48 protein-coding genes, 1 tRNA gene and 1 pseudogene are annotated in these 57,671 nt (G+C 69.4%); 26 read left to right on the top strand and 24 right to left on the bottom strand.

From position 1 onward, the window contains the following. The first annotated feature begins 203 nt into the window (after window positions 1-203). Window positions 204-410: a hypothetical protein gene (locus tag ACFV0O_RS04360; RefSeq protein WP_380336179.1), complete on the top strand. Its 207-nt coding sequence runs from the start codon at window positions 204-206 to the stop codon at window positions 408-410. Between the two features lie 296 nt (window positions 411-706). Here the strand turns inward: ACFV0O_RS04360 and ACFV0O_RS04355 are convergent, their stop codons facing one another. The 4 genes from ACFV0O_RS04355 to ACFV0O_RS04340 form a co-directional block, all read right to left on the bottom strand. Further along, entirely contained in the window at window positions 707-1,366 is a 660-nt protein-coding gene (locus tag ACFV0O_RS04355) for a hypothetical protein (RefSeq protein WP_380336176.1), read from the bottom strand. A gap of 133 nt (window positions 1,367-1,499) precedes the next feature. Then, complete coding sequence (locus ACFV0O_RS04350) at window positions 1,500-2,078, bottom strand: DUF4240 domain-containing protein (RefSeq protein ID WP_380336173.1); 579 nt, start codon at window positions 2,076-2,078, stop codon at window positions 1,500-1,502. A 504-nt stretch (window positions 2,079-2,582) separates the two neighbouring features. Next, a complete protein-coding gene (locus ACFV0O_RS04345) occupies window positions 2,583-2,708 on the bottom strand; it encodes a hypothetical protein (protein WP_380336170.1) in 126 nt (41 codons plus the stop codon). A 144-nt stretch (window positions 2,709-2,852) separates the two neighbouring features. Beyond that, window positions 2,853-3,515: a hypothetical protein gene (locus ACFV0O_RS04340; protein ID WP_380336167.1), complete on the bottom strand. Its 663-nt coding sequence runs from the start codon at window positions 3,513-3,515 to the stop codon at window positions 2,853-2,855. Window positions 3,516-3,963: 448 nt separating this feature from the next. Between ACFV0O_RS04340 and ACFV0O_RS04335 the strand changes: the two genes are divergently transcribed. Then, on the top strand, window positions 3,964-5,865 hold the full coding sequence (locus ACFV0O_RS04335) for a DNA/RNA helicase domain-containing protein (RefSeq protein WP_380336164.1): 1,902 nt from the start codon (window positions 3,964-3,966) through the stop codon (window positions 5,863-5,865). A 7-nt stretch (window positions 5,866-5,872) separates the two neighbouring features. Here the strand turns inward: ACFV0O_RS04335 and ACFV0O_RS04330 are convergent. Next, a pseudogene (locus tag ACFV0O_RS04330) lies at window positions 5,873-6,547 on the bottom strand (phosphorothioated DNA-binding restriction endonuclease); the annotation flags it as partial. An 850-nt stretch (window positions 6,548-7,397) separates the two neighbouring features. Between ACFV0O_RS04330 and xerC (ACFV0O_RS04325) the strand changes: the two are divergent. From xerC (ACFV0O_RS04325) to xerC (ACFV0O_RS04235), 19 genes are all read left to right on the top strand, one after another. Next, complete coding sequence (gene xerC, locus ACFV0O_RS04325; RefSeq protein ID WP_380336162.1) at window positions 7,398-8,435, top strand: tyrosine recombinase XerC; 1,038 nt, start codon at window positions 7,398-7,400, stop codon at window positions 8,433-8,435. 608 nt (window positions 8,436-9,043) lie between these two features. Further along, window positions 9,044-10,405 carry a restriction endonuclease gene (locus ACFV0O_RS04320; protein ID WP_380336159.1) on the top strand — a complete coding sequence of 454 codons (1,362 nt, stop codon included), beginning with the start codon at window positions 9,044-9,046 and terminating at the stop codon, window positions 10,403-10,405. A gap of 626 nt (window positions 10,406-11,031) precedes the next feature. Continuing rightward, window positions 11,032-11,589: a potassium channel family protein gene (locus ACFV0O_RS04315; RefSeq protein WP_380336156.1), complete on the top strand. Its 558-nt coding sequence runs from the start codon at window positions 11,032-11,034 to the stop codon at window positions 11,587-11,589. Window positions 11,590-11,716: 127 nt separating this feature from the next. Further along, window positions 11,717-12,661, top strand: a complete 945-nt coding sequence (locus ACFV0O_RS04310) for a single-stranded DNA-binding protein (protein WP_380336153.1) — start codon at window positions 11,717-11,719, stop codon at window positions 12,659-12,661. A gap of 262 nt (window positions 12,662-12,923) precedes the next feature. Then, window positions 12,924-13,784 carry a hypothetical protein gene (locus ACFV0O_RS04305; protein WP_380336150.1) on the top strand — a complete coding sequence of 287 codons (861 nt, stop codon included), beginning with the start codon at window positions 12,924-12,926 and terminating at the stop codon, window positions 13,782-13,784. A gap of 117 nt (window positions 13,785-13,901) precedes the next feature. Further along, on the top strand, window positions 13,902-16,208 hold the full coding sequence (locus tag ACFV0O_RS04300; RefSeq protein WP_380336147.1) for a type IV secretory system conjugative DNA transfer family protein: 2,307 nt from the start codon (window positions 13,902-13,904) through the stop codon (window positions 16,206-16,208). Window positions 16,209-16,343: 135 nt separating this feature from the next. Further along, window positions 16,344-17,246: a replication-relaxation family protein gene (locus tag ACFV0O_RS04295; RefSeq protein ID WP_380336144.1), complete on the top strand. Its 903-nt coding sequence runs from the start codon at window positions 16,344-16,346 to the stop codon at window positions 17,244-17,246. A 104-nt stretch (window positions 17,247-17,350) separates the two neighbouring features. Continuing rightward, the gene (locus ACFV0O_RS04290) at window positions 17,351-18,739 is read left to right on the top strand and encodes a type IV secretory system conjugative DNA transfer family protein (RefSeq protein ID WP_380336141.1); all 1,389 of its coding nucleotides are present in this window, start codon (window positions 17,351-17,353) and stop codon (window positions 18,737-18,739) included. 32 nt (window positions 18,740-18,771) lie between these two features. Next, window positions 18,772-19,089 carry a hypothetical protein gene (locus tag ACFV0O_RS04285; protein ID WP_380336138.1) on the top strand — a complete coding sequence of 106 codons (318 nt, stop codon included), beginning with the start codon at window positions 18,772-18,774 and terminating at the stop codon, window positions 19,087-19,089. A 606-nt stretch (window positions 19,090-19,695) separates the two neighbouring features. Next, complete coding sequence (locus ACFV0O_RS04280) at window positions 19,696-19,923, top strand: hypothetical protein (protein WP_380336136.1); 228 nt, start codon at window positions 19,696-19,698, stop codon at window positions 19,921-19,923. Beyond that, window positions 19,898-20,419 (top strand): DUF6879 family protein, encoded by a 522-nt coding sequence (locus tag ACFV0O_RS04275; RefSeq protein WP_380336133.1) that lies wholly within the window; start codon window positions 19,898-19,900, stop codon window positions 20,417-20,419. Before ACFV0O_RS04280 ends, ACFV0O_RS04275 begins: the two co-directional genes overlap by 26 nt. 6 nt (window positions 20,420-20,425) lie before the next feature. Beyond that, complete coding sequence (locus tag ACFV0O_RS04270) at window positions 20,426-21,280, top strand: helix-turn-helix domain-containing protein (RefSeq protein WP_380336130.1); 855 nt, start codon at window positions 20,426-20,428, stop codon at window positions 21,278-21,280. Between the two features lie 96 nt (window positions 21,281-21,376). Next, window positions 21,377-21,922 carry an ATP-binding protein gene (locus ACFV0O_RS04265; RefSeq protein WP_380336128.1) on the top strand — a complete coding sequence of 182 codons (546 nt, stop codon included), beginning with the start codon at window positions 21,377-21,379 and terminating at the stop codon, window positions 21,920-21,922. Beyond that, the gene (locus ACFV0O_RS04260; protein WP_380336125.1) at window positions 21,919-23,367 is read left to right on the top strand and encodes an ASCH domain-containing protein; all 1,449 of its coding nucleotides are present in this window, start codon (window positions 21,919-21,921) and stop codon (window positions 23,365-23,367) included. The genes ACFV0O_RS04265 and ACFV0O_RS04260 overlap by 4 nt, the downstream gene beginning before the upstream one ends. Further along, entirely contained in the window at window positions 23,360-23,779 is a 420-nt protein-coding gene (locus ACFV0O_RS04255; protein ID WP_380336122.1) for a low molecular weight phosphotyrosine protein phosphatase, read from the top strand. Before ACFV0O_RS04260 ends, ACFV0O_RS04255 begins: the two co-directional genes overlap by 8 nt. Window positions 23,780-23,967: 188 nt before the next feature. Then, complete coding sequence (locus ACFV0O_RS04250) at window positions 23,968-24,720, top strand: ParA family protein (RefSeq protein ID WP_380336119.1); 753 nt, start codon at window positions 23,968-23,970, stop codon at window positions 24,718-24,720. Between the two features lie 182 nt (window positions 24,721-24,902). Then, a complete protein-coding gene (locus ACFV0O_RS04245) occupies window positions 24,903-25,064 on the top strand; it encodes a hypothetical protein (protein ID WP_380336116.1) in 162 nt (53 codons plus the stop codon). A gap of 976 nt (window positions 25,065-26,040) precedes the next feature. Beyond that, window positions 26,041-26,448 carry a helix-turn-helix domain-containing protein gene (locus ACFV0O_RS04240; protein WP_380336668.1) on the top strand — a complete coding sequence of 136 codons (408 nt, stop codon included), beginning with the start codon at window positions 26,041-26,043 and terminating at the stop codon, window positions 26,446-26,448. Between the two features lie 43 nt (window positions 26,449-26,491). Next, on the top strand, window positions 26,492-27,691 hold the full coding sequence (xerC, locus tag ACFV0O_RS04235; protein WP_380336113.1) for a tyrosine recombinase XerC: 1,200 nt from the start codon (window positions 26,492-26,494) through the stop codon (window positions 27,689-27,691). A 117-nt stretch (window positions 27,692-27,808) separates the two neighbouring features. Here xerC (ACFV0O_RS04235) and ACFV0O_RS04230 read toward each other — a convergent pair. From ACFV0O_RS04230 to ACFV0O_RS04200, 7 genes are all read right to left on the bottom strand, one after another. Further along, window positions 27,809-27,882, bottom strand: a tRNA-Pro gene (locus ACFV0O_RS04230). A 145-nt stretch (window positions 27,883-28,027) separates the two neighbouring features. After that, on the bottom strand, window positions 28,028-29,482 hold the full coding sequence (locus ACFV0O_RS04225) for an MFS transporter (RefSeq protein WP_380336110.1): 1,455 nt from the start codon (window positions 29,480-29,482) through the stop codon (window positions 28,028-28,030). Between the two features lie 133 nt (window positions 29,483-29,615). Then, window positions 29,616-30,404, bottom strand: a complete 789-nt coding sequence (locus ACFV0O_RS04220; protein ID WP_380336107.1) for a DUF1684 domain-containing protein — start codon at window positions 30,402-30,404, stop codon at window positions 29,616-29,618. Between the two features lie 269 nt (window positions 30,405-30,673). Then, entirely contained in the window at window positions 30,674-31,543 is an 870-nt protein-coding gene (locus tag ACFV0O_RS04215) for an acyl-CoA thioesterase (protein ID WP_380336104.1), read from the bottom strand. A gap of 223 nt (window positions 31,544-31,766) precedes the next feature. After that, entirely contained in the window at window positions 31,767-32,378 is a 612-nt protein-coding gene (locus tag ACFV0O_RS04210; protein ID WP_380336665.1) for an alpha-ketoglutarate-dependent dioxygenase AlkB, read from the bottom strand. 164 nt (window positions 32,379-32,542) lie between these two features. After that, window positions 32,543-33,007, bottom strand: coding sequence for a transglycosylase family protein (locus ACFV0O_RS04205; protein ID WP_380336101.1), 465 nt, complete (start codon window positions 33,005-33,007; stop codon window positions 32,543-32,545). A gap of 229 nt (window positions 33,008-33,236) precedes the next feature. Further along, complete coding sequence (locus ACFV0O_RS04200) at window positions 33,237-34,010, bottom strand: transglycosylase family protein (protein WP_380336098.1); 774 nt, start codon at window positions 34,008-34,010, stop codon at window positions 33,237-33,239. Between the two features lie 591 nt (window positions 34,011-34,601). On the opposite strand from ACFV0O_RS04200, the gene ACFV0O_RS04195 reads away from it, so the two are divergent. Together ACFV0O_RS04195 and ACFV0O_RS04190 are read left to right on the top strand one after the other, a co-directional pair. After that, window positions 34,602-35,465 (top strand): hypothetical protein, encoded by an 864-nt coding sequence (locus ACFV0O_RS04195; RefSeq protein ID WP_380336095.1) that lies wholly within the window; start codon window positions 34,602-34,604, stop codon window positions 35,463-35,465. A gap of 377 nt (window positions 35,466-35,842) precedes the next feature. After that, window positions 35,843-36,646 carry a hypothetical protein gene (locus ACFV0O_RS04190; RefSeq protein ID WP_380336092.1) on the top strand — a complete coding sequence of 268 codons (804 nt, stop codon included), beginning with the start codon at window positions 35,843-35,845 and terminating at the stop codon, window positions 36,644-36,646. Between the two features lie 239 nt (window positions 36,647-36,885). On the opposite strand, the gene der is transcribed toward ACFV0O_RS04190, so the two are convergent. From der to ACFV0O_RS04175, 3 genes are all read right to left on the bottom strand, one after another. Beyond that, window positions 36,886-38,340 (bottom strand): ribosome biogenesis GTPase Der, encoded by a 1,455-nt coding sequence (der, locus tag ACFV0O_RS04185; RefSeq protein WP_360261409.1) that lies wholly within the window; start codon window positions 38,338-38,340, stop codon window positions 36,886-36,888. Between the two features lie 288 nt (window positions 38,341-38,628). Continuing rightward, window positions 38,629-39,357, bottom strand: coding sequence for a (d)CMP kinase (gene cmk / locus ACFV0O_RS04180; protein ID WP_380336090.1), 729 nt, complete (start codon window positions 39,355-39,357; stop codon window positions 38,629-38,631). Window positions 39,358-39,666: 309 nt separating this feature from the next. Continuing rightward, a complete protein-coding gene (locus ACFV0O_RS04175; protein ID WP_360261414.1) occupies window positions 39,667-40,752 on the bottom strand; it encodes a prephenate dehydrogenase in 1,086 nt (361 codons plus the stop codon). Between the two features lie 415 nt (window positions 40,753-41,167). Here ACFV0O_RS04175 and ACFV0O_RS04170 point away from each other — a divergent pair, with 415 nt between their 5' ends. The 3 genes from ACFV0O_RS04170 (at window position 41,168) to ACFV0O_RS04160 (ending at window position 45,590) form a co-directional block, all read left to right on the top strand. After that, on the top strand, window positions 41,168-43,468 hold the full coding sequence (locus ACFV0O_RS04170) for a DUF4139 domain-containing protein (protein ID WP_380336087.1): 2,301 nt from the start codon (window positions 41,168-41,170) through the stop codon (window positions 43,466-43,468). A gap of 2 nt (window positions 43,469-43,470) precedes the next feature. Then, on the top strand, window positions 43,471-45,033 hold the full coding sequence (locus ACFV0O_RS04165; protein WP_380336085.1) for a DUF4139 domain-containing protein: 1,563 nt from the start codon (window positions 43,471-43,473) through the stop codon (window positions 45,031-45,033). Window positions 45,034-45,227: 194 nt separating this feature from the next. Further along, window positions 45,228-45,590 carry a DUF952 domain-containing protein gene (locus ACFV0O_RS04160; protein ID WP_360261423.1) on the top strand — a complete coding sequence of 121 codons (363 nt, stop codon included), beginning with the start codon at window positions 45,228-45,230 and terminating at the stop codon, window positions 45,588-45,590. A 15-nt stretch (window positions 45,591-45,605) separates the two neighbouring features. On the opposite strand, the gene ACFV0O_RS04155 is transcribed toward ACFV0O_RS04160, so the two are convergent. From ACFV0O_RS04155 to ACFV0O_RS04115, 9 genes are all read right to left on the bottom strand, one after another. Further along, window positions 45,606-46,613, bottom strand: coding sequence for a helix-turn-helix domain-containing protein (locus tag ACFV0O_RS04155; protein WP_380336081.1), 1,008 nt, complete (start codon window positions 46,611-46,613; stop codon window positions 45,606-45,608). 390 nt (window positions 46,614-47,003) lie between these two features. Beyond that, window positions 47,004-48,311 carry a pseudouridine synthase gene (locus ACFV0O_RS04150; RefSeq protein WP_380336078.1) on the bottom strand — a complete coding sequence of 436 codons (1,308 nt, stop codon included), beginning with the start codon at window positions 48,309-48,311 and terminating at the stop codon, window positions 47,004-47,006. A gap of 62 nt (window positions 48,312-48,373) precedes the next feature. Further along, the gene (locus ACFV0O_RS04145; protein ID WP_380336662.1) at window positions 48,374-48,967 is read right to left on the bottom strand and encodes an SMC-Scp complex subunit ScpB; all 594 of its coding nucleotides are present in this window, start codon (window positions 48,965-48,967) and stop codon (window positions 48,374-48,376) included. 383 nt (window positions 48,968-49,350) lie between these two features. Beyond that, the gene (locus ACFV0O_RS04140) at window positions 49,351-50,334 is read right to left on the bottom strand and encodes a segregation and condensation protein A (protein WP_380336076.1); all 984 of its coding nucleotides are present in this window, start codon (window positions 50,332-50,334) and stop codon (window positions 49,351-49,353) included. Between the two features lie 645 nt (window positions 50,335-50,979). Next, window positions 50,980-51,588, bottom strand: coding sequence for a hypothetical protein (locus ACFV0O_RS04135; protein ID WP_380336073.1), 609 nt, complete (start codon window positions 51,586-51,588; stop codon window positions 50,980-50,982). Continuing rightward, window positions 51,585-52,652 carry a ParA family protein gene (locus ACFV0O_RS04130; RefSeq protein WP_030245868.1) on the bottom strand — a complete coding sequence of 356 codons (1,068 nt, stop codon included), beginning with the start codon at window positions 52,650-52,652 and terminating at the stop codon, window positions 51,585-51,587. Before ACFV0O_RS04130 ends, ACFV0O_RS04135 begins: the two co-directional genes overlap by 4 nt. Before the next feature lie 425 nt (window positions 52,653-53,077). Further along, window positions 53,078-54,193 (bottom strand): alanine dehydrogenase, encoded by a 1,116-nt coding sequence (gene ald, locus ACFV0O_RS04125; RefSeq protein ID WP_380336069.1) that lies wholly within the window; start codon window positions 54,191-54,193, stop codon window positions 53,078-53,080. A 260-nt stretch (window positions 54,194-54,453) separates the two neighbouring features. Continuing rightward, window positions 54,454-56,652, bottom strand: a complete 2,199-nt coding sequence (locus ACFV0O_RS04120; RefSeq protein ID WP_380336066.1) for a tetratricopeptide repeat protein — start codon at window positions 56,650-56,652, stop codon at window positions 54,454-54,456. Window positions 56,653-56,882: 230 nt separating this feature from the next. Continuing rightward, window positions 56,883-57,530 carry an NUDIX hydrolase gene (locus ACFV0O_RS04115; RefSeq protein ID WP_360261444.1) on the bottom strand — a complete coding sequence of 216 codons (648 nt, stop codon included), beginning with the start codon at window positions 57,528-57,530 and terminating at the stop codon, window positions 56,883-56,885. Window positions 57,531-57,671 lie beyond the last annotated feature (141 nt).

Raw genomic sequence — 57,671 nt, 5'->3', positions numbered from 1 at the left:
ACCGCGCGCAGCGGCCCGTCCGTTTCGTCGGGCCACCGGGACGGTTCCTCGTCCGCCCTGGAAAAGCCGACCCGCGGCAAGGGCGGGCGCAACGGATGGTTGACCCCGAGCCGACCAGGGCGCGGAGGTGGACATCAGGGCCCTTGGGCGGGCATGACAGGGCTCCGATGGTGGACCCGGTTGCAAAGCCGGACAATCAGGTCATGGCAGGCCTTGAGGCGAACCCCGGAACAGTGCACCTGGCCCGTGGGGCGGGATACGTCAGCCCCGGCGTTGCGCTCGGCGAGTCGGTCGGGGGCATCATTCGCATCGACGAGCACGGATGGGTGCACGTTACTCAGAAGGACGGATCTCGGGTGTCGTTCCCGCCGCATGCCGTGGAACGCATCAACTGGGACGAGCACGCTTAGAACGAGGCTCCGAGCCTCGCCGTGGGCAGAGCACGGCCGCCCCGCCGCCCGCGGAGGCACCCGTGCCGTGCCAGTGAGCACGCCGCGGGACGCATCGTTCGGCCACGGCCGGCGGCCCGCCCCCGCGAGCCGGCAGTGCGCCCCGGTGGTCGGGCCTGCCGGAGCGGGGCCGGGTCGTCGTGAGGCGAAGTCGCCTGCCACGACGCGCACCCCACAACGATGCTCCCGGTCGCGCGGGACGGCAGAGATCCAGGCGCGCGCCACTGCGCGGCGGAATATTCCTCCTGCCGATTTCCCTACGTTGCGGGGTAGCCGATCTCGGCGATGTCCTCGGCAAGGTCCGCTGGGGTCAGCTCGGCGTTGAGGGCACGGACCACGTCATCGGTGAGTGGCCGCAGAGCACAGATGTGCCGGACGGTATCCAGGTCGACTGGTATCTCGTAGTAGTCGATGGCAAAGCTCGCGTACGCCTCCGGAGATCGGTCGGCGAGGAGCCGGAACAACCAGTCGGCCCCGTCGGGATCGACATGGCCCTCCGGGAAGTCGATCTCTCCCGTCTGCCAACTCTCGTCAGTCGTCCTACGCCACAGGCAGGCCGTCACCGTCGGAACGCCGTCGTCGCTGAACGCGGCTTCCTCGACGCACGACCGGAACTCTTCGGGAACAGAGTCCACCACGCCCTGCCACACTCCCTCCCCGGCATAGGGGCTCATCGGCGACTCGTGGTCAAAGCCCCGGATGTACACACCGGCCGGTGCGAAGACGATCGAGTACTCATCACCCGAACCGTTGCGCATCGAGGCCATCTCCTCCGTCGGCGACCACCGCGCGTCGAAGGAGTAGTAACGCGAGGACCAATCGGGGCTGAGGATCGCATCCAGCATCGCCAAAGCCCGGCAGTGGTCCCGCAGGACGTCGGGATCGGGCAGGGAACGGGCGACATCGTTGACGGTCATGCCGACCATCCAAGCGGACCCCGGTGACAACCCGCACGGTCGCCGCCAAGCCGCCGCACAAGGGACGTCGGCAGAACCACCAAGACAGCAGCCCTATCCCGGGTAGCGGCGCTCTTCGAGGCGTTGACTCGTCTCAGGCGGCGGCTGCGCCCAGGCAGAGGGCAGCAAGACGGGGAAGGCGACGGTGCATCTCGTCAGCGTCGTCGAAGTCGAAGTCCTCACCCATGTCGAACTCCAGCGCCATGCCCAGGTCATGCCCCGCCCGGTGGCGCTTCCACGCCTCGTGAAAGGCATCAGCGTCACCCGTCAGGCGCTCGAACGCCTGGCCGGCCGCGTAGTTCACGTCCTCGTCAAAGATCACGTAGTCGAAGCCCCGGGCCGCGGCCTCGATCACTGCGGGGTGGTCCGCCAGATCATCCGGGCGAGCGGCTACCAGCTCGTACCAGTCCCGCCCGAGGGCGATCAGGCCGGCTCGGAAGTCCATGAAACTGTCGTCCGAGCAACCTCCCCCGATGAGATAGGCAGCGGCCCACACGTCCCAGCGGTACACGGCCCCGTGCACCTCGTCGAATCGCTCCTGATAGCCGAGGATCTCCTCCTGCGAGAGCCCCGCCAGCCGGTCCACCAATGCCTCGGCGAACGCTTTACCATGCGAGCCGCAGCTTTCGGCCCGCGCTACCCCGACCACATTCCAGAACCCGTCGATGTCCATGACCATCCACCCTTGCAGCAGGCTCCGACAATTGAGACCTGCCGTGTCCCGAATGACCCCCAACGCACTGCAGCGAGCCCTCGCCCTGCCCGGCGACCCCGTACTGCGACCCCTCCCGCGCCAGGTCACCGTCCTCCTCGGAGAGTTGCACGCCCCACCCAGGCTCGCGGCCCGTCTCCGGCCGTCCACGACTCGCCCACCGACTGGCTGACTGGGCCGAACAGCACCACCCTCAGCTGGACTTCAACCGGCACGTTCGCCCTCTTCGGCGCCGCCACCCACGACATCGGGAAGGTCCTGCACCCCGCGGAGCTTTCCTGGCCCGGCTCCGCACACGAGGGGGCCGGCCACGACCTGCTGATCGCCCGGGGAGTCACCGAGGAGCTCGCCCGTTTCGCCCGCAGCCACGCATCGTGGAACGCCCCCGGCGTCAGCACCGACGACCTGCTGGTGAGCCTGGCCGACAAGGTCTGGAAGGGCAAGCACGTCACTGATCTCGAACAACTACTGATCGAGCGCCTCTCCGAAGCCGGCCACCAGCGACCGTGGGAGGCGTTCGGGGCACTCGACGATGTTCCCGACCACATCGCGCAGGATGCCGAACGCAGGCTGGCGTTCCCAGCTGAGCACCCAGTCGCTCCGGGCATCGGACGAGCGCCCGAGGCACTGCCGCATGCCGCACACCTGCCACCCCTCAGCCGGCCTGGTCGGGGAACTCGGCCCCCGCCTCCGGCGACCGGCAGGGCCCCTACGGTCCGGGCTCTTCACGCTTCGTCAGACGCCCGCGGCCCGGCCGGGGTTTGCCAGAAGAACACGGAAAGAGGCTCGGTCCGTCGGCAGTCCGGCTGTGCGCAACCATGTGATCTTGTTGCCGATGCTGCCCCAACAGTTGTCCTTGGCCGCGATGGCGCTGACGAATCGGCGCTGAGCGTCGGTGAGGGCCGCCTCGCCGGCGTTGCCGTCGGGGAAGGCACGCAGCAGGAGCGGCCCACAGTCGCGTTCGACGGTGAAGTCGTTGGCCATTGGCATCAAGGCCAGTGCGGCGTCGAGGACTTCTTCCAGCGTGGTGGTGCGGGCGAGCAACGCCCGGAGGAGGGCGAAGCGGAACCAGCCGTCGAATTGGGGCAGGGGTTCAGCGTCGCACCAGTGGTCGGCGGTGTGCGGGTCCGACAGTGCCTCCAGAAGGACGGCGGTGGGGCGCGGGTCCTCAGCGGGGAGCGGGACGAGGGCGGCACAGGCACGGATCGCCGAGTCCGGGTCGGTGAGCAGATCGCCGGTGTCCTGCGCCCAGGCGACGAGGATCAGAACAGCCGCAGCACGCTCCCACCGGTCCCCGCTTGTGGTGAGAACGCGTGAAACGAATGTGAGAGGCGGTTCCCGGCGTACGGCGAAGGCCGCTTCCTCGCGAACGAGAAAACGGCCTCTGACCTGCGACAATGGGATGAACCCTTGTCGGGACGACAGGATTTGAACCTGCGACCCCTTGACCCCCAGTCGCCCGGCCATAGGCATCGCTGCACGTCAGACGGTAGACAGCCCGCGCTGTTCGTTCACCGAAAGACACCTCAGAGACGGTGGTGAACGACGCGTGGCCCCCGGTTCTCCCCGCCTCCAGACCCTCCCCGGCTCCGTCGCGACTCTCGTGGCCCAAGCCGTCGGAGTAGCCCGGTCCAGACGGGGCCGCTCCGGGGCTCCGTCGGCCACGCAAGCCGCCCCCGTCGCCCATTCCCGGTCCTCCCTACGCTGGTGGAGGCTGAGGTGTTCGGGCACGAGCTCAGACTCTCCGTTGTAGGTTTGGCCCTGTCATCAGCGCGGCCCGCCGGGCTTCCCTCCAGGGACATGCCCCCACCCGCACGAGTCACTTCGTGCTGCCTGGGAGCATGTCTTGCTGTTCCGCGACTCCGCGTCCGCGGTCGCTGCCGAGAGCCTGGCCGGATCACTGTTCGTCCGCCTCATCGACCAGTTCGTCCACAAGCACGGCCACAAGCCCAGCCCGTCCGAGGTGCGCTCCTGGGAGCTGAGCATCCCGGCTCTGACCAATGCTCTCCTGGACGCTGGGCTGGGCATGGTGGAGGTGCTCCTTGAGTACTCGCTTCCGCTGAACAGCAAGCGGGCTGACGTCATACTCGCCGGCGTCCACCCGAGCACGGGCGAACCGTCGTACGTGGTGGTCGAGCTCAAGCAGTGGAGCAGCGCGCTGCCGGAGGATGGCGAGCCGCTGCTCTGCCGGGTCGACGCCTACACCCGGCCGGTGCTGAACCCGATCGAGCAGGTCCGCGGCTACTGTGACTACCTGATCTCCTTCAACGGCGCGCTCGCCGCTCATCCCGAGCGGCTGTCCGGTGTGGCTTTCCTCCACAACGCGACGGAGTTCGGTGTCCAGGGCCTGTACGAGGTGCCGCAGGACGAGCGCGGCCGGCTCTTCACCGCGGAGCGCCGCGGGGAGTTCATCCAGTACCTCCGATCGAAGCTGAAGCCGGTCTCCGGCGCGGAGGCGGCGGACCAGTTGCTCGCGGGCAAGGTGGCCCCGTCCAAGCAGTTGATGGCGGTGGCCGCCGAGGAGGTCCGCGAGCGCGAGCAGTTCGTCCTGCTGGACGAGCAGCGGGTCGCCTACGAGCTGGTGCTGCGCGCGGTCCGCCAGGCTCAGCAGTCCGACCACAAGGAGGTCGTCGTCATCACGGGCGGCCCGGGTACCGGGAAGAGCGTCATCGCGCTGTCCCTCCTGGGTGATCTGTACCGGCGTGGCGTCACGGCCCTGCACGCGACCGGCTCCAGCTCGTTCACCACCACCATGCGCCGGATGGCCGGGGCACGGAAGCGCCAGGTGCAGGAGCTGTTCAAGTACTTCAACAGCTTCATGACCGCCGAGCGCAACGGGTTGGACGTGCTGATCTGCGACGAGGCCCACCGGATCCGGGAGACGTCGGCGAACCGCTACACCCGGGCCGCCCAGCGCACGGGGAAACCTCAGATCGAGGAGTTGATCGACGCCGCCCGGGTGCCCGTGTTCCTGCTGGACGAGCACCAGGTCGTCCGGCCTGGCGAGATGGGCACGGTGGCCCAGATCCGGGCCGCCGCCGCAGTGAAGGGTCTGGACTGCCGGGTGGTCGAGCTGGACAGCCAGTTCCGCTGCGGCGGCAGCGACGCCTACCTGCACTGGGTGGTGCGCCTGCTGGGCCTGGAGTCCGGCGGCCCCGTCGGGTGGGAGCCCGATGGCAAGGTCGCCTTGGAGGTGGTCGACAGCCCCCGGGAGTTGGAGACGTTCCTCGACGCCCGCCGCGCGGAGGGGTACGGTGCCCGCATGTCGGCCGGGTACTGCTGGAAGTGGACCACCAAGGTCGCCCCAGGAGACCCGCTCCCCCTCGACGTGCACATCGGCGACTGGGCCCGCCCGTGGAACGTGTACGGCGACCGCTCGATCGCCGGCGCCCCGCCGGCCGCGCTGTGGGCCACCGACCCGGCCGGCTTCGGCCAGGTCGGCTGCGTGTACACGGCCCAGGGCTTCGAGTATGACTGGAGCGGCGTCATCCTCGGACCGGACCTCGTCTGGCGCACCGACCGGTGGATCACCGACCGGACCGCGTCCAAGGACCCCGTCTTCCGCAAGTCCACCACCGACGCCGACATCGACCGCCTGATCCGCAACACCTACAAGGTGCTGCTGACACGCGGAATGATCGGCACCGTCGTGTACTCGACGGACCCGGAGACACGCGCCAAACTGAGGAACCTGGTGGCCGGCCAACAGGTGGATCAGATCGAGGTGGCGCACGGCCGCAGCGGCTGATCGGCACTCATCGCGCCGGGCCGACGGGCTCCCGGGGTCCGCCTCGGAAGACCTGTTCGCCGTGCCACCGCCGGTGCAGGCCTGCGACCAGTGGAGCCCCTGCCTGCGGGCCGATGACCGGCCGTCCCACCAACGCCAGCACGTGCTGCCGGCTTGCCTCTCTGCGTCCGACGAAGCGCTGTGAGACGGGTCTGCGGCGCCCTCCCCAAGACCCAGGACTTCCTTGTCGAAAAGCTTGTGGTGCAAGGAGCCCAGGCACAGACAGTTGTCGACCTCATCCGACCCGCCGCACGGCCACCAGCGCACATGCGCCGCTTCCAGGCCGACCGTGCTCACCCCCAGCATCCCGTCGTATCCATAGAATGAGCACCTGAACTCATAGGCAGTCAGAACGAGTTCACGCATTCGCCGGTCCCGCTGGCGTCGTGCCGCCCGACCTGTGCCGCTCAGGGTCTCGGCCAGGTCCAGGTCCAGTCCAACGGCCTCACACAGGTCGATGTGCAACGACGGTGGGAACGGGACCAGGAGCACCCGCGCCAGACGACCCAGGAGCGCCGGTTCCTTCCTCAGAGCCGTTCGCGACTCGGGCGCGAGCCTTCCGGCCGCGCCGCTGGCACGGAGGACCCGCACCCCGCTTCCGGAACTCCCCGGGCCCCTAGTCGGTCCTGACCTCCCAGACGCCGCCGTTCCGCCCTCTTGTCCCGCGTAGTCAGGATTCTCGATCATGCTGCGGTGAAGGTACTTCAGGTCCACCCCCGAACGCTGGGCCAGCTGCTCCTGCTCCTGACGGTCAGCGGTGGCCATCACGTTGTCTCCGTCGCGGGTGGTGACGACCACGGCCGACCGCTCCTTCGAATCACCCGCGCTGTTGATGGCCGCCCACATGAGGTCCTTGAAGGAACCCGTCGGCCCCCAGCAAACGTACCGGGTCGAGATCCCGTCGGTGGCGTAGCAGTGCATGGGCTTCTCGCCGACGGAGTCCGGAACCACGTCCCACCCGGCGCCGCAGGCCGATTGCACGATCTCCTCCGGCCCTCGGAAGCGCATCACCGTGTATCGGGCATACTGGCCGAATCCCTCTTGGGAGCGACGGTATTCCTTCATGGGGACATCTTTGAGCCAGACGCGGGCGCTCTGCGCTGGCACGAAGGGGAGTAGAACTCCGCCCACGCCGGGGTCGTCCACCCACTGGCGATACTGCCCGGATTTCTCCGAAGCCGTCAGAAAGTCCCAGTCCAGTTTGTGGGCCTGGCGATACACCTCCGCCAGTACGCGCTCGCGGACGGAGGCGGGAATCTCCGGTCCGTTCGCGGTCTCCGCACGGTTCGACGCTTGCTGGGGAGTCGGTCGACCCGTGCGACCTCATCGAGCACCGCCCGCAGTTCCGCTGCCGCGCCCGCGTGCGCTGGACCGACCCCAACGGCGGCGGCCGCAAGTCGCTTCCTCCTCCGTCCCCACGGAGGAGGAAGCCAAGTCCTGGATCGCCAGCATGCAACGGGCCGCGGCACGCGGCATCACCCCCAAAACCCACCATGACCCTCACCGACTACGGCGACGAGAACTGGGACCTAGCGATGCGCGGCCTGGAGACCACCACCCTCGACCCCTACACCGCCGGCTGGAAGCCGCGCGTCACCCCGGTCCTCGGCCACATACCCGTCACCAGCATCACCAACGGCATCACCGCCCGGGCCCTGCACTCCTGGATCGCCGACGGACTCAGCATTTCCTCCGTCAAGAACAGCCTCGCCCCACTCGTGCGCATCGTGGAGCAAGCCGTCCGCGACGGCCTCATCGACTTCAATCCCTCCCGCATGAGCGGCTGGCAACGCCTCTACAAGAAAGCCGAAGACGAACTCGACGACCCCCACTCCCTCGCCCTCGCCCTCGCCCTCGCCCTCGCCCTCGCCGACTGGGATGCCCTCGATGCACTCGCCAACACCCTGGTCGCGCGGTGCCACAACCACTACCGCGGCTGGGGCGACATCGTCCGCTTCGCCGCCTGCACCGCCGCCCGCATCGGCGAAGTCTCCGGCGTCCACGTCAAGGACATCAACCGCTTCGACTGGACCTGGGACCTGTGCCGCCAGACCACCACCGGCCCCGGAGGCCTCATCGACAAGGGCACCAAAGGCAAGCGGCGCCGTACCGTCCCCATCATCGAAGAGATCCGCGACCTCGTGAACTGGCGCATGGCCGTGGTCGGCAACGACCCCATGGCCCGGCTCCTCACAGGGCCGCGCGGCGGCCGCATCACCACCGCGATCCTCCGCGACGCCACCCACTGGGACGAAGTCGTCGTCAGCCTCGGCTACGAGTACCTGCGCTGGCACGACCTCCGGCACACCGGCCTCACCTGGCTCGCCGACGTGGGAGTCCCCATCGACGTCCTCCGGAAGATCGCCGGACACGGCCGCATCACCACCACCCAGCGATACCTCCACCCGGACAAGAGCTCCATCGAGAAGGCCGGCCAGACCCTCAGCCGGCACCCGTCGGCCGACCGGCACACCCCATCGGCGGCGGCACCGGCAGAGGCAGCAGTGCGTCATCTGCGTCTCGTCCAGTAAGCGGCATCAGCGGACGTCCGCTGGAGATCCCCACTGGCCAACCGCCCTCAACGGTCGGCCAGTCGTCGTCAACCACCATGCTGTAGAAGTGGCTTGTGGCAGACGATGAAGAGGATGCGCCGCCGTGGGTTCGGTTGCTGCTCCGCGAACAGACCACGCGCAACATCCACGGCAGCCTCCACGCGTCTGGAATCGCCGCGCCGCTGGATGCCGTACGCGACCTGTGCAACCGCCCGGTCAAGGCCCCCGGCGGAAGCCCTTCCCCGCTTCCGCATCAGTGAGTGCTCCATCTCTCCAGCGGCAGCGGCACGTTGTGCCCTCACACCGGTGCTCATCCCCTATTCCGCCCGACGCAGCGGATTCTCGGCGGCCCCAGCCGGGTAGTGCTGCTGGCATATCGCGCAGGCAGCGCGGACCCTACGCGGGTCCGCGCTGCCGTGGACCAGGGGGTGAACCGGGTGGCACGCCGGAAGACTGTGGCGGAGATCCTCGCCGAGGCGTACCGCTTGAAGCAGCAGGCGCGTGCCACAGCGGCGCAGGGCGGGGCCCCACAGGCGACCGGCCGCGCTGCCGCCCCGGCGACTCAACCCCGTCCCAGGAAGCGGAAGGTGGACCCCGCCGTCGAACACGCCCGGCTCCTGGCCGCCGGCGAGAAGCACCTCCAACGCGAGGAGGCTGCCCGCGCCAAGGAAGCCGCCCGCGTGGAAGCCGAGTTGGCCAAGCGCCAGACGGCTCGTCGCCGGGAGGAGGAGGCGAAGAAGCGCGCGGACGCCCAGGCCGAGAAGGAAGCCCAACGGCAAGCCCGACAAGCCGAGACGGCCCGACTCAAAGCCCAGGCCGAGGAAGGCACTGCCGAGTGCAACCGGCGCCGCGAGGAACTGGAATCAGTCCTGTTGATGCGTCCCGAGGGCCTGGAGGCGTGGCACCCGCACGTCGAGGAGGCCTTCGCCCACGACGGTCCTCAGGGCGTCGCCGAGCGGATCGAAGACCTGCTACTGCGCTCCCCTGTCCCCCCGGGCTGCCGGACCGCGGCCCAGGCGGTCTACGTCCCCGAGGCCCAACAGCTCCTGATCGACGTTGAGCTGCCCAACCACGAGATCGTCCCCACGGTGGCCTCCTACCGCTACGTCGCACAGCGGGCCGAGATCATCCGCCAACCTGCCAAGCAGGCCGAGATCCAGGAGGCCTACGCCCGGCTCGTGGCCCGCCTGGCCCTTCGCGCGCTGGACGAGGCGTTCTCCGCCACCCCGGCCGCGTTCGTGGAGACCATCATCCTCAACGGCCGCGTCAACACCACCGACCGGGCCACCGGCCAGACCGTCCGGGCCTGCGTCGTCAGCGTCGTCGCCGAGCGCAAGGACTTCGCCGAACTGGTCCTGGACGAGCCCAGGCTCGACCCGCAACAGTGCCTCCACCGGCTCGGCGCCACCGTCTCCAAGCACCCCCACGACCTGGAACCGGTCACACCCATCGTCGAGGCGGACCTGTCCCGCTACCGCATCACCACCGACACCGCCGTGGTCGCCACCCTGGACAGCCGGCTTGATCTGCTCCAGATGAACCCCTACGACTTCGAACGTCTGGTGCGCGAACTCTTCGAAGCCATGGGCTACGAGACCTGGCGCACCCAGGGATCCCGCGACGACGGCGTGGACGCGGTCGCGACACTGACCGACCCGACCGGATCCACGATCTTCGCCATTCAGGCCAAACGCTCCAAGAACGTGGTCCCGGTGAACACCGTCCGCGCCATGTCCGGCGTCATGCACGACAAGGACGCCGGCTACGGCATCGTCGTCACCACCTCGTGGTTCGGCAAGGACAGCTACGACTTCGCCCACCGCAACGGCCGCCTCCGCCTCATCGACGGCCGCAACCTCAAAGCCCTGCTCGCCGAGCACCTGAACATCGACGCCCTGATCGGACTGCCCAAGGTCCCCCCGGGCTGGCAGGCCGGCGACCTCGCGTAGGCGCGAACGTGGGGCCGCCGCGCCGGGTTGCCGTGGCCCCTCGGCCGACGGCTGTGATCCCCGGCCGGTCCCCAGCAAGATCGCAAAGCGGCGGCATCGCAGCCGCCCACCACCTGTCGGACCATCAACAAAAAGGCCGCTGACCTGGGATTACTCCCGGCCAACGGCCTTCCGACACAATGTCGGGACGACAGGATTTGAACCTGCGACCCCTTGACCCCCAGCGGCCGAATCAAGGGGTTTTGCGTCCATCCAGTCCATATGGTCCGGCAAACATCCAGGTCAGAGCGCTGCACTCCCGCCGGCCCCAGAGGGTGTGTGACAAAGGTGTGACACGGTTGCCTCTCGCCACGGCCGGCCCCAGAGGTCACCAGACGCCCCAGGACGAGCGAGGGCCCGCCGGGTGGGTCTTGTCCCAGGAAGGCGCGAAGCGCCCGCTTAGTGGATCTTGGTGCCCTCACAGGGCACGCACACAGTTTGAGGCGCGGGAGCCAGGCAAGGGGTCGAATTCTTGGGCAGCGCCCGCGCCCCGCCCAGCAGCCTAACGAACCTGCCCACGCCAGAGAGTCGCCAGCCCTTATCCACCCACGCCCCCTAGGGTTGCTAGAGCGACCGACGGAGGGTATGTGGTAAAAGAAGACAAGTCACAAGACTCTGAGGTCGCGCTTACTGGCTGGAAGACGGCTTACATCACGCGACCAACCCTCGCCATGTGCGGGGCCTTTGCCGCTTATTGGTGGCTAGAACCACGGGCCAGCAAATCTGAACTGCTGCTCGTCGCGGCGGTGATGCTGTCCTACTCGCTTTTCTCCACAGCTCGCGTTTCCAGGCGATGGCTCGCAGTAACTCCTCAGATTCAGCGTTTGGCTGTCCACGTCGCCCGACTCTACTTCCTTCTTGGGCACATTGTAATTCTCTATCTACTCGGCTTCGCAACGCTCTATCTGGCACTCGGGCGAGGAGCACTGGGCACTTGCATGAATATCCAGATGAATAGGGCATCTAGCCTCTATTTCACGCTCACCGTCTTTACAACCACGGGATTTGGCGACATCTCGCCAAGTACCGACGGCTGCCGGATGCTGGTTTCCGCACAGATGTTCTCAGGGTTTGCCTTGGTCGCGATCTTCGTCGTTCTCTGCCTGGGACGCCTAGGGGAGATTATCGCCAAGCCCCAACCGTGAGGAACACGTCATCTCTTTATCTGCAAGCCAAGCGGAACATTCCGTCGCCTGCCACTGGCTTGAGCCTCTTTGTTTGTAAGCTAGATTACATCTTTCGGCTGTCCCAGCTCGTATAATCCGCTCTCATATGCCAGAACACGAGCGACAAGCAAACTTTGATGGGGCAGCCATCGCTAAAGCCCTCAATACGGACGCCACCCCGGTGAGTGATCCCGCTTTTGGCAAGGGCCAGCACTTCCAGGTGGAGAGCGAGAAGACCTTTCTTAGCCTGGACACTTTCCCCGAGACCGGCGTCTCACGTATCACAACCAAGGGAGCCCGCATCGAGCTCTTTGGTGGCCTGCCGCCCACAGTCGAGGAAGAGGGTGTCGTCTTCCTGCAGAAGGACGCCGATCACGAGCACGCGAGCCTTGCCCTCCACCCTGATGGCGCTATCACCATGGGCTACCAGGTCGACACGGGACCTGCGCCCGTCGCAGGCCTGCCCGATGAGGAGGCACACGACGACCAGGAGCCGGCCAAAAAGGTCGTGACCCCTTCGGCCAAGCCACCAGAGAAGTCTGCGAAGCAGCTCAACCGGATGCCTGGTGCCTACCCCGATGTACGACCCATGATCCACCAGGTTGGACAGGCACCCGCTGGCGCACCGTCGCCAGAGACTGACGCTCAGGCCGCGGAGGATCCACTTGCCCGCGCTGCTCGCATTCGAGCGACGGATCAGGCGAAGCAATCTCCCGCGCCTGCGGAGCAGGGGAGCGAGGATGAACGTGAGCGCGTGAAGGTCACCGGTCGGCTCGGGAGAAACCCCACCATCCGAGAGACTCGTGGTGGCAAGCTGGTCGCCAAGTTCCCCCTGGCACTCCATAACGAGGACGGCACCACCACCTGGCGTGATGTTCTGGCCTTCAACGAGCGTGCAGCGGCGCTGCAAAAGCGCATCGAGGCTGGCGAGTTGGTCAAGGGACGCGAGGTCGACGTCGTCGGGTACCTCCACGAGCGTGAATACAAAGGACGAGACGGCACACCCAAGATGGCGCAGGAGATCTACTCAGTTGCAATAACCAGCCGCTGAGGAGGCCCGTTGGGCCTGGCACTCCGTTTGGTATGTAAGTACCCACCTGGATGTTCTTCTTCTCCCATAGAAAAGAAACGCCAGATCTCCCCTGCGCGCAACGTATCCAACCTTCGCACGTCCGATAGGAAATCTACCCCTTGACGATAGTGCGGCAATCTGCCATACACAATGGCATATGGCAGAAGGGGGAGAAGGGTCGTTACCAGCCCGAAGGGAACAACAGGCGCCATCCGAGCAGTTCGCTCCTGGTGACCACGAGATGCGCCGTGACTACCAGATTCGCAAGGTGGCCCACGCCCGCGGTATCTCTCTTGAGGCATATAGCACAGAGCCCGCTGTTCAGGCTCTCGCCACCGTCACCAAAGACACGGAGGATCTCCTTCTCAACTTCGACTATCCCTATTCCACCTATGTTGAACAGGATATGGGACAGCACTCGCTCCGCGAGCGCTATGGCACAGCCACGCTTCTCCTGCACGCCAGCCAAGCAATGCTTAATGAGGGGTTCCCCACTGCCATCTATTCATTCGCAAGTGAAATCGACGGTGCGGTTAGCCGGTACGGACTTGCCGTCGAAAGGAGCACTGAACCCGACAGGCTTGATAACCCTCCTCATGCGGTCTTTTCGCCGCCGCCAGAGGGAGCATGGCATGACTCCCACGCCGCGGACCATCTCAGCCCACCGTCTGGGAACTACCGTTGGTGGAATTCCCGTCTTGATCCTGATGACCTCTACGACCATCCAGAGTTTCCAACGAACCCTATTCTTCCAGAGGAGAGGGAGGAGTGGTTGCAGCGGTGCAACCAGGAGGCAGACCGCCTAGGAGTGCCGGCCGAAAATCTTAAGGACCCGCGAGTCATACATTTCCTTGCCCAGCTCAGCGATGCCCGCCGGCTCCTTGCTACGCAGGAGAAATGTCGCGAAATTGCAACCGAGCCAGAAGGCCTCACGCCCTCCGCGCGTGAGCGGATCGCCGAGGCAAGCCACCTCACACGGGCAGTGATCATGGTGTTGGAGGATGGCTTGGGAGGCAAGGCGCCGCTAGCACCGGCCGATCTTGCACACGAGGTCAACCAGGCGGCAAAGCCCTACGGATGGCAGGCCGAGCCGGCCGCCTAGCGAGTACACATCGGTCAACTCACGGCTGCTGGTCTTCCGATCTATTATTGGAAGCACTAGGCGGAGCCCTACTCCGTCAAGCTCAACCCTCTCTTACCCTCAGAGAGGAGAGGTATCGTGGGATCAGACGTTCTCATTGGCCATGAGGGTCTCGCCCCTGTCTATCTTCGCAACTCCAACCGCACGGCACACGTCGCGATCCTGGGCAAGTCTGGCTATGGAAAGACCACCCTGCTTGAGCACTTAGTTCTCGCTGATATGCGCGATGGCACTGGAGCCATCGTTATTGATGCGCATGGCGACCTCACGAGGGACTTAGTCGCCCTAGCACCATTTAAGAGTTCTGATCGCCCGGACGATCCCAGCACACGGGTGATCCTCGTTGAGCCCAATACTGAGCAGCCGTTCGGTTTGAATTTGTATGAGTGCCCGCCTGGCGCCAAGAGCGAGGTAGTAGAGAACACTGTTGGGCAGGTACTTGAGATCTTTCACAAGCTGATGGGTACTGAGGGTGCTGGCCTGCGCCCCATCATCGACCCAGGGTTTCGCAACACCGCCCGGGTACTTATTGCCAACCAGCTCACAATGGCAGAGCTGCCCCTTCTTTACACCGATCAAGCTTTTCGCCACGATGCCCTCCGTCGCGTCACAAACCAGTACGTTCGGCAATACTGGCAAGACTACGAGGCAGCCACTTCTCAGAAGAGGGCGGAGAAGAGCGATCCAATCCTTAATAAGGTAGGCCGCTTTCTTGAGGACGACCGGATACGCCTAATGGTCAGCCAGACCAAGTCAACTATCCCGTTTCAGGATGTGATGGACAACGGCGGCACCCTCATTCTTAACCTCGCCAGCCTGGATCGTGAATCCGTCTCGTTCCTTGGCATGGTGTTTCTCTCGGTTCTAAGTAACGTTATCCAGAAGCGGGATGAGGTTCCTAAACACCGACGCAGAAGAGTGCATCTTTATCTCGACGAGTACGGTAGGTTTGCCACGTCTACCACGCGACGTCTCATTGATGAAGCGCGGAAGTACGAGATCGGCATCACGATCGCGCATCAGAATCTCGCCCAAACGCCGGATAGAGAAGCTCTCAGCGTCGAGACTCTGATTACCTTCCAGCTCTCAGCCGACGACGCGCATGAAGTTGCAGGAACCTTTGATTGCACACCTATTCGCACTAAGCGGGTAGCGCGTCAGCGCACCGAGCCTCAGTATCGCGAGTGGGAGGAGGAAGTATGGGATAGCGACGTAGCTCGCCGATATTACGAGGAATTGAAGAGCAGGCTAGAGGCAATTGAATCCGAATACCGGAATCTCGATCAAGAGAATGCTGTTGCTGCGGGCATGCTTAGAGAGATACGGCCCTTACCGAGGAAGCATCGCTTTGACTCCTTGAATGGGACCGTGTATGGCGTATACATCATTCATGATCTACCCTTTGGCCTACGCTCTCCTGAAATAGACATGCACCAGTTGGTAAACATTCTTGCACGCCTGCACAGCAAATACGGCCGGCAGCCTCGGGGGGATGAGTTGTCCGAGGCTCACCAATGGCTCGACGCTGCCCTTGCTAGATGCGAGGAGATCTACCGGAATAGCGAGGTCCTACTTCCCCAGCTCCGAGAAGAGCTAAACAAGCTCAAATCAAAGACTACCTCTCTATATGAGCAGCACGCCTCGCTTGAACCACGGAAGGAGCACACCGGAGATACGCCCGTCAAAGACGGCTGGGAGACGGTCTATGACTACATTGATGAACTCGACCAGACGCACGCCGACCGCCAGGCCGAGATTGCCAACATACTCACACAGCTGCCTAAATATGTCATGTACGGCAAGGTGACCGCAGCAGATGGGAAGCCACACGAGTACACGGTAAAAACCCTACCGCCCGCATCGCTACCGACGTACGAGGATTATGAACATCAGACAGAGACGGCTGAGCACAGGAGGGAGCGAGAAGAGCGTGAGCGGAGTTATAAGCTTCGGGGCCTTGATCGAATTAGTACAGAGACCCTCTTTGAGTTGCCGTTCGGTGACGAGTCTGAATCAGAGCGGCTCCGGAGGGCTGAACGGCTTAAGCAGTACAAGGAATTTAAGAAGACGCACAGAGAGTTCATACAGAGCTTCTTCCTTGACCCCGAGGCCCGCCTCCGAAGTGCCCGCTCTGAGAGCAGGAAGCAGTTTGGTGTGCCGATGGCGCAAGTAGGCGAGCAGGTTATGAGGCGACAGATACGAAAACCACCCCAAGAGCCTCGGCAGATTTCTCCGCCTGCCGCTCCTGATGAGGACCCCACCTTGCGGTCTCTTCGCGAGAAGCTTTCTGAGCCACCGTCACCTAAGGTGAAGCCGCCGGAGGAAGAACCGCCGGACGATCCCCCAATTGGGCGGCGCTCTCCAAGGAAGCCGCCTGGAAAGTAGCTTCTCTTACGCGAGTCTTACCCCGTTCCAGTTCGAGTTGTGACACTCGTTTGGCAAGGTAGTCCAATGAACGACCTACCAAACTCAAAGGGCACTAGCCGCCCACTTCGCATCGGCGAGGTCGATGGACAGATCTTGCGGGCGATCAACAGCTTCCAGTACATGACTGCCGCCCAGGTAGGCCGTCTGTTCTATCCGAGCCAGCACGACAACAACCGCTATGCGCAGCGACGACTTCGCCGGCTGGCCGAGGAGTCCTATCTGCTCCGGCTACGCGAGCTGCCCACGCCCCGCTTAGGTTCCGCGCCGCTGGTCTTCACGCTGGCGGACAAGGGCCGTCGCTTTCTCGCAGCCCGCGGTGTGCCGCTTGTCTCCTCCTACTACCGCCCCTCCGAGGAGTTGGCCAAGGCCTGGGACAACCCGTTCATGGAGCACACCCTCGCTGCCATCGATGTCCTGGTTGCCGCGGCACTTCTCTGCCGAGAGCACCAGGTCACCATGCCAAGGCTGCTCAACGAGCGCCAGCTCAAGCGCTCCACCATCCGCGTGCAGCCCGCAGGCCAGCCCGACAGCCGGCCGGTGAGCGTAATCCCTGATGCCTGGTTCCAGCTGCAGTCGACAGCCGACGAGTCTCCTATCTCGATCGCTCTGGAACTTGACCGCGGCACCGAGGCGCAACAGCACTGGCGCCGCAAGGTCGCCTCGCTTTCGGCCTGGGCGACGGGTCCGTACCGGCGGGCCTTTGACACGGACAACATCACCATCGCTGTGGTGGTCCCCACCAGCCGCCGACGAGACCAGCTGCGCGAGTGGACGCGAGCCGAGCTCACCGCAGCCGGACAGGCTGCCCTGTCCGACATCTTCCTCTTCACGCAGGCCTCGCCGGTCACCACAGACCCAGCTGCCTTCTTCTTCGCCCCGCTCTGGTCCACTCCCGGGGACGACGATCCGGTGAGTCTGCTTGATTCCCCTCCCCAGAAGCAGGCTTCAACTGACGATGGCTGGTGGCTCCGGCCAGCAGAACGGGAGGTCGAATGATCTTTCGGCCAACCCAACCAGTGCCCCGCATCCCCCTTGGCACGTACTGGAGTTGGCTGTTTCCGCGGACCCTCTATCTCCCACTGACCGATGCCCGTGTCCACATGCATGTGCTGGGCAAGACGGGCTCGGGCAAGAGCTACTTTCTTGCTTCACTATTCCTCGCGCTCCACCAGGCCGGCCAGGCGGTCACGCTGCTTGACCCCCACGGCGACCTCGCCCAACTCGTTCTGGCGCAGCTCGTCCAGGCCGGAGCCCTGGCGACACCCGAACAGCGCAAGCGTCTGGTGTACCTGGACGTTCCTGCTGCCGCAGCACAACAGCGCTTCCTGCCGTTCAACTTTCTGGCGCAGCCCTTCGACGATCACGCCATGGCCGAGCACGTTGCCGAAGCAGCACGGCGTGCCTGGCCCGAGCTTGCGCACGGTGCTCCGACCTTCGAGAACATCCTCAAGCACGCCGTCATCGCGCTGCGGCAAAACGGCCTGCCCCTCACCCGACTCTCTGACCTGTTGACCGACTCCGCCTTTCGCGAGCAGGTACTCGCCTCAGTGACCGACCCCCAAGTCGTCCGGTTCTTTCGCCTTCGCATGGACCAGTGGGGACGAGACGGCCCACTGATGAAGGAGTCCACGCTCAACCGAGCGGATCTTCTGACCCTCTCCCCCATCCTTCGCCACGCACTGGGCAGTCCCCGCAACGCCCTGGACTTTCGAGGCATCATCGACTCGGGCACCTCGGTGATCATCAACCTCGCGGTCGCCTCACCTGACACCCGCCGACTCTTTGGCTGCCTAGTGACCGTGGGCATGGAGACCGCGGCTCTGAGTCGTGCGGACCTTCGCGCCGGATCGCAGGCCCGTACGCCACACGTGCTCATCCTGGACGAGTTCTCCCAGTTCATGGCCCAGAGCGAAGAGAGCCTCACGCGCATGCTCTCCGAGGCTCGCAAGTACAACCTGTTCTGCGTCATGGCACACCAGAACTGGAGCCAGGCCTCCGACCGGCTCAAGGGGGCTCTTCAGAACGTCGGACTGGAGGCCGTGTTCAAAGCTGGCCGTCCCGACGCCGAGCACTCAGCCCGCCTGTTCGGCATGGTCGACCCTGACGCCGTCAAGCACATCGTCGCGGACCAGGCCGCCGAGGAACGGACCCATCCCACCTACTACCCCCTCCAGGAGCAGTGGGAGCGCCAAGTCCAGGCCATCCAACAACTCCGCGTCGGCGAGGCCTTCATCAGACTGCCCAACGACCAGGTACGCAAGATCCGCACCCCCAAGCTTCCCGAGCTCACGCTCTCCCCGACCACTCTGGAGAGCGTCCAGCACGACTACCTCGGCCAACACTTCGAGCCGCCACCTTCAGAGCCCGAAGCCCCAAGCGTCCTCAAACCCATCGCTCGCCGCCATCCAGACACTGCTGCTGCACATCAAGGGAAGACCCGAGGGACAGTATTTCACTTACCAAAAGGCGAGAAGAATAGCGCCGATTGACTTTATCTATTTACATTTGCTATAAGTAGGATATGTTCACCGAAGATCAATTAAATCAACTCACCAAGCTGCTGGCTCCACTTTTGGAGGGGCAAGGGGAACTTAGGAGTGAAGTCGGAGAAATAAAACGTGAAGTCGGAGGCCTCAGGCAAGAGGTCGGAGATCTTAAGCATGAAGTGGCCGAGCTCAGAGCAGACTTTAACGGTCACGTGAGGCAGTCGAAGCAAGATCACGAGGAGCTACTCAAGGCGGTGATCTCGGTCGGTGACGCCATACACGACAAGGTTGAACACCAGGACAAGCGCATCACTCGCGTGGAGAAGCACCTCAACCTCACTCCCCTGGACTAGTCACCTCCTACCCCCTGACCAGCTTTCCCTTTTCCTTCCTTAGTTGGCGGCTCTTCCGGGCAGGCTGGCGGGTCAAGGATCCGAAGGACCCCGAAGGGGCTTGTCCTTGACGCGGCGGACAGGCCGGAACATCATCAGCAACAAGGAAGAAAAGAACCCATAGCACCGCCGTTTTGACTAGCCCATGTCGCACAAGAAATGTTCCACGACCGCGTTTTGAGCCTGCGGGACTCGCCAACCGGTGTTGTTGGTCTTATAGCGCATCGCCCCGCGCCTGGCACGTGTCGAAACGGTGCTGAGGGTGGTTCCTTGCCAACGTGTCTCATAGTGGCCTGAGGTTTTACCCACCTCCCGCGGCCTGGGGCCCGAAGCGGCAAGGCCGGATCGGGCTTTCAAGGGCAGGCGGCGCTGCCCGATCTCGCGAGGGAGCGTACGGCCTCACCGCTCCCAGACCGCGCCAGGGCACCGGCCAAAGCCTCAGGCCTCCGAACCTGCCGGGCCTTCCGGGGTTCGTCGCGCAAGTTTCCGCAAACACATAGTGGTCATGCCACTGCGTGCTGCAAGATCGGACACACTGATCGTCCACCCCACGCAGGAGGGCCCATCATGGCGCTGCACATGCTTGGCAAGGACCCCAACAGCCCGGACGGTGACTCGCCCACCGTGTACTACGACGACGAGACGGACAACTACCTCATCCAGGGGTGGAAGGTCCCCGACCAGGCTCGTCGGTCGCAGCTCAACCTGCCCGACCACGAGGACGTGGTCGAGTTCCCCAGGCGCATGATGCAGTTCTTCCCGGAGGTGAATGGTGGGCCAGACGCCCACGCTTAAGGATCTTCTTGAGGAGTGCCAGGAGTCGGCGCTCCACCTGGAGATGCGAGACGGCTACATGCGCGACGACCCGATGTTCATCGCCTGGCAGGCCGGCCACCGCGACGATCCTCAAGATCGCGCGTCTTGGTGGCGGCCGTGGCTGGACGTGATGGCTCAAACGGTCGAGCGCGGTGTCACTGTTCGCCGGGCCCGGATCGTCTCCGAGCCGGTGAGCGAGTACATCCGCTTTGAGTACGACGTCACCTTCACCAACGTCGCCGCTGGTGAGGAGGTCCGCTGGCTCCCCCGCCGGCAGGCAACCGACCTGGTCCTCCCAGGGAACGACTTCTGGCTCTTGGACAACCGCCGGCTCCTGGTGATCCACTTCTCAGGCGACGGCGATGTCACCGAGCGGGAGCTCCTGGACGATCCTGCGGTCATTTCCCTCTGCGCCACGGCGTTCGAGGCCGTCTGGAACCGTGCCACACCCCACGAGCTGTACAAGCCGAACTGATCCCTCGTGGCACCGACTTCTCCTTCATCCAGCGTTGAGAAGGCCAAGCAGTCCCTTGGCCAGCGCCTTCGTGAACTCCGGAAAGATGCTGGACTGACCGGACGGGCGCTGGCCAACCTGGCTGGTTGGCACGAGTCGAAGTGTTCCCGCATCGAGCACGGCACGGCGTCCCCATCCGATGCCGACCTGCGGGCATGGGCCGAGCACTGCGGTGTGTCCGGCCAGGCCGAAGACCTCATCGCAATTGCCCGCGGCATCGAGGGCATGTACGTCGAGTGGCGACGTCTGGAGCGCTCTGGTCTCAAGCGGGTCCAGGAGTCGGTGCTCCCCCTATGGGACCGCACGCAGCGCTTCCGGATCTACTCCTCCTGGCTCATCCCTGGCCCCTTGCAGACCTACGGCTACATCAAGGCGCTACTTGAGGCTGCCAAGAACCGGCGGAATCTTCCGGATGACGTTGAAGACGCCGCGAAGGTGCGGGTCGAGAAGCAACGCGTGCTTCAGGAGGGCAACCACCGCTTCGCCGTGATCCTTGAGGAGAGCGTCCTGCGCTACCGCTTGGGTGATCTCTCTACCATGGTTGGCCAACTTGGACACCTGCTCTGGGCCGGCGCGCTGCCCTCTGTCAGCTTGGGGATCATCCCCCAGGACGCCGACCGCTCGGTCCTGCGTCCCGTTGAAGGCTTCTTCCTCTTCGACGACGAGCAGGCCAACGTCGAGCTGGTATCAGCACACCTGACGATCACTCAGCCGCATGAAGTCCGCATGTACGCCCAGACGTTCAGCATGCTTGCGGAGCAAGCCGTCTACGGGGCCGAGGCGCGTCTGCTGATCACCTCCGCAATCAACGCCTTGGAGTGAACGGATCGCAAGTATCCGCAAGCTCGTGGAAGTTGGCTTTCCACCGCTCCTACCGTCGGACGTCGTTGCCAGACGTACTCGGCGCAAGGGGGCACCATGCCACAGCACAGCCCGCGGGACGATGACCTCCAGGTGATCAGCTTGGACCCGCTCACGGCTGACTGTGGGCCCGCGATGCTGCACCACTCGCAAAGCATGCTGATGACCGCTCCTGGGCAAACGGCACCACCGTGCGGTCCGGCGACCGTGAAGCTTCGCTACCAGCCCAGAGCTGCCCGGGCCGCCCGCCGACTCGTGCGGCGCAAGCTCGTGGAGTGGGGCTTGGACGAGTTGGTCGACGCGGCCGAGCTGATCATTACCGAGTTGGTCAGCAACGCCGTGAAGACAGGCTGCCAGACGTTCATGGTGATCAAGGTCCGCCGTCCTACGCCGACCACGATCCGCGTCTCCGTACGTGACGGTTCACGCGCCATGCCCGTTTTGGTTCAGGCCCACGAGACCGCGGAGTGTCACCGGGGCCTGCACCTGGTGCACACGCTCACCGGAGGCCAGTGGGGCGTCACGCCGGATGCCTTCGGCAAGACCGTGTACGCCAACTTGCGCCAGCACTCCGACACACCCACCCCGGAGAGGACGAGATGAGTACCACTGCGCTCCGTTCCCCCAACAACGTGCTCGCCAACGCCGTTGAGGACGCGATCGACGTCCTCCGGCCCCGCATCCTGGCCACGGATGCCGACACCATCGAGTTCACTGTCGGTACCCAGATCAACGGGCACCCGCACATCGGCACTCACCTGGTGCAGAGCCTCGCCTTCCTGGTCGCCCAGGAAGCGCGCGACGCTTTCGGAATCGAGGCCAAGGTCTGCTTCCACGCCCTGGACAACGCGCCGGCGGAAACCGCGACCGACCCCATGACCGGCACCGTCTATCAGCGCACCTACCGGCACATGCTCACCGAAGGCGCGATCCGCGACCTCCTGGACGAGCACTACACCCGCCTCTTCGACACGCTGGCCAGCCGTACCGGTGTCCCCTTCACGGTTACCACCTACAGCGGCCAGCAGGAGATGCCGGAGTACCGTGCTGAGTTCCTGCGCACCCTGGAGCACCTCGACGGGATTCGTTGGTGGCTCTCTCCGGCCTATGGTGCCGCGCACATCCGCATACCGTGCCCGCAGTGTGGCTGGTCCGAGAAGCACGCCGAGCAGACCCGTCTCGTCGAACTGGACGACAGCGGTGCCCTCTTCACAGCCGTCTGTCTCAACCACGGCCACTACGAGGCCAACATCGACCCGTTCGGCGGCGGCTACCTCGACCTCGCCACCCTGTACCGCAACGTCGTCAAGGAACGCTGCTATCGACCGGGCCACACGCTTCCGGTCATGGTGAAGGGCGGCGACTGGACGTTCGGGTGCCAGCTCGTTGACGGCGCGCACGGCGCCATCGGTGTCCCTGCGGTACCGCCCTTGCGGATCTTCACCCCGCTCATCCTCGCCCCGGACGGCGGAAAGCTCTCCAAGAGCCTGCTCCTGCAGACGGAGCAGGCCGGCCAAGCCGCAACGGGCTGGCTGCTCAATCCCTCCGCGTGGCCCGGGAGCACCGAGGACTACGTGGGTGCTCTGACCGAGACGGCCGAGCTGCTGCTGTCCGACCCCAAGCACTTCTTCCGCTCGTACACCACAACCGAACTGGAACGACTTATGACCACCCGCCGCTCGACCTCCCCGGCCAACCAGGGCCAGGGCCGCCCCCGGAACATGGCCATCTACCGCCAGTACTTCGACCTGATCGCCAACGGCAGTAAGACCGTCGAGGTCCGCGTCGCGTACGACTCCATGAAGCGCATCCGCCCTGGTGACCTGCTCCGGTTCACCTGCCGAGAGGACGCCTGCCTCACCCGCGTCAAGCGGGTGGCCTCCTACCGCACGTTCAAGGAGATGTTCGCAACCGAGGATGTGAAGGCGGTCAACCCGACCGCGACGGAGGAGGAGCAGCTTCGTGCCATCCACGCAATCTTCCCGCCCGAGAAGGAGGCCCTGGGCGTCCTCGCCATCGAGATCGACCGGGTGAACCCGGATGCGTAGCCGTCGTCGGGTGCTGGTCGTCTGCAAGGGAAACCACTGCCGATCCCCCATCGCTGCGTTGATCATCGCTCAGCGATCCAGTGGAGCACTTCACGTCCGCTCTGCCGGCCTTCGCCCCTGGCACGTCGGCAAGCCCGCGCATCCCCTGATGATCGAGGCCGCTGCTTCCTTCGGCTATGACCTGACGGATCACCGCGGTGCTGTCCTGGACGAGGATCTCCTGTCCTGGGCAGACGATCTCGTCGCGGTCGACGAGGAAACCGCTCAGGCCATCCAACTCCTGGTCGGCCCCAAGCGGCCGGTACGCCTCCTGGGAACCGGGATCACCGATCCTTGGGGCAAGGAGCCCCCGGCCTTCGCCCAGGCCATCGTGCAGATCCAGGACGCCACCGCCCTGTACTCCATCACCTGAGAGCATCGCCTCGTTCCACACACTGCGTGAGATTGGCCCCGCTTCGGCGGGGCCTTTCTTATAGAGTGAGAGACTTTCTCTCTTTTATTGCCATATTGACATAATGGCGCAGAATTAGCTATTCTGAGCAAGATAAGAAATTCTGCAAGGAAAACCCGTTGGGGGTTCCTCGCGGATTTAACTTACCTATGGTTATTTCAATCGCCTCACAGAAAGGTGGTGTCGGCAAGACATCATCCGCTATATCACTTGCAGCCGGCCTTGCGCGCCGCGGGAAGCGCGTACTGCTTATCGACATCGACTCTCAGGCTAATAGCAGCAAGGTGCTGCTTCCCAACTACCCGCAGATATCCAAGCAGCAAACCGTCTTTGCCACGATCCTTGAACGAAGCCCGCTACCAGCGCATCCCACGAGCGTTGCGAATCTTGAGATCGTTCCCTCGCATATCCTGCTCTCCAATACAGATGTCGAACTCACAACGGCCATCGACCACCGCGAGGAACGGCTCAAGAAGGAGCTGGACGCCCTTAAGGGTAGGTACGACTACATCTTCATCGACTGCCCGCCAACGCTGTCGTGGCTGACTATCAATGCGTTTACAGCCTCAGACAAAGCGCTTGTCGTCGTAGCCCCTGGGTACTTTGAGCTTGACTCCATTGTCCAGATCAGCAAGACCATCAAGGAAGTGCGAGAGTACTTCAATCCCAACCTTGAGCTGGCTGGTTTCCTCTTCACCATGAGTGACCCGACTGTGAACAGCAAGATTTCGCTTCAGATCTTGCGACAGACCTATACGGGTTCCGTTCTTAACACGGTGATTCCGCGTAACACCGATCTTCGTGACGCTCACTTCAACCGTCAGGACGTCTTCTCGTTCAACCCTAAGTCTGCCGCAGCACTCGCCTACGACAAGTTGATTGGCGAGCTCTTTGGCCTATGAACAAGAAACTAGACACTACTGCCATCACCAGTGACTTAGAGGGCTCGGCGTTCTTTCCGAAACGTCAGAGCGTATCGCTCCATGAGGAGACCTCCACCAGAAGTGATCACCCCGTACCCCTAGTACGGGACGTACCCCCCGTACTACCCGTACCCCCTAAAGCCGATACGCCCAAACGTGTCATGAAGCAGCGCCACCCGTTTGATATCTGGCAAGACCAGTACGATTCACTTCAGCAGTGGTCCCTTAATGAGCGCCGTCAGGGTGGCGTCGGAAGCATGTCTGCTTTTGTCCGCGAAGCCATCGATAAGCTTCTCTCGGAGAAAAAGCAGCAAGTCAAGTAGTTCCTCACGACAACTTAAACCCGTACCCCCGTACTACCCGTACCCCTAGTACGGGTCGTCCCGTACGGGTCGTACGGGCCGTACGGAACTAGGCAAGGAGGTTTCTATCTGTTTCACTCATAACTGGAGCAGACACAGCAGCCGCCGTCTCCCCCGCTTAGCGAGGTTTGCGATTAAAGACGGACTAGCTGGCCGCGACCAAGTGACTGACCGACCGAAACGAACTGATTGGATCCAGCTAGCACTGGATCAATCTAGGACGCTGGGTATCACCAGCCAATCTGAGTTACCTCGTCGACAATTCGCTGGCGTTATAGGAAACCGACGCGCCAGCGTCGACAGGCAAGTGAGGGAGAGAAGGAGCGAAGCGAGCGGGGAATAGGGGAGCCACCAAGGGGGACCTGAGGGGGCTTCTTTGTCATGCGAAACCGGCGCCAGCCTCGGTCAGTCTGCGCATAGCAGTTGATCGAGTAGCTCTCGTACCCAGGCCGTGTGTCATACCGCCTCAGGCCGGTACGACGGCCGGTACACCAGGAGCCGGTGAGCGGTAGCGTCCTGCGGACGGTTGTAGCTGGAAGGAACGGCCCGCTGACCAGCGGGTTGGGGTGGTCATCGGACGGGGGGAGTCAGCCCCGCTCCAGGGTTCCCCTGAGCCTCCCATGCGGTCGGTCGCGCGGCTGACTCCCCCCGTCCTCTCCGCCTGCACATATGGCTTCGCAAAACAGCCCTACGGGTGTGCAGGCTCCGAGTCCACCCCCCAAGGGGGGACACAGTGGCGGCGACGGCGGCTTTCCTTCCAGACCTTCCTTCCGCCGCGCCGCAATAGGCCGCTAACGCGGGGAGTGGATCCGGCGTCGCCGGATCATGGAGTGGGGCAGACCCAATGGGCGGGTGAGTGCCGGCTGGGCATCAGGAGCGGTTGCGTCTGGCCTGCCGGACAGACTTCCCGCGCATCCTCCCTGCACCTGTGGCAGCCATGCCGCAGCGCTTGCACGGTGGCGCAGAATGGATTGCCACACTGGGCTGTCGATATCGCCGGAGGCGTGAGCCTCAAGAGACCCATATTGAGGGCGAGTTGGGGGTTTGTCAGGCGGCTTCAGCGGTAATAGTACATATGACTCCGGTTTGCGGATTTTCCGCTCGTTTGCCGGATTGCTCCTCTTCGCTCCCTTGGGGTTGGTGCTTGATGCAACCCACACTCGATGAGATCCGGTCTTGGGCGGCTACTGTCGATGTCCCGCAAGCGGCGTTGGCTCTGGGTATCTCCCGATCCCACCCGTATGGGTTGATCAAGCGCGGTAGCGTGCCGTTTCGCGTCGTGCAGTTCGGCAACCGCTACCGAGTGATCACCGCTTCGCTTGTTGCGTACCTGGAGGCGTGCTAACTCCGCCTTTCCGTCAGGGGGGATACGACCTGGCAGGTGTGCGATGGCTGATCCAATCAGCAAGATAGTCCTCAAGAACGGCAGGGTGCGCTACCGCTTCGTCATCGACGCTCCGCCTGATGACTCCGGGAAGCGTCGGCAGATCCGCCGAACCTTCGACACGAAGAAGGAGGCCCGAGACGAACTCGCGCGGATTCGCTACCAGCGCGCAACCGGCAGCTTCGTGGCGCCATCGAAGATGACGCTTGACGAGCTGTTGGATATCTGGCTGCGCAGCGCTACCCGCGACGTGGAGGAGGCCACCGCCTCAAACTACGACAATGCGATTCGTCCAACCCGAACCTTCCTTGGCGCCAAGCGACTGCAGCGGCTGACCGAGGAAGACATTGAGGCGTTGGTTGATTGGATGGCCACCAGCGCACGCCAACGTGGTGGAAAAGTCGGCAGCGGTCTGGGCGTGCGCTCTATTCGTCTGACCCTGGGCCGGCTGCGTTCTGCGCTCAACCTTGCCGTTCGCCGCGGTTGGGTCACGCGAAACGTTGCGCAGTACGTGCGGGTGTCCCGCGATGCCAAGCAAAAGGCGAGCCAGAATACGACGACCTATCGCCCGTGGGACGAGGATGAGGTCAAGGCGTTTATCGAAGGGGTCAGGGATGACCGGCTCTTTGGCGCGATGCTGCTGGCGCTGATAGCCGAGCGGCCGGCCGAGGTCTGCGGTGCCCGCTGGGAAGAGGATGTGGATCTCACAGGCACTGGCAGTATCGCCGTTGGCAATACCCGCACCATCGTTTACGACCGCACTCAGCAGCGGGGCAAACGGAATAAGGTAGTTGAGAAGCAGCCGAAGACTAAGGCGGGCGGGCGCGTGCTTCCGCTGCCCGAGCCCGTGCACACGGCACTGCTCCATTTCCGTACCCTGCAGCTGCGGGAAAAGCTCGCAGCAGGGGAGGCCTACGAGGACAGTGGCTATGTCCTGGTGGATGAGCTTGGGCGTCCGTTCAAGACCGACAAGCTCCGTCGTGAGGCTTACCGCCTGATGCAGCAGGCTGGGGTACGCAAGGTCCGTCTCTACGACGCCCGTCACGCGGTGCTCTCGTGGATGGCCAACAACGGCGTGCCCGACACCGTGGTCTCGGCCTGGGCTGGTCACACGGACCTGTCCTTCACCAAGCGGGTCTACGTCCATCCCGACCCGCAGAGCCTCAAGGCCGGCTCGGAGAAGCTTGGTCAGCTGCTTGCCTGAAGATCCCCAAAGGGACTGTGACAAAATGTGACACGCCGTCCAGAACCAACAGCAGAAGCCCTGACTCACCGAAGTGAATCAGGGCTTCTAACCTGCGACTATGGAGTTGAACTCCAGTCGGGACGACAGGATTTGAACCTGCGACCCCTTGACCCCCAGTCAAGTGCGCTACCAAGCTGCGCCACGTCCCGTGGTCTCGGTGCCTTCAGCGAGGGCCTGGGGGGCTCTGCTGTGGGCTTCTCGACCTTGTCTCCGGTTGTCCCGGCGACGTGGAAAACAATACAGCACGTCGGGGGGTGCTCGCTGCCAGGTTCGGGGGTGGGGTGGCCCGGGGGGTCAGGGGGTCGGGTGGCGGGCGTCGTAGGCGAGGAAGGCGGGGCGGCGGGCGGCGAGGAGGAGGACGGCTGCGACGCAGGCGAGGCCGCCGCTGATCACGGAGGTGGCGGGGTTGGTGAGGGCGGCGACGGTGCCGGACTCGAAGTCGCCGAGGCGGGGGCCGCCGGCGACGACGACGATGAAGATCCCTTGGAGGCGGCCGCGCATCTCGTCCGGGGCGGCGACCTGCATCATCGTGTTGCGGAAGATCATGCTGACGGTGTCGGCGCAGCCGGCGACCGCGAGCAGGACGAGGCCGAGCCAGAGGTTGTGGAGGGCGCCGAAGGCGGCGATGGCCAGGCCCCAGGCGACGACGGCGGCGAGGACGGCCGCGCCTTGGCGGTGCACGCGGCCGACCCAGCCGGAGAAGAGCGCGCCGATCAGGGCGCCCACGGCCGGGGCGGAGACCAGGAGGCCGACTGTGCCGGCGTCGCCGCCGTAGAAGGTGACCGCGATGGCGGGGAAGAGGGCGCGGGGCATGCCGAAGACCATCGCGGCCAGGTCGGCGAGGAAGCTGGTGCGCAGGTTGGGCTGGTCGCGGAGGAAGCGGAGGCCGTCGAGGACGGAGGCGCGGCCCTTGCGCTCGCCGAGGGGGCGCATGGCGGGCAGGCGCCACATCGCGTAGAGGGTGCCGGTGAAGGCGACGGTGTCGAGCAGGTAGGCGGCTTGGGCCCCGTAGGCGCCGATGAGGACGCCGCCGAGCATCGGGCCGACGGTGAGGCCGAGGTTCATGCTGACGGTGTTCAGGGCGTTCGCGGCCGGGAGCTGGTGGGAGGGCACCAGCCGGGGGATCATCGCGGAGCGGGCGGGTGAGCTGAGGGCGAAGAAGCCCGCCTGGGCGGCGACGGCGGCGTACAGGACGGCGACCAGGCCGAGACCGGCGAACGCCTGGGCGGCGAGGACGGCGGAGACGACCGCCAAGCCGGCCGAGCCGATGAGGCCGAGTCGGCGCCGGTCGACGGTGTCGGCGATCGCACCGCCGTACAGGCCGAAGGCGACCAGTGGGACGAGGGAGAAGATGCCGACCAGACCGGTCGCGAAGGCGGAGCCGGTCAGGTCGTAGACCTGGATGGAGACGGCGACGGCCGTCATCTGCTGGCCGATGGAGGAGACTGCCTGGCCGAGCCAGACCCGGCGGTAGTCGACGTTGTCGCGGAGCGGGCTGAGGTCGGCGAACGCCCGCCGGTACCACGGCGCGGCGGTGGCCACCGGGTCCGTCGGCAGGGGGCCGGCGGCCACGGCGTCGGACACCGCGGCACCGGCGGCCGCAGCGCCGCCGGTGGGGGGTGCGTCGACCGGATCAGGCCCGGGCGCGGCAGCGGGCGGCACTGCGACGGGCGGCACTGCGGCGGGCGGCTCGGCAGCCGGGGGCGTGTCCGCCGACACGGCGGGGGCGGAATGTTGATCGTTCGACATGGTTCCCCATACTCCGCCCCGCGCCCGGCCGTCCCGCACCGGGGCCCGCCCTCGGACCACCCTCGGCCCGGCACCACGCCCACCGCGACCACGGACCCGGGCCCTGCGCCGCCGCCGGCCCGGGCAGCGTCGGTTACCGGTTGAGCACCTGCTTCTCCCCCGCCTCCACCGCGAAGTCCAGCCGGTTGCCCGGCGGCGGGAACGGGCAGATGAAGTGGTCCGAGAAGGCGCACGGCGGCAGGTAGGCCCGGTTGAGGTCGAGGACCGTACGGCCGTCGGCGTCCGGCGCCGGCAGCGTGATGAAGCGGAAGCGGTAGGTGTCGATGCCGCTGCCCGCGTCCGCGATCACTCCGGTGAGTCGCTTGCCCGACCGGCTGACGGTCAGCGTGCGGTGCTCCCCGGCCACGGTGAAGGCGATCTGCCCGGTGACGGCGAGCGGGCGCTCCTTGCCGTCGGCGTTGGGGACCACGACCGACCCGGTCTCGTCGTCGAACGGGGTGAAGACCGCGGTTACGGCCCACTCGGGCGCGTACGGGTAGGCACTGATGCCCGCGAAGGCGGCCCGACGCCGTGATGCCGGGTCGAAGACCCGCAGGGCGAGTTCGCCTTCGCGCTCGATCGGGACGAGCAGCAGGTCGCCCCGGGTCGCGGTGTCCGCGGCCGGGTCGCTGTCCGGGCGCAGCAGCACCTCGCCGTCCACCGGTCCGTCCGCGCCCGCGACGGTGATGCCGTCGTCGGACGTCGCCCTGACGCGGACGCCCTCGCCGTCGGCCCACCAGTGCCCGGGCAGGCCGGGGATCTCGGCGGGCCCGGGCTCCAGCCAGTGCGTGCCGGTGAGTGCGAGCTGGCCGTGCGGCGCGCTCACGGACGCCGCCCGGCCGTCGCTCCAGTGCTTCCAGTCCTCCGCGGCCGTCGCCGTCATCGGTCCACCCTCCCGGTCGGTCCGCGGACGGCCCGTGGTTCGGGCCGCCCTTCTCGGTCATTCACAACGCTGCCCGCACGGACGGATCATTCCCGCCGGCCCGAAGCCGCCGAAACCGCAACGCGGCGGCAACGAGGCCGACACATCGCTCGACACGGGGGCAGACACTGCGGAACACGTACCGCGGAATCCGCGCCGCCGAACCCGCACCAAGGATCGCGCGACGGGGGTCGCACGGCGCGGATCCCACGACGGGCATCCCACGACGCCTACTCGGCGGGTCGCCTCAACGGCCGGAACAGCCCCTCCTGCACGACGGACACCACCAGTTGCCCGTTCCGGTCGAAGATCTGCCCGCGCGCCAGGCCGCGCGCGCCGTGCGCGATCGGGGACTCCTGCTGGTAGAGCAGCCAGTCGTCCGTCCGGAACGGCTGGTGGAACCACATCGCGTGGTCCAGCGAGGCCATGTCGAAATGCCGCTCCCCCCACAGCGGCTCGACGGGGGCGCGGACGGCGTCCAGCAGCGTCATGTCGCTGGCGTAGGTGAGGGCGCAGACGTGGATCAGCGGGTCGTCCGGCAGCGGGCCGTCGGTGCGCAGCCACACGCCGCTGCGCGCCTCGACGCCTTCCAGTTCCTCCTTGGTCCAGCGCAGCCGGTCGACGTACCGGACGTCGAAGGGCTGGCGCCGGCTGATGAAGGGGGGCAGTTCACCGAGCCGGGAGCCGACCTCTTCGAGGGCGCTGGGCAGGTCCTCGGGGGCGGCGACCTGCGGCATCGGGTGCTGGTGCTCGATGCCGCCCTCCTCGGGTCTGTGGAAGTCGGCCGTGAGCGCGAAGATCGACCGGCCGCCCTGGATGCCGAGCACCCGGCGGGTGGTGAAGGAGCGGCCGTCCCGGATCCGGTCGACCTGGTAGACGATCGGCACGCCGGGCACCCCGGGGCGCAGGAAGTAGGCGTGCAGCGAGTGGACGGGGCGCGCGTCGTCCACCGTGCGGCCCGCCGCCACCAGCGCCTGCCCGGCGACCTGGCCGCCGAACGTCCGCTGCAGCGCTTCCTCGGGGCTGCGCCCGCGGAAGATGTTCAGTTCGATCTGCTCCAGGTCGAGCAGATCGACGAGGTCGTCGACGGGGGTACCCATGAGCACGCTTCCTCTCCGGACTCCGGCCCTACGGACGCGGACTCCGATCGAATTCTCCAGCTCACTCGAATTCTCCGGCGACCCGGGTCATTCCCGCTCACCGTGCCCGAGCCACCAGTTCACTCGAACGAGTAAACGAGTCGACGAACGGATGACGGAAACAATCGAGCCGACGGCACGACGAGAACGACGCGCCCGGGCCGTCCCGTCCCGGCACCCCCGCCTACGCCCCCAGTCCCGACTCCCGCACGGTGATGTTGAGCCGGCCCACCAGCCCCAGCTCCGGCGCCGCCGTCCCCGGGAGCGTGCGCACCACCCCGTGGTACGCGAACCGGGCCGGGCCGCCGAACACCAGCAGGTCCCCGCTGTGCAGCTCCAGGTCGGTCCACGGCCGGGTCCTGGTCTCGGTGTTCCCGAGCCTGAAGACGCAGCGGTCGCCGAGCGAGAGGGAGACGACGGGGGCGTCCGTGCGCTCGTCACGGTCCTGGTGCAGGCCCATCCTGGCGCCGTGCGGGTAGTGGTTGACGATCGCGGTGTCCGGCCCGTAGGACGTGGCGCCCGCGACCTCGGGCCGCGCGTCGCCGTACGCCTCCGCGACGGCCCGGCGGGCGAGGCTGCCCAGCTCGGGTGGGAACGGCTTGACGGGCGCGCCGTCCTCGGCGACCCGCCGGTACCCGTACGGGTACCAGTGCCACCCGAGGCTCACCATGCGGACGGACATCATCCCCCCGGTGGGCATCCGCACCGTGTGCAGGCCGGCCGGCGGGCGGGCCCATTCCCGGCAGGCGGCGATCAGGCGCAGCTGCGCGTCGAGGTCCAGCCAGCCGGGGAGCAGGACGGCCCCGGCGGCGGGTTCGAAACGCCCGCGCGCCCCGGGCCCGGAACCCGCCGGATCACCGGGGGTCCCGGGGGTCCCGGCCGCCCGCGGGGCACCGGCCGCCCCGGGCAGGTCACCGAACAGCTCGCCCTGGATCACCCCACCATCCTCCCGCACCGGCCCTACCCGGTCCCAGCCCCGGTCCCGGTCCCGGTCTCAGTGCCGGCCCCCGTACCGGTCCCGGTGCCGGTGCCGACGTCGTGCCCCGGGTCGGTACCGACCCCGATCAGTCCCAGGTCCCGGGCGCAGGACGGCCAGGCCCCCCACCCCTGCCGCCGGACGATCTCCTCGCCGACGGTCGTCTGCTCCCGTCGGCCGGTGTGGTCGGGCCGGTCCGCGAAGCGCAGGCCGCCGGCCTCCGCCCAGGTGGAGGGCCGGATCTGCAGGCCGCCGTAGTAGCCGTTGCCGGTGTCCGCCTGCCAGTCGCCGCCGCTCTCGCAATCGGCGAGCCCGTCCCACACCGGGTCCGCGACCCGGACGGTGGCACCCGCCCGGCCGCCGCCCGCGGCGACGGCCAGCACCAGCACCACGGCGGCACCGGCCCGGGCCACGGCCCGGCCCGTACGTCCCTCACACGAATGCGGCATGACAGCCGACCCTAGGCACACCACGCACCACCCGCCACGACACGCCGACGGCCGCTCCTCCACCCGGCGGATGACCCGCGCGGGGGAGGAGCGGCCGTGGAAGCCGAAGCCGGTGGGGAGCCCGGGCGGCCGGTGTCAGCCGCTCGGGAGGCCCGGGGAGCGAAGCTTCGAAGCCTCCGCCGTGAAGCCTCAGCGCTTCGAAGCCTCAGGACCTCGGATGCTCAGCACCTCAGATGCTCAGGGCCTGACCCGGGAAGATCAGGTCCGGGTTGCCACCGATGACCTTGGCGTTGTTCTTGTACAGGTCGTGCCAGTCCACGCCCTGCGCGGCGGCGATGGAGCTCAGGGTGTCACCGGACTTGACGGTGTAGTTGCCCTTGGCCGGCTTGGCGTCGTTCGAGCCGGTCCACGCCTTGGCGTTGTTGTCGGCCTTCGGGGCGGCCTTCGGGGCCTGCGCCGGCTTGGCGGCGGCCGTCGGCGCGGCGGCGGCCTTGGGGGCGGCGTCGGCCTTCGGGGCCTGCGCCGGCTTGGCGGCCGGGGCGGCGGGCTTGGCAGCCGGGGCGGCCGGCTTGGCGGCGGCCGAGGTGTCGACGGCAGCCGGGGCGCCGCCCTTGGTCAGGCCGGCCTTGACGGAGCAGACGGGCCAGGCGCCGGGGCCCTGCGAGGCGAGGACCTTCTCGGCGACGGCGATCTGCTGCGCCTTGGTGGCCTGGTTGGCCTGCGAGGCGTACGCGGTGCCACCGTAGGCCGCCCAGGTGCTGGAGGTGAACTGCAGACCGCCGTAGAAACCGTTGCCGGTGTTGATGGCCCAGTTGCCACCGCTCTCGCACTGGGCGACGGCGTCCCAGGTGGAGACGGAGGCGGCGGAGGCCGAGGTGGCCGTGACGAGGCCGGCCACCGGCAGGGCCGCGACAGCGGCGCCCGCCACGACAGCCATCCGGACGCGGTTGCGCTTGGTGGCGGTGGAGGTGGTGGCAGCGGCGGTCTCGTTACGGAAGGTCATGAGGTTCCTCTCGACAGCCCCGGGCGGACATGCGGAACCAGACCCCGCCAGGGGTCGCGTTCGCTTGCCGCGTCCGTCGGACGGCCGTGCACGTGTCGGACGTGCCGCTGCCGCCCCGGCCACCCAGCCGCTCGCCGACGACCTGTTCGAGCGGTCGCGTCGGCGGGCACCTGCCACGCCCGGCGGACCGGGGGGCCGTGCGTCGGGGGTGAGCCCGGGTGGCGCTCGTTGCGCCGACCAAGAAGCTACGAGCCGATCGGTGGGGATTTCAAAACTTGAACGGTCTCCCCAGCTCAGCCAAGGGTTACCGGCGGTAAGACCCATACATTTATGACCGAAATGTCAGGTTTGGCCGTTGATTCCCAGACCAAACATCGCCGCCGCGTGACCCACCTCACCGTTTCATTCCGGCAGTCCCGTCACCGACATCGACAGATTGCGACCACGAGAACACGCGGCGCGGTCGGATCCGAGGCAATTCCCGTCAGCCTCGACGGGCACCCGTGACGCCTGACACAAGGGCCCGTTGGGCATGTCGACCTCCCCGTGTCCGCCCCCGAAGCCCCATCCGCATCCATCCGAGGAGACCCTGTGCCGCGCATGCTCGACGTCAGCGACGAGGTCCGGTCCGAGATCGGCGACGACGAGGCCGACCGCCTACTGGGCGGCGACCGCGCCCCCGACAGCTACGAGTGCACCTCCTGCCGAACCCCCGGCGACACCCACGTGGAACCCACCAGCACCGTGCTGTTCGTCGGCAACGAGACCGCCGTGCTCGCCTTCGCCCACGCCCGCTGCATCCCCTCCCAGGTCGTACCGGTCTCCGAGGAGCAGCTGGCCGGCGCCGTCCGCAGCATCAGCCAGGCCGGGCCCGACGCCCCGGAACTCGCCGTCCCCACGCCGAACGCCCCCTTCGCACCGACCCCCCCGGTGCCCGGCCCGGGCGTCCCCGCCGAAGCCGTGCCCCAGGCGCCCGCCCCCGGCCAGGCCGCCATCCTCGGCATCACCTGCGGGCTCGTCCTGCACGACAAGGTCGGTCACGCCTCGCTGGTGGTCGAGCCCACCGGCCCGGTCGGCCGCCCCGGCAGCACCTCCGGCGAGGACGAGTTCCTCGACCTCCTCCAGGACGCCGGCTTCCAGCCCGTCACCGACCTGGACGAGACCCCGGAGCAACTCCCCGGCTGGTCGGTCCTGGTCGCGATGGGCAAGCTGCACGCGATCCTGCAGCCCGCCGCAGCCGGTGGCAGCACCGGCTGGTGGCAGGCGCACCAGCCGCTCCAGGTCACCGATGCCTGGCGGATGGCGGCGAGCCAGCTCTCCGAGGTGACCATGTACGCCGTCCCGGCCGGCATGGTCGGCCGCCAGCCCCGCGAGGACCTGCTGCGCCTGGCGCTGGAGCGGGCGGTGGCGCTGGGCCAGGTGGTCGCCGCCTCCCTCCCGCTCGCCGGCACCTGATCCGCCCCGCCCCGTACGCACCGGACGGCGGCCCCTCCCTCCACTTCTCGGGCCGCCTCCGGCGCGGACTCGCACCGCACGGGTGCTCGGCATGAGGCCCGCTCATGGGCACCACGCATGAGGCCCGCTCATGGGCACCACGCATGAGGCCCGCTCATGGGCGCAGAGGCCCGACCCCCATGAGCGCCGCTCTTGACCGCCCCGCCATGAGTCCCGCTCATGCCCTCCCCATGAGGCCGGCTCATGAGACGTGACGCACGATCCCCCATGAGCGCCGCTCATGTGCGCCACCCATGAGCCCCACGCATGCCCCGCCCCGCCCCCGCCCCCGCATGAGCGCCCCGCATCCCCCGCCCCCTCTCGCTCGTTGGCCCTACGTGTACAGCTACGACGTCTCCGCGTCCCCCGGCCGCTCCGCCACCGCCCCCCGCTCGATCCCCGGCATGCGCCCGTCGTACGACGCCGAACACCCGCACTCCGCCACGCCGATCTACGACGAGCTGTACTCCGAGTACCGACGCCTCTTCCGCGCGCTGCCCGGCGACCGCTCGGGCGAGGAGGACCTCGTGTTCACCGGCTTCGCGGTGCGCGACGGCTATCCCCTGCTCGGTGAGCAGCGCCCGTACCCGACGTCCCAGCAGCAGGCCTTCCACGCCCTCACGGGCCAGGTCCCGGGCCTCCCCCAGTTCGTGGCCGCCCAGCCGCACGGCGCCGGCTCGACCTCCGGTCACCACGGTCACCACAGCACCCATGGCACCCACGCCGGCCACGGCGGCAGCCACGCCACCGCCCACCAACACGGCCAGCACGGTCACCACAGCACCCACCACAACGCCCACGGCAACGGCAACGGCACCCGCGTCGGACCCCACCCCGAACCCGCCGCCCCCGCCGACGACAGCCTGGGCCACGCCGCACCGCCCCCTCCCCCCACCACCCCGTCCGCAGCCCAACCCGCCACCGGCGCGGCCCAGTTCACCAACGGTCAGGGGTGGGTCGCCGCCGGCTACCTCGGCCAGCTCCCGCACCCGGTGTCCGTACCCGCGCCCGCACCGCCCGCACCGCCCGCCCCTTCCCCGGTGATGGGTACGGCCACCGGGCTCGCCACCGCCCCGTCCACCGGTGGCCGCCACCGCCAGATGCTCTCCCTCCCCCCGGGCCGCAACGGCGACCGCCACTGACACCGGCCCCGCCCGCCCCTCCGTCACGCGCAACACCGAGGGCCCTCGCCACCGCCCTTCGCCGTCACCCCCCTCCACCCACGTTCCCTCCACCCCCGCTCCCCCCGGCCCTTCCCCCCTTCGCCCCTCCGCCCCTCCGCCCCGCGGAAACGCCGGAGGGCCCCGTCACCACCGTGACGAGGCCCTCCGGGAGGAGTCGGCCGACCGACTCCTCCCGCCAACGACGACTGCCGTTACTGCTACTTCTTCTTGCGCTTCTCGCGGACTCGCACCGAGATCGAGATCGGCGTCCCCACGAAGCCGAACTCCTCACGCAGCCGGCGCTCGACGAAGCGCCGGTAGCCGGCCTCCAGGAAGCCCGAGGCGAAGAGCACGAAGCGCGGCGGACGGGTGCCCGCCTGGGTGCCGAACAGGATGCGCGGCTGCTTGCCGCCCCGGATCGGGTGCGGGTGGGCGGCCACGAGCTCGCCGAGGAAGGCGTTCAGGCGCGCGGTCGGGATGCGGGTCTCCCAGCCCTCCAGCGCGGTCTCGATCGCCGGGACGAGCTTCTCCATGTGCCGGCCGGTCTTGGCCGAGACGTTGACCCGAGGGGCCCACTGCACCTGGACGAGGTCGCGCTCGATCTCGCGCTCCAGGTAGTAGCGGCGCTCCTCGTCCAGCTGGTCCCACTTGTTGTAGGCGATGACGACGGCGCGCCCGGCCTCGACGGCCATCGAGATGATCCGGGTGTCCTGTTCGGCGAGGGTCTCGCTGGCGTCGACCAGGACGACCGCGACCTCGGCCTTCTCCAGTGCGGAGGAGGTGCGCAGGGAGGCGTAGAAGTCGGCGCCGGCGGTCAGGTGGACGCGGCGGCGGATACCGGCGGTGTCCACGAACTTCCAGGTCTTGCCGCCGAGTTCGATCATCTCGTCGACCGGGTCGCGGGTGGTGCCGGCCAGTTCGTTGACGACCACCCGCTCCTCGCCGGCGACCTTGTTCAGCAGGCTGGACTTGCCGACGTTCGGCCGGCCGATCAGCGCGATCCGGCGCGGGCCGCCGGGGGCGGCGTCGCCGAAGGTCTGCGGCGGGGCTTCGGGCAGCGCGTCCATGACGGCGTCCAGCAGGTCGCCGGAGCCGCGGCCGTGCAGGGCGGAGACCGGGTACGGCTCGCCGAGGCCCAGCGACCACAGGTAGGCGGCCTCGGCTTCGGTGGAGGGGCCGTCGACCTTGTTCGCGCACAGGACGGTCGGCTTGCCGGCCCGGCGGATGATCTTGATCAGGGCCTCGTCGGTGTCGGTGGCACCGACCTTGGCGTCCACGACGAACAGCACCGCATCGGCCTGCTCGATGCCCAGCTCGGCCTGGGCGGCCACCATGGCGTCGATGCCGAGGACGTCGATCTCCCAGCCGCCGGTGTCGACGACCTTGAAGCGGCGGCCGTTCCAGCTGGCCTCGTAGGTGACCCGGTCGCGGGTGACGCCCGGCTTGTCCTCGACGACGGCCTCGCGGCGGCCGATGATGCGGTTCACCAGGGTCGACTTGCCGACGTTCGGGCGGCCGACCACGGCCAGCACGGGCAGTCGGACGTGGTCGAGGCCGTCCTCGGCGTCGAAGCCGTCGATGTCGAGGCCCTCTTCGGCGGCGAGGGCCATGAACTCGGCGTAGTCGGCGGCGTCCAGCCCGCCGTGATCGGCGGTGGAGTGCTCTGCGGTCATGTTCGTCTGTTCCGTTTCCCGGCCCGGCCCTTCCCAGGGGCGTGCCGTGCGTACCTGCCCCGCTCGGGGCAGCGCGATTGTTGTCTCCGCGACGCCTTGACGGCCCGCGGTTCACTCAGTGGTGGTCGAGCCCGGCATTGCCGGCCCCGACCGTGGTCGACCGGCACCCGGCCGGACAAGGGCCAGGCCCAACAGGAGCCAGGCAGGGCAGCGGCCACGCCGGACAGGAGCCACGCCGGTCAGCAGCAGTCGGGCCCGACCGAAGGCCGGACCGGCGGTCGCCGCCGGTCAGACCGAGGACATCCCGGCCCGCTCCTCCACGAGCCCGGCGATCCGGTCGATCACCTGCTCCAGGGTGAGGTCGCTGGTGTCCACCAGGACCGCGTCCGCGGCCTGGGCCAGCGGGGCCGTCTCCCGGGAGGAGTCGGCGGCGTCCCGGCGGGCGAGGTCGGCGGCCATCGCGGTGATGGTCGCCTCGTCCACGCCCTTGGCGCGCAGTTCGGCGGCCCGGCGGGCGGCCCGGGCCTTCTCGGAGGCGGTCAGGAAGACCTTGACGGTGGCCTCCGGGAACACCACGGTCCCCATGTCCCGGCCCTCGGCGACGATGCCCCGTTCGGCGACCTCGGCGCAGCCGCGCTGCAGCTCGACCAGGCGGGCCCGCACCGCCGGCACCGCGGACACGGCGCTGACCTGCGCCGTCACCTCGGGGCCGCGGATCGGGCCGGAGACGTCCTGGCCGTCCACCGTGATGGTGGGGCCGTCGGCGTCGGTGCCCGACACGATCACCGGCTTGCCGCACGCGACGGCGACCGCGTCCGGGTCGTCGACGTCGACCTCGTTGGCCAGCATCCACCAGGTCATCGCCCGGTACATGGCACCGGTGTCCAGGAAGCTCAGGCCCAGCCGGGCGGCGACCGCCCGCGAGACGGTCGACTTGCCGGAGCCGGAGGGTCCGTCGATGGCGACGACGACCGGGGCGTGCGCTCGGTCGGCAGTGTCCACGGGGGCGAACCTCATCTCTGAGCATGGGAGCCGAAGCCTGCGCAGGCGGACGGCCGGGGGATTGTCTCCCTCAAGGTTAATGGACCGCCGCCGTCACGGACTCCGCCGCCCACCCGGCCCCCGGCCCGCCGCCCACCCGGCCCCCGGGCGGCCCGCTGCGCAGAGCCCCTGCCGCACCCGATCCGCACCCGATCCGCACCTGATCGGCACCCGATCCGGAACCGAGCCGCACAAGCCGCACGAACCCCGCAAGCCCTACGCGCCCAGGCCCCGCACGCACACCCCGACGCGCCCGCGCCCGCGCCCGCCCGCACCTCAGTCCCGTCAGTCCCGCACGCTCCACCCGCTCGCCCGCAGCGCCTTCACCAGCCGCTTGACCGCCGTCGGCGCCACCGACAGCTGGACGAACCCGACCTGCTGCCCGGTCGAGTGCTCGATGACGACGTCCTCGATGTTGACCCCGGCGTCGCCGACCTCCCCGAACAGCCGGCCCAGCTCGCCCGGCTGGTCGCCGAGGACGACCGCCACGGTCTCGTACCGGGTGGGCGGCGCGCCGTGCTTGCCGGGGATCCGGGCCTGGCCGGTGTTGCCGCGCCGCATGACGGCTTCGATCCCGGTGGCGCCGGCCCTGCGCTCGCCCTCCTCGGCGGCCTCCATGGCGCGCAGCGCGGTGACGGTCTCGCCGAGGTCGTGGGCGACCGCCTCCAGGACGTCGGCGACCGCGCCCGCGTTGGCGGAGAGGATGTCGACCCACATGCCGGGGTTGGAGGCGGCGATCCTGGTGACGTCGCGCACGCCTTGGCCGGAGAGCCTTATGGCGGTCTCGTCGGCGTTCTCCAGCCGGGCCGCGACCAGCGAGGACACCAGCTGCGGGGCGTGCGAGACGAGGGCGACGGCCCGGTCGTGCTCGACGGCGTCCATCACGATCGGCATCGCGCCGCAGAGCGCGACCAGTTCCAGCGCGGCGTTGAGCGTCTCGGTGTCGGTGTCGGGGGTCGGGGTGAGCACCCAGGGGCGGCCCTCGAAGATGTCGGCGCGGGCGGCCAGCGGGCCGGATCGCTCGCGGCCTGCCATCGGGTGGCTGCCGATGTAGTGGACGGTGTCGCAGCCGAGCGCGGCGATCTCGCTGCCGGGGCCGGCCTTCACGCTGGCGACGTCGGTGTACCAGTGCGCCAGGTTGCGCCGCTGGCAGTCGGCGAGCACCTTTCCGACCAGTGCCGGCGGGACGGCGATGACCGCCAGGTCCACCGGGCCGTCGACCGGTTCGGTGGTGCCGGCGCCGAGCGACTCGGCGGTGCGGGCGGCGTCCGGGTCGGCGTCCTCCAGATGGACGGTCAGGCCGCGGGCGGTCAGGGCGAGCGCGGCGGAGGTGCCGATCAGTCCGGTGCCGACGACGACGGCAGTGCGCATGGCGGGTCGCTCTCCTCATCACGATTGCTCGACAGGTGCCGGGACCGTCCGGGAGCACCCGCGCCCCATCCTCCCTCATCCGCCGCGCCGAAGTCCCCACCTGCCGCCCGGCAACCACGGGGGCACTTCCCGGCAGTTCCCGGCACCGGCAACCACGGCGCGCCCGCCCCCGTCCCACCCAGTGCACACGCCGCACCCGGAAATCCGGCGCCGCCCACGCCGGGGGCGGGCAGACTGGCCGCCCGGGAAGCCACGGACGAGCGGACGGACGACCGAGCGGACGACCGGGCAGACGCACGGACGAACGGCCAGACGCACGAACGGACGGCCAGACGCCCGGACGACCGGGCAGCGGCAACGCGCGCGTCACGACGAGCGGCACGCGGCAGGCAACACGCGAACGAAAGGGTTGCGCATGGACGACCAGCACAGCAGCCGGACGGGGCAGACGAAACCGTCGGCCGTACCGGCCCACCCATCGGCCCTGGACTCCGTGGTGGTGTACGCGGAGGGCGCGGTGTGCCGACGCCGGGCCACCGTCCCGGTGCCCCGCGACGGGCGGTTGCGGCTGACCGGCCTGCCCACGTCCCTGGACGGCCGCTCGCTGCGTGCCCGGGTGCTCGCCGGTCCGGCCGGCACGGTGGTCACCGAGGCCCGGCTGGAGCAGCTCGCCGAACTCCGCGAGCCGGATGAACTGCCGCTCCTCCAAAGGGAGTTGGACGAGGCGACGGAGCGTCTCAGCGTGCTCACCGAGCGCCGCCGACTGGTCCTGTCCGCGATCGCCGACACCGCCGCGCTGCGCGCCGTGCCGCCGCCTCAGCGCCCCGAGGAGCCGTTGCGCCGTACGCCTGCCGAGGCCTGGCTGGAGCTCGCCGACTTCGTCGACGAGCGGCTCGCCCGCCTCCAGGAACGCGCCGAGGAGCTCAACCGGGAGGTCGAACTCGCCGACCACGAGCGCGACTTGGCGGTCGACCGGCTGGAGCGGGCGTCCACCGCCGAGCGGGCCGAGCCGGTCGCGACCGCCGCCACCGTCCTGCTCACCCTCACCACCGGCAGCACCCGGGCCGCTCTCCACGGCACCGTCCCCCACGGCACCGCCTCCGGCGACGACACCGCGACCCTCGACCTCGAACTGGAGTACGGCGTCCCCGCCGCCCGCTGGGTGCCCGCCTACCGCCTGTCCTACCGGAGCGGCTCCGACACCGGTCACCTCGTCCTGCGCGCCGGCATCGCCCAGCGCACCGGCGAGGACTGGACGGGCGTGCGCCTGGCCCTCTCCACCGCCGACCTCGACCGCCGCACCGACCTGCCCCGGCTCGCCTCGCTGCGGATCGGCCGCAGCCAGCCCGCCCCGCCGCCGTCCGGCTGGCGCGAGCCCCCGGCCGGCCTGTCCGACCTCTTCACCGGCTACGACGCGGCCGGTGCCGACGCGCCGTCCCCGAGCGGCCGGGCCCGCCCCGACGGCCACCGCGGGGCCCAGGTCCCGCCCCCGGTCCCGCCCCGGGCCGCCCGCCTCGCCGGCCCCGGTTCGATCGGCTCCCGGCTCGGCGGCGCCCGCCCGTCCGGCCCCCGCCCGGAGGCCTTCGCCGCGGCGGAGGACATCCCGCCCGCACCCTCCGCCCGCTTCGGGGGAGGCGGCACCCTGAGCGCCGACGAGCCGATGCCCGCGCCCCCGCCCGCCCCGGGTGGCTTCGCCGGCTACGGCGGCCCGCCGCCCGCCCTCTCGGCGCCCGTCGCCGCTCCGCTCCCACCGACTCCCCAGGCCCAGGGCGCCGTCCCGCAGGCCCCGGGCGGCATCCCGCCGGGTGAGGCCCGCCGCACCCTCCGCAAGCGCCGCAGTGCCCTCGCCGTTCCCCCCGCGACCACCGGTTTCGCCCCGAACGCCACCCTGCTCGACTACCCCGACCTCGTCCTGGCCGGCCCCGACGAGCCCGCGACCCGGCGCGGCGCCCTGCACCCCCGCCCCGAGCGGGTCGAGCGCGAGGAGCTGGGCCGGGTCCTGCCCGGCGGCAACCCGGGCGAGCAGATCCGCCGCCTCCCCCTCCCCCGCCACGCCGTCCCGCCCCGCGAGTCGGCGGGTTCCTTCGACCACCGCTTCGACGCCGCCGCGCCCGCCGACATCCCGTCCGACGGCACCTGGCACACCGTCACGGTGGGCGAGATCCCGCTCACCGTCCGCCCCGAGTACGTCACCGTCCCCGCCGTCGAGGAGAAGGTGTACGCGACGCTGGTGCTCGCCAACCGCACCGACCGCGCCGTCCTCGCGGGCCCGGTCGAGGTCACCGTGGACGACGAGTTCCTGCTCACCGCCGCCCTGCCCACCCTGGCGCCCGGCGGCGTGCGGCGTCTGGGAACCGGCGTCACGGAGAGCGTGGAGGTGGCGCGCCGCACCGAGCTGCGCGAGTCCGCCACGGGCATGCTGAAGGGCAACAGCACGGTGCTCGACCACCGGGTCCACGTCCGGCTGGCGAACCGGCTCGGCCGCGCCGTCACGGTCGAGGTCCGCGAGCGCGTGCCGGTCACCTCCGACGCCGAGATCCGGATCGAGGAGCGGGCCGACTGGCACGCCCCGACCGTCTCCACGCCGGAGTGCCCGCCCAGCACCAGGCTCTGGCGGGTCGACCTGCCGCCGGGAGGCAGCACCGAGCTGGACGGCGGGTACCAGATCAAGATCCCGGCCGGAAAGGCCATCGTCGGCGGAAACCGGAGGAACTGACCATGACCGGAGACACGATCGGAGCGACGAGGGCGGCCCTCCCGGTCACCGCGGTCACCTGCCTGGAGGACCGCAGCCAGGTGGAACGCACGACGACGGTCGACCTCGCCGTGGGCGTCCAGCGGCTGCGCCTGGGCCCGCTCACCGCCTTGGCCGTCGACCGCACCCTGCGCGCCGAGTCCACCACCCCCGGGGTGCGGGTCCTGGACGCCCGGGTGGTCCGCACCTGGGCTCCGCGCGCGCCGCTGCCGCCGGGCCCGGACGACTCCGACCTGCGCCACCTGCTGCACCGGCTGGGCACCGAGAGCCGTCTCGCCGACCAGACCCGCGCCCGTCTGGAGGCGCGGCTGGCCCTGCTCGCCCAGCTCTCGGCCGACCTGCTCCGCGAGGTCGGCGAGGGCGCCGGCAGCGGCGAGCTCGAACGCACCCGCTGGTCCCGCGAGCTGGACCGGGTGGACGCCGAACGCGAGCGCTACGGCGAGGAGCTGCGCGCGACCCACTCCCGGCTGCGCCGCCTGGAGCAGGAGCGCTCGCAGGCGCTGACCGCCCTGGACGAGGCCGAGGAGGACCCGGCGGCACTGACCGCCCACCTGGACCTCACGGTCGAGGCGGCGCGGCCCGGCCCGGCCGGGCTGACCGTCTCCCACCTGGTCCCCTGCGCGCTCTGGCGCCCCTCCTACCGGGCGACCCTGGACGACGACGGCCTGCGCGTGGAGTCGGAGGCGGTGGTCTGGCAGCGCACCGGCGAGGACTGGACGAACGCCCGGCTCACCTTCTCGACCGCCCGCTCCGCCCTCGCCACCGACCCGCCGGCCGTCGCGGTGGACGTCCTGATGCTGCGCGAGCGCACGGACGAGGAGCGCCGCACGGTCGAGGTCGAACTGCGCGAGGAGGCGATCAGCGAACTCGGGCCGGCCTCCGGGGTCCCGGGGGTGGACGACGGCGGCGAGGTCCGGGTGCTACCCGCGCCCGCCCCCGCGACCGTGCCCTCGGACGGGCGGGCGCACCGGGTGCCGCTCGGTGCCTTCACCGGCCCGGCGAGCAGCGAGTACGCCTGCGCCCCGGAGCTGTCCCCGCTGGTCACCCAGGTGGTCCGGTTCCGCAACGCGGCCGGGCACCCGCTGCTGGCCGGTCCGGTCGAACTGGTCCGCGGCAGCGGCTTCACCGGCCGGGGCGAGCTGCGCTTCACCGCGACCGGTGCCGATGCCGAGCTCTCCTTCGGCAGCTCGGACGGCTACCGGGTGGTCCGCGAGACCGAGGAGCGCCAGGCCACCGCCGGCCTCACCGGCCGCCAGACCACCACCCGCACGGTGCGGCTGCACCTGTCCCGCTTCTCCGGCCCGGAGGAGCACGACGAGCGGATCGTCACCGTGCGCGAGCGGGTGCCGGTCTCCGAGGTGTCGGCGGTCGAGGTCCGGCTGCGCAAGGAGGAGTGCTCCCCGGCGCCGGACGCCTTCGACGCCGAGGGCATCGTCCGCTGGGACGTCCCGCTCGGCCCGGGTGCCCGCCGCACCCTCACCCTGGTGTACGAGGTCTCCGCCTCCGCCAAGGTGGCCGGGCTCTGAGCCGCGCGCCGGCGACACCGCCCTCCGAACCCCACTGCCTCGAACCCCACTGCCCCGGAGCCCGAACCCCACTGCCCCCGAACCCCACCTCCCCGCGAACCCCGTCGCCCTCCGATCCCCGAACCTCGCCGCCGACGGCCTGCCGATGACGACCGCTCAGGACCAAACCGGAGACAACGGGTAGAAAAGGAAACATGATCCTCCACCTCGCCCCCCTGGACGACTGGCTGGCCGACCCCGGCCGCCCGTACGCCACCGCCTCGCTGCTCACCGACGGGTTCATCCACTGCTCGGCCGACGAGCGGACGGCGCTCGCGGTGGCCAACGCCTTCTTCGCCCACACCCCCGACCCGCTGATGGTGCTGCTGATCGAGGAGTCGATGGTGGAGCCGATGGTCAAGTGGGAGGCCCCGCACGGCGCCCCGCCGCCCGGGGCCACCCCCGACGTGCTGTTCCCGCACATCTACGGGCGGCTGAACCGCTCCGCCGTGGTCGGGCTGGAGAAGGTCGAGCGGGGCCCGGACGGCCGCTGGGCCTCCCTCACCCCCTGGAGCTGAACCCCGGGGCCGGGTTCACAGCCACCCCCGCTCCCGGGCCGCCATTCCGGCCTGGAAGCGGGTGGTGGCGCCCAGCGCGCGCATCAGGCTCTGCAGGCGGCGCTGGGTGGTCCGGGCGCTCCAGCCGAGCGAGCGGGCGATCGACTCGTCGGTGAGCCCGGCCGCCAGCAGGCCCAGCAGTTTGCGGTGGTCGGCCTCCGGCTCCGGCGACTCGTCCCCGGTGCCGATCGCGGCCTGCAGCTGGACGGCCCGCTCCCACTCCGCCTCGAACAGCGTGTCCAGCGCCTGGAGCAGCGCCGAGGGGTGGATCACGTAGGCGGCGTCGAGCACGCTGTCGCCGACGCTGATCGGGATGATCGCCATCCGGTCGTCCGAGATGATCATCTTCATCGGCAGCGTGGGCCGGACCCGCGCCTCCTCGCCGTCCGCGACGCCGACCAGGATGTTCCGCTCCAGCCGCCCGGGCCAGGCCACCGCCTCCCGGTCGTAGACCGTCCGGAACTTCACGCCCTCGCGCAGCCGTCGCCGCTGCAGCGTCATCGGCGCCACCGGGTCCTGGATGTACGGCGGGCGGTCGAAGCCGCGCACCTGGTACTGGCTGGTCTCGGTGATGTGCTCCAGTCGCTGGGCGATCGCCTCGCCACCGGTCAGCACCTCCACCGAGTGCGCCGGGTCGGTGTAGCGCGAGGCCTCCCGGAAGGCGTCCATCAGCCGGTGCATCTCGGCCCGGGCCTGCCGCAGCTCGGACTCCCGGTGGCCGATCAGGGTGCCGATCGCGACGTCCGGGGCGACCGCCAGGTAGCGCTGCCGGTCCACCGGTGCCCGGGTGGCCATGCCCTGCTGCGCCAGCCGGTCCAGGGCGCGCACGCCCTGCTGGAGCGTCAGGCCGCAGCTCTCCGCCAGTTCCTCCGCGGTGGACTGCGGATTGGCCACCAGCGCCGCGTACATCTGCCCGTCCGGCGTGGCCAGTCCCAGTGTGCCGAGGGCCTTCCCGCTGGCCCGCCCCAGTGGTGCATCGGACACGACGCCGTTCCCCCTGTTCGCCTGTGATCCGCCCCACCGGCGCCCGTGCTGGCGCGGTCCCGCCACACGACGGGTGGTGGCCCGGTGGCCATCCTCTGCCACGGATCATGACGCTGACAAGGCCGTGACCAGCGGTTGCGTCCCGACTCACACGACCCGCACGACCCGTACACCCCGTACGCCGACACGCTCCGCACCCGACACATCCCTGCCCGGCACACCCGGACCCGGCACACCCGGCTCCCGGGACACCCCGGGCCCGGCACATCCGGCGTCCCGGGACACCCCGCGCCCCGGGTCGCCCGGCACCGGCACGCCCCGCACGGCAGAGGGGCCCCCGGCCGCGCCACGGCGACCGGGGGCCCCTCAGGGACGGGCGAGGGCGACGGCCTACAGACCGACCTCGCGCATCAGCTGGCCGACCTCCGGGTTGGTCAGACGGCGCAGCCAGCCCGACTTCTGGTCACCCAGGGCGATCGGGCCGAAGTGCGTGCGCACCAGCTTCTCGACCGGGAAGCCGGCCTCGGCCAGCATCCGGCGGACGATGTGCTTGCGACCCTCGTGCAGGGTCACCTCGACCAGGTAGTTCTTGCCGACGTTGGAGACGACCTTGAAGCTGTCGGCACGCGCGTAGCCGTCCTCCAGCTCCACGCCCTGGGCCAGCTTCTTGCCCAGGTCACGGGGGATCGGGCCCTGGATCGCGGCCAGGTAGGTCTTGGTCACGCCGTACCGCGGGTGGGTGAGGCGGTGAGCCAGCTCGCCGTGGTTGGTGAGCAGGATGATGCCCTCGGTCTCGGTGTCCAGGCGGCCGACGTGGAACAGCCGGGTCTCCCGGTTGGTCACGTAGTCGCCCAGGCACTGGCGGCCGTCCGGGTCCTCCATGGTGGAGACCACGCCGGCCGGCTTGTTCAGCGCGAAGAACAGGTAGGACTGGGTGGCGACGGTCAGGCCGTCCACCTTGATCTCGTCGTTCTGCGGGTCGACCCGCTTGCCCTGCTCGGTGACGCGCTTGCCGTTGACCTCGACCCGACCCTGCTCGATCAGCTCCTCGCAGGCGCGGCGGCTGCCGACACCGGCCCGGGCCAGCACCTTCTGCAGGCGCTCGCCCTCGGGCTCGCCGAAGGTCTTGGGGAGCTTGACGGCCGGCTTGTCGTGCCGGGCGAGGACGGCGTCCTCGATCTTGGCCTGCAGCTCGCGCGAGCGCTGCGGCTGGCGCCGCGGGTCGCCCGGGGCGCCCTGGCCCTCACGACGCGGACGCGGGGCCGGACCGGGGCGCCGGCCGGCGTAGCCGCCGCGGGCGGGAGTGGCGTTCGGGCCGCCGCCGTACTCGGGGCGGTCGTACTTGCGCTCCTCGGGCCGCAGCGGACGGTCCGGGTACCGGCGGTCGTCACGCCGGTCGTCACGCCGGTCGTCGCGCCGGTCGTCACGGCGACCGTCGCGGGGACCGTCCCGGCGGTCGTCACGCCGGTCGTCACGCCCGAACGAGCCGGAGCCACCGCGCGAGCCCGCACCCGAGCCACCGCGGCTGCCGCCCCCGTAGGAGCCACCACCGTACGAACCCCCGCGCGCGCCCGAGCCGCCGCGGCTGCTGCTGCTACCGCTGCCGCCGCCGTAGGAGCCGCCGCCCCGGCCCCCGCCCTGTCCGCCGCGACTGCTCCCGCCGCCGCTGCTGTTCCTGCCGTTGCCACTGCTACGCATCAAAGTGTCCGTACGTCGTTCCGTCTGGGATGTGCGGTCGTTTCGGCCGACCTCACCGCCCCCTACCGATCGGGCCCGGCCCGACCGGCCTCGCCACTGCCGTCCGCGGCCTGCGCGGCAGCGGCGGCGACCGCCTCCGCGATCATCGTGCCCTCCAGGGACTCCGCTTCCACGTCGTCGACCTCGGGCAGGAAGGGAGCGAGCTCCGGCAGCTCGTCCAGGCCGCGGAGCCCCATCCGTTCCAGGAAGTAGTTCGTCGTCCGATACAGGATCGCACCTGTTTCGGGCTCGGATCCGGCCTCTTCCACCAGTCCTCGCTGTACCAGGGTACGCATCACGCCGTCACAGTTCACACCGCGGACGGCGGAAACCCGAGATCTGGACACCGGCTGCCGGTAGGCGACCACCGCCAGGGTCTCCAGCGCGGCCTGGGTGAGCCGGGCCTGCTGGCCGTCCAGGAGGAAGCGGTCGACGGCTGCGGAACAGGTCTCCCGGCTGTAGAACCGCCAGCCGCCGGCCACCAGCCGCAGGTCGAAACCGCGGCCCTGGTCGGTGTACTCGGCGGACAGTCCGCGCAGCGCTGCGGCCACCTCGGTCCGCGACCGCTCCAGCACCCCGGCCAGCCGCTCCTCCGTCACCGGTTCGTCGACCACCATCAGAACGGCCTCCAGCTCGGCCCGCAGCCCGGGAGCGATCGGCAGCGCGGGGCCGGGCTGCTCCTCGGCGCCGGAAGTCGGCGGACCCGACGTCTGCTGCACCACCGGCTCCACCGGCCGAACCACCGGCCCTGGCTGGACCGGCTGGACCGGCTGGACCGGCTGGACCGCGTCCCCACCCTCCGCGCCCTCCACCGGCGGCACCGGTTCCGACACCGGGCCGGGCACCGGGTCCGACACCGGGCCGGGCACCGGGCCGGGCACCGGGCCGGGCACCGGGTCCGGCAGCAGCTCGAAGGCCGGCTCCAGCCACTCCTCGGCCCTGGGCTGCCCCGGCAGCCCCAGCCGGCGCCGCACCGGGCGCCCGCCCTCGTTCCCGCCGCTCATCGCCGCTCCTCCTCCACCTCGCCCGTGGCTCCTGCCACAACGTCCCCGACGACGTCCCCCCGGGCCCCTCCCCCGACTCCCGCCCCGGCTTGCGCCCCGACTCCCGCTCCGACTCCCGCCCCGGCTTGCGCCCCGGCCTCTCCCGCGGGCCGGTCGAACTCGTCCGTGACCTCGACCGCGCCCCGGCCCTCCTCCGCCACCCAGCGCACCCGCAGCTCCCCGAGCGCCTCCGGCTGGTCGAAGGCGAGCACCCGTTCCCGGTAGAGCTCCAGCAGCGCCAGGAAGCGGGCGACCACGACCAGGGTGTCCGGCGCGTCCGCCACCAGCCGCTGGAACGACGCCTCGCCGAGTTCGGTGAGCAGCCCGACCACCAGCCCGGCCTGCTCCCGGACGCTGACCGGCGGGGCGTGGATGTGGTCCACGTACACGACCGGCTTCGGCTTGGGTTCCATCGCCTTGGCCGCGAGCTCGGCGAGCCGCTGCGGCCCGATGGTGATCACCACCTCCGGCAGCAGCTCCGCGTGCCGGGGCTCCAGCCCGACGGTTCGCGGGCGCCGCAGCTGTTCGGCGGCCCAACGCTCGCCGAACAGCGACGCCGCCCGCTTGTACGCCCGGTACTGCAGCAGCCGCGCGAACAGCAGGTCCCGGGCCTCCAGCAGGGCCAGGTCCTCCTCGTCCTCGACCTCCGCCACGGGCAGCAGCCGGGCGGCCTTGAGGTCGAGCAGGGTGGCGGCCACCACCAGGAACTCGGTCGCCGCGTCCAGGTCCCAGTCCGGGCCCATCGCCCGGATGTGCGCCATGAAGTCGTCCGTGACCGTGGCCAGCGCCACCTCGGTGACGTCCATCTTGTGCTTGGCGATCAGGCTGAGCAGCAGGTCGAAGGGGCCCTCGAAGTTCTCCAGCCGCACCCGGAACCCGCCCCGGGACCCGTTCTCGGTCGCGTTCGCGGTGGTTTCGGCTGGTTCGGCGGTGCTCGGCATGACGGTCCATCTTCACCCGTCCCGGCGGCCCGCCCCGCCCCGGGCCCCTCGACACGCCGCCCGGCAGCCCCGTCCACGGCCCTCAGCCCGGCGCACAGGCCCCGGCCCCGGCCGGCCCGGGCCCGGGGACCCACGGGCCCGGAAACGGCCCTCCAGTGCCCTCCACGGCCCTCGACCGAGTCGGCGGGCCCCATGAGCCCGGCTCATGCCCCCCGGCACCCGATCGGAGTGCCTGCCGAGGCGACTCGAAATCCCGAGGCGGCGTCTCCATGAACGCGGCTCATGACCGTCGGTCCGCGATCCGGGCCCTCGGCCCACCCGCCAGCACCCCATGAGCCCGACTCATGACAGTCGGCACCGGCCGACGGCCCCACCCGGGACGACGACCTCATGAACGCGACTCATGGCCCTCGGCCGACCGTCGACGCTCGGCCCGAGGTCGCACACCGGCGGCCTCCGGCACCGGGCCCGAGGCCCCTCGGCGCCCCCCTCGGCGTCCCCACCGGGGCCGCCCTGTCGCCGCCAGGTCCGCATCACCGCCGGACCCGCCCTGCCGTGCCGCGCCGTACCGCGCCCTGCCGTACCGCGCCCTGCCCTGCTGCGCCACACCACAGCGCGCCGCGCCCTGGCGCGATCTACCGCGCCCTACCGCCCGCGCAGGCGCCGGACCAGGATGGAGGCCTCGCCCCGCTGCTCCAGGTCCGCCAGGACGACCGCGATGGCCTCCCGGACGATCCGCCCACGGTCCACGGCCAGGCCGTGCTCGCCGCGCAGCACCAGCCGGGTGTGCTCCAGGTCCATGAGCTCCTCGGCGGACACGTACACGGTGATCTTCTCGTCGTGCCGCTCGCGCCCGCTGGGCCGGCGCGGCGCGCGACCGCGCGGCCGCGCGCGCCCGGCGGCACCGTTCTGCTCCTCGGTGGCACCCGCGTGCGCCCGGCCTGCCGGTGCGCCCGGCGCGGCCTGGACCCCGCCCGACCGCTGACCGGGCGGCTGCGCGGACGCCGGCACGGTGGCCGACGACTGCTGCTCCGCCGTCAGCTGCCGGTCGCCCTGGGAGCCCGGGGAACCCTGGGGACCCTGCGCCCCCCGGAGGCCCTGGGCGGACTCGACGCCTTCGGCGCCGTCCTGGCCGTTGACGGTCCGCGCGGTCTCCGGTCTGGATGCCTCGGCGGCCGGACGCGGCGCGAGGGACGGCGACAGCGCCATCCCGCCGGTGGTCCGGAACAGCTCGTCGGCACCCGGGAGACTCACTCGGCGGGGCGGCACCGGTCGAGCACCTCCCTGGCGAGCTGGCGGTAGGCGGCGGCACCGACCGAGTTGGTGGCGTACGTGGTGATGGGCTCACCGGCGACGGTGGTCTCCGGGAAGCGCACGGTCCGCCCGATGACGGTGTGGAAGACGTGCTCGCCGAACGCCTCGACGACCCGCGCCAGCACCTCACGGCTGTGCACGGTGCGTGAGTCGTACATGGTCGCGAGGATGCCGTCCAGGCGCAGCTCGGGGTTGAGCCGCTCGCACACCTTCTCGATGGTCTCGGTCAGCAGCGCGACACCGCGCAGCGCGAAGAACTCGCACTCCAGCGGGACGATCACGCTGTGAGCGGCCGTCAGTGCATTGACCGTCAGCAGGCCCAGCGAGGGCTGGCAGTCGATGATGACGTAGTCGTAGTCGGGCAGCAGCGGCTTCAGGGCGCGCGCCAGCGCGGACTCCCGGGCCACCTCGCTGACCAGCTGCACCTCGGCGGCGGAGAGGTCGATGTTGGACGGCAGCAGGTCCATGCCGGGCACCGCGGTCTTCAGCAGCACCTCATCGGCGGTCAGGCCCCGCTCCATGAGCAGGTTGTAGACGGTGACGTCGAGTTCCATCGGGTTGACGCCGAGGCCGACCGAGAGCGCGCCCTGCGGGTCGAAGTCGACGAGCAGCACCCGGCGGCCGTACTCGGCCAGCGCCGCACCCAGGTTGATGGTCGACGTGGTCTTGCCGACGCCGCCCTTCTGGTTGCACATGGCGATGATCTGGGCGGGGCCGTGCTCGGCGACCGGCGCGGGGATCGGGAAGTACGGCAGCGGGCGGCCGGTCGGGCCGACCCGCTCACGGCGCTGGCGCGCGGCGTCGGGGGCCAGCGTGGCGGCGTACTCCGGGTCCGGCTCGTACTCGGCGTCGGGGTCGTCGTAGGCGCCGTAGGCGAACTCGCCGTAGGCCAGGCCGTAGGCCGCCAAGTCGGCGTCGTGATCGGTCACCGTGGTCACCTGTGCTGTGTTCTGGCGTGCTTCGAAGGTGCGGAGTGCGACCGAGCCGACCTCGGCCGAACCCACGGAGGGCTGCCGGGCCCCGGGCTCCACACTCGGCTGGCCGGCGGTGTGCTCCGCCAGTCCTGGCTGACCACCCCCGGGAGCAATTGTCGACTCATTCACAAGTCGTCTTACCTCCTTGGGTATCCAGGACTCTATGTCGATTCGTCAGCGTGGCAGCATGCCGACGGTTTGCGACTCTAGGCCGTTCAAGGCGTTCGCAGCAACACAATCCACGGTAGTGGGCAGGATGTGTCGACTATCAGGCGGGCCGCTGTCAAGGGTTGAGTGGGTCGCTGACCCCATCGTTTCTGCGAGCGGGTGACGCGACCGCCGGAAATTGACGACAGAGCGACCAACCCGGTCCACCCGCTGTTCAGGGGCACGGCGAAGCCCCCGACCCGAAGTGATCGGGTCGGGGGCGAACGACCGCCGTGCGGTCAGGGGGTTCAGGCGAGCACGCTCTCCAGGGAGACCGACTCCAGGCCGAAGGCGTCGGCCACGGCCGGGAAGGTGATCTGGCCCTCGTGCACGTTCAGGCCCTTGGCGAGCGCCGGGTCACGGCGCAGCGCCTCCTTCCAACCGCGGTTCGCCAGCTCGATGACGTACGGCAGCGTGGCGTTGGTCAGCGCGTAGGTGGAGGTGTTCGGGACGGCGCCCGGCATGTTGGCCACGCAGTAGAAGACCGAGTTGTGGACCTGGAAGGTCGGGTCGTCGTGCGTGGTCGGGTGCGAGTCCTCGAAGCAGCCGCCCTGGTCGATGGCGATGTCGACGAGCACGGAGCCCGGCTTCATGCGGGAGACCAGCTCGTTGGTGACGAGCTTCGGGGCCTTGGCGCCCGGGATCAGCACGGCGCCGATGACCAGGTCGGCATCGAGGACGGCCTTCTCCAGCTCGAAGGAGTTGGACATGATGGCCTTGATCTTCGTGCCGAAGATGCGGTCGGCCTCGCGCAGCTTGTTGATGTCGCGGTCGAGCAGGGTCACGTCGTAGCCCATGCCGATGGCGATGGTGGCCGCGTGCCAGCCGGAGACGCCACCGCCGATGACGACGGCCTTGGCCGGGTGGGTGCCGGGCACGCCGCCGGGCAGCACGCCGCGGCCGCCGGCCGGACGCATCAGGTGGTACGAGCCGACCTGCGGGGCCAGGCGGCCCGCGACCTCGGACATCGGGGCGAGCAGCGGCAGCGCGCCGTTGGCCTGCTGCACGGTCTCGTAGGCGATGGCGGTGGTGCCCGAGGCGATCAGGGCGTCGGTGCCGGCCCGGTCGGCCGCCAGGTGCAGGTACGTGAAGACGGTCTGGCCCTTGCGCAGCCGGTGGTACTCGGAGGCGATGGGCTCCTTGACCTTCAGCAGGAGGTCGGCGGTGGCCCACACCTCGTCGGCGGTGGCGAGGATGGAGGCGCCGGCGGCCACGTACTCCTCGTTGGGGATCGAGGAGCCGAGACCGGCGTTGTCCTCGATGTAGACCTCGTGTCCGTTGCGGACCAGCTCATGCACGCCGGCGGGCGTGATGGCCACGCGGTACTCGTGGTTCTTGACCTCGCGGGGGATGCCGACCTTCACGACTGAACACGTCCTCTTGCCATGGGGGTCCCGACCGGCGAAAACCGGTGGGCGACGCGCACGTGGGGAAGCCTCCGGGCAGCCCGGGGCGGGGATCGCTGCGCGACTAGGTCCGAGTGTAATGAAGCCCAGTCGGCGTGTCAGCCTTCCAAAGTGAATAAATTTCCCGCACACATTGGCAGGTTCGTAGGCTTCCCCTGCGACTTACCCGCCAAAGACGTCGTAACCGGGCATCTTCGACAATACCTCCGAAAGGCCCATCACCACCCGGCGTCGACCCGTTCCCGCAGGTCCGCGAGGGCCGCCCCGACGGCTTCCCGGGCGCGTTCGTCGCCGAGCCTGCGCAGCACCGCGAGGGCCGCCCGGTACTCCCGGTCCGCCTCGTCGAAGCGGCGCTGGGCGGTGTGCGCCTCGGCCACCCGGGTCAGCAGCCGGGCCTCGGCCGCGTGGTCCCCGAGCGATTGCCGCAGGCCGAGCGCCCGTCCGTACCAGTCGGCGGCGCGCACCGCGTCGCCGAGCGCCCGGTGGCAACCGGCCGCGCCCTCCAGGGCGCGCGCGCAGAGGGGTTCGTCGTCGGCCTTCCGGGCGTGCTCCAGGGCGGCCCGGTAGTGCGCGGCGGCCTGCTCCCAGCGGCCCGCCGAGACCTGCAGGTCGCCGAGGTTGAGCAGTGCGGCCGAGGCCCGGCGGGGCCGGCCGTTGCGCTCGGCGACGGTCAGCACCAGTTCGTGGAGCCGGTAGAGGTCGGCGGGAGCGGCGACGCCGGTCAACGGCAGCGCCCGCAGCAGGGCGGTGACCAGCCGCCCGGCCGAGCCGTCCAGGTCGCCCTGGCCGATCGCGTCGGCCACCGCGCCGAGCAGCAGTTCCCGTTCGCCGAGCAGCCACCCGCGGGCGTGCTCGGCCGAGCGCAGCCGCAGCACGGCCGGCAGCGGATCGGGAGCGGGGGTATCCGACGGGTCGAGCAGCGCGCGGGCCGCCTCGGTGAGCCGGACCAGCCGCTCCAGCAGCCGGGCCCGGGCGAGTTCGGTCTCGGCGGGCCGGTCCTCCTGCTCGCGCAGCCGGACCAGTCGGGGGTAGAGCCGACCGGGCACCCGGTAGCGCGGGGTGCCGTCGGCGGCCGGCGCCTCCTCGCCGAGCAGTTCCCACTCGGCCAGCGCGGCCAGGGTCGCGGCCGCGTCCGGCACCGGGCAGCCGACCAGGGCGGAGGCGGTGCGCGGGTCGGCGGTCTGCGCCGGGGCCAGGGTGAGGGTCCGCAGCATCCTCGCCTGGGCGGCCGGCAGACCCCGGTACAGCAGGGTGAACGCACCGAGCAGCGGGTCGTTGTCGGGGACGGGCACCGGCTCGGCCGGCTCCGGTCCGGGCTTCACCCAGGCCGCCGGATCGCCCGCCGACTCCACACCGGGCGCGGTCCCGCGCTCCTCCCCCTTCTTCTCCGGCACGCTCCCGGGGGCGTCAGCCGGAACGCCCCTCGACGTGTTCCTCGACACGTTCCCCGGCGCCTGCCCCCGTGTCTTCCCCGGCGCGTCCTTCGACGGCTTCGCCGACGGAGCGGCCCGCCCCGCAGCCGACGCCTCCGTCCCCTTCTTCGAGCCGTCCTTCGACGCATCCCGCCGCTCGTCCTTCGGCATGCCCTTCGACGTGCCGTTCGAGGCGTCGGTCACAGCGCCCTTGGCGCCCGGGGCGCCCCCCGCCGCGGCGGCCGTCCCCTCCCCCACCACCCGGGTGAGCTCGCGCGCCGCGTCGGTGACCGCGGTCTTCGCGTTTCCGCGCAACCACCCCGCCATCAGCCGCAGCGCGGCCGGCCGGGCGGCGCAGGCCTCGGCGAGGTCGGCGGCGCCGACCGGGTCGCAGGAGATCCGGGTGCCGCCGACCAGGTCGGCCAGCAGTTCACCGGAGGCCGTCCGGTCCAGCCCGCCGAGGATCACCGGGTCGATGTCCTCGATGCCGGTGAGCGGCCCGGCGGTGGTGGCGAGCACCAGGCAGCCGGGTTCGTCGGCGAGCAGCGGCCACACCTGTCCGGCGTCGCGCACGTCATCCAGGACGAGCAGCACCCGCAGTCCCGCGAGCGCCTCGCGCAGCGCGACGCAGCCCGGCTCGTCCCGGCCGTCCTCGACCGCCCCGGGCAGCGGCACGGCCGAGTCCGGGTCGAGCTGCTCCAGCAGCAGGCGCGCGGCCCGCGCGGGCGGCACCCGCCCGCCGTCCGGGGCGGACAGCCGGGCGAACAGCACGCCGTCCGGGTAGTCGGCCGCGACGGTGCGGGCGAAGCGCGCGGCCAGGGTGGTCCGGCCGGAGCCGGGGCGCCCGGCCAGCACCAGGACCGGGCAGCGGCCGCTCGCCGGGCGGGCGGCGGCCGCCCGCAGCGCGGCGAGTTCGGCGCGCCGCCCGACGAACAGCGTGGGCCCGGCCGGGAGCCGGTCCAGGCCCGGGACGGCGCCGGCGGGCGCGTCGGGTCCGGGGTCCATCGTCGCCGTCTTCCTCGCCACCCGTGCCACTCCCGACGTCGTGCCGCGCTCGGCATCCGGCGCTCGGAATCCGGCGCTCGGAATCCGGACCTGGCGCCCGGTGCTCAGCGGAGGCGGCCCGGGACGGGCGCCCTGTCTGCGAAGCGTAGTTCGACCGTCCGGCTCGTCCGAGGTGACATCCGGTCGTACGAACCGGCAAATCACCCGGGCGAATCAACCGGGAGGTTCGTTCACGCCTCGAAGGGCCGGGCCGGCCAGGGCGAGTCCGCCGGGCGCAGCGCGTCCGGCCCGTCCGGGCCGGTGAGCGCGGCGTGCACGGCGAGGGTGCCGGTGACGAGGGTCGGGTTGTGCAGCTTCCCGGCCTGGATCAGCCGGATCAGCTCCGGCACCGGCACCCAGGCGACCTCGATCTCCTGCTCCTCGCCCTCGGCCGCGTAGCGCTCCCCCTCGGCCGGCGACAGGTCGGTGGCGAGGAACATCCGCAGCGCCTCGTCGGTGCCGCCCGGGGAGGTGTAGTAGTCGGCGAGGATCCGCCAGGTGCCGGCCTTGCAGTGCGCCTCCTCGTAGAGCTCGCGCTGGGCGGCGTGCCACGGGTTCTCGCCGGGGACGTCGAGCAGGCCGGCCGGCAGTTCCCAGAGCCGCTGGCGCACGGGGTGGCGGTACTGGCGCAGGATCAGGACGCGCTGCTCGTCGTCCAGGGCGAGCACCGAGACCGAGCCCGGGTGGGTCTGGTAGTCGCGGCGGGCCCAGCTGCCGTCGGGCATCCGGACCTCCTCGCTGCGCACGCCGGTGACCTTGCCCTGGAACGGCGTTCCGGTCGCCCGGACCTCCCATTCCTCGGCCACGTCGGTGATCACCCGGTCGCTCTGCTCGTCCATCGCTCTCCCCTTTTCGTCAGTACGACACAATCTAACGCCGGACGGGGGGGGCCCGGGGGCCCGCGGGGCCGGCCCCCCCGGGGTCACGCCGGCCGCGGGGGGGTTCAAGAAAGGAGGCGCCGGGGGTGTGAGCTATGTGGG

The sequence above is a fragment of the Kitasatospora sp. NPDC059577 genome (assembly GCF_042735475.1).
GTDB lineage: Bacteria > Actinomycetota > Actinomycetes > Streptomycetales > Streptomycetaceae > Kitasatospora.
Note: the sequence above shows the minus strand (reverse complement) of the source record. Positions and strands in the feature narration are given on the sequence as shown.

Bases quoted from the DNA above. Each gene is read 5' to 3' on its own strand.
- xerC (WP_380336113.1), top strand. From the start codon at position 26,492: ATGGCTGATCCAATCAGCAAGATAGTCCTCAAGAACGGCAGGGTGCGC.
- ACFV0O_RS04160 (WP_360261423.1), top strand. From the start codon at position 45,228: ATGATCCTCCACCTCGCCCCCCTGGACGACTGGCTGGCCGACCCCGGC.
- ACFV0O_RS04220 (WP_380336107.1), bottom strand. From the start codon at position 30,404: ATGACGGCGACGGCCGCGGAGGACTGGAAGCACTGGAGCGACGGCCGG.
- ACFV0O_RS04275 (WP_380336133.1), top strand. From the start codon at position 19,898: ATGGTGGGCCAGACGCCCACGCTTAAGGATCTTCTTGAGGAGTGCCAG.
- ACFV0O_RS04170 (WP_380336087.1), top strand. From the start codon at position 41,168: ATGGACGACCAGCACAGCAGCCGGACGGGGCAGACGAAACCGTCGGCC.
- ACFV0O_RS04115 (WP_360261444.1), bottom strand. From the start codon at position 57,530: ATGGACGAGCAGAGCGACCGGGTGATCACCGACGTGGCCGAGGAATGG.
- ACFV0O_RS04165 (WP_380336085.1), top strand. From the start codon at position 43,471: ATGACCGGAGACACGATCGGAGCGACGAGGGCGGCCCTCCCGGTCACC.
- ACFV0O_RS04360 (WP_380336179.1), top strand. From the start codon at position 204: ATGGCAGGCCTTGAGGCGAACCCCGGAACAGTGCACCTGGCCCGTGGG.
- ACFV0O_RS04280 (WP_380336136.1), top strand. From the start codon at position 19,696: ATGGCGCTGCACATGCTTGGCAAGGACCCCAACAGCCCGGACGGTGAC.
- ACFV0O_RS04145 (WP_380336662.1), bottom strand. From the start codon at position 48,967: ATGGTGGTCGACGAACCGGTGACGGAGGAGCGGCTGGCCGGGGTGCTG.
- ACFV0O_RS04175 (WP_360261414.1), bottom strand. From the start codon at position 40,752: ATGCGCACTGCCGTCGTCGTCGGCACCGGACTGATCGGCACCTCCGCC.
- ACFV0O_RS04200 (WP_380336098.1), bottom strand. From the start codon at position 34,010: ATGACCTTCCGTAACGAGACCGCCGCTGCCACCACCTCCACCGCCACC.
- xerC (WP_380336162.1), top strand. From the start codon at position 7,398: ATGACCCTCACCGACTACGGCGACGAGAACTGGGACCTAGCGATGCGC.
- ACFV0O_RS04285 (WP_380336138.1), top strand. From the start codon at position 18,772: ATGTTCACCGAAGATCAATTAAATCAACTCACCAAGCTGCTGGCTCCA.
- ACFV0O_RS04305 (WP_380336150.1), top strand. From the start codon at position 12,924: ATGCGCCGTGACTACCAGATTCGCAAGGTGGCCCACGCCCGCGGTATC.
- ACFV0O_RS04140 (WP_380336076.1), bottom strand. From the start codon at position 50,334: ATGCCGAGCACCGCCGAACCAGCCGAAACCACCGCGAACGCGACCGAG.
- ACFV0O_RS04290 (WP_380336141.1), top strand. From the start codon at position 17,351: ATGCATGTGCTGGGCAAGACGGGCTCGGGCAAGAGCTACTTTCTTGCT.
- ACFV0O_RS04310 (WP_380336153.1), top strand. From the start codon at position 11,717: ATGCCAGAACACGAGCGACAAGCAAACTTTGATGGGGCAGCCATCGCT.
- der (WP_360261409.1), bottom strand. From the start codon at position 38,340: ATGACCGCAGAGCACTCCACCGCCGATCACGGCGGGCTGGACGCCGCC.
- ACFV0O_RS04250 (WP_380336119.1), top strand. From the start codon at position 23,968: ATGGTTATTTCAATCGCCTCACAGAAAGGTGGTGTCGGCAAGACATCA.
- ACFV0O_RS04245 (WP_380336116.1), top strand. From the start codon at position 24,903: ATGAAGCAGCGCCACCCGTTTGATATCTGGCAAGACCAGTACGATTCA.
- ACFV0O_RS04350 (WP_380336173.1), bottom strand. From the start codon at position 2,078: ATGGACATCGACGGGTTCTGGAATGTGGTCGGGGTAGCGCGGGCCGAA.
- ACFV0O_RS04120 (WP_380336066.1), bottom strand. From the start codon at position 56,652: ATGGACCCCGGACCCGACGCGCCCGCCGGCGCCGTCCCGGGCCTGGAC.
- ACFV0O_RS04355 (WP_380336176.1), bottom strand. From the start codon at position 1,366: ATGACCGTCAACGATGTCGCCCGTTCCCTGCCCGATCCCGACGTCCTG.
- ACFV0O_RS04260 (WP_380336125.1), top strand. From the start codon at position 21,919: ATGAGTACCACTGCGCTCCGTTCCCCCAACAACGTGCTCGCCAACGCC.
- ACFV0O_RS04265 (WP_380336128.1), top strand. From the start codon at position 21,377: ATGCCACAGCACAGCCCGCGGGACGATGACCTCCAGGTGATCAGCTTG.
- ACFV0O_RS04255 (WP_380336122.1), top strand. From the start codon at position 23,360: ATGCGTAGCCGTCGTCGGGTGCTGGTCGTCTGCAAGGGAAACCACTGC.
- ACFV0O_RS04150 (WP_380336078.1), bottom strand. From the start codon at position 48,311: ATGCGTAGCAGTGGCAACGGCAGGAACAGCAGCGGCGGCGGGAGCAGT.
- ACFV0O_RS04215 (WP_380336104.1), bottom strand. From the start codon at position 31,543: ATGGGTACCCCCGTCGACGACCTCGTCGATCTGCTCGACCTGGAGCAG.
- ACFV0O_RS04240 (WP_380336668.1), top strand. From the start codon at position 26,041: ATGCCGCAGCGCTTGCACGGTGGCGCAGAATGGATTGCCACACTGGGC.
- cmk (WP_380336090.1), bottom strand. From the start codon at position 39,357: ATGAGGTTCGCCCCCGTGGACACTGCCGACCGAGCGCACGCCCCGGTC.
- ACFV0O_RS04205 (WP_380336101.1), bottom strand. From the start codon at position 33,007: ATGCCGCATTCGTGTGAGGGACGTACGGGCCGGGCCGTGGCCCGGGCC.
- ACFV0O_RS04225 (WP_380336110.1), bottom strand. From the start codon at position 29,482: ATGTCGAACGATCAACATTCCGCCCCCGCCGTGTCGGCGGACACGCCC.